52 protein-coding genes and 1 tRNA gene (1 of these 53 running past the window's edge) are annotated in these 57,671 nt (G+C 60.1%); 43 read left to right on the plus strand and 10 right to left on the minus strand.

The window, feature by feature from the left end:
* Positions 1–189 precede the first annotated feature (189 nt).
* Entirely contained in the window at positions 190–789 is a 600-nt protein-coding gene (locus GV818_RS08570) for a 4'-phosphopantetheinyl transferase family protein (protein WP_161758244.1), read from the minus strand.
* Entirely contained in the window at positions 786–4,823 is a 4,038-nt protein-coding gene (locus tag GV818_RS08575; protein ID WP_161776351.1) for a Pls/PosA family non-ribosomal peptide synthetase, read from the minus strand. Before GV818_RS08575 ends, GV818_RS08570 begins: the two co-directional genes overlap by 4 nt.
* A gap of 536 nt (positions 4,824–5,359) precedes the next feature.
* Between GV818_RS08575 and GV818_RS08580 the strand changes: the two genes are divergently transcribed.
* The 4 genes from GV818_RS08580 to GV818_RS08595 all read left to right on the plus strand — a co-directional run bounded on the left by GV818_RS08580 (position 5,360) and on the right by GV818_RS08595 (position 9,339).
* Entirely contained in the window at positions 5,360–6,334 is a 975-nt protein-coding gene (locus tag GV818_RS08580; protein WP_161758246.1) for an ornithine cyclodeaminase family protein, read from the plus strand.
* Between the two features lie 19 nt (positions 6,335–6,353).
* On the plus strand, positions 6,354–7,322 hold the full coding sequence (locus tag GV818_RS08585; RefSeq protein ID WP_256679442.1) for a threo-3-hydroxy-L-aspartate ammonia-lyase: 969 nt from the start codon (positions 6,354–6,356) through the stop codon (positions 7,320–7,322).
* A gap of 182 nt (positions 7,323–7,504) precedes the next feature.
* On the plus strand, positions 7,505–8,770 hold the full coding sequence (locus tag GV818_RS08590; RefSeq protein WP_161776352.1) for a dicarboxylate/amino acid:cation symporter: 1,266 nt from the start codon (positions 7,505–7,507) through the stop codon (positions 8,768–8,770).
* 188 nt (positions 8,771–8,958) lie between these two features.
* Positions 8,959–9,339, plus strand: coding sequence for a RidA family protein (locus GV818_RS08595; RefSeq protein ID WP_161758248.1), 381 nt, complete (start codon positions 8,959–8,961; stop codon positions 9,337–9,339).
* A 227-nt stretch (positions 9,340–9,566) separates the two neighbouring features.
* Here the strand turns inward: GV818_RS08595 and GV818_RS08600 are convergent, their stop codons facing one another.
* Positions 9,567–10,193: a helix-turn-helix transcriptional regulator gene (locus GV818_RS08600; RefSeq protein ID WP_161758249.1), complete on the minus strand. Its 627-nt coding sequence runs from the start codon at positions 10,191–10,193 to the stop codon at positions 9,567–9,569.
* Between the two features lie 248 nt (positions 10,194–10,441).
* Positions 10,442–10,526 (minus strand) — tRNA-Leu (locus GV818_RS08605).
* A gap of 108 nt (positions 10,527–10,634) precedes the next feature.
* Between GV818_RS08605 and queA the strand changes: the two genes are divergently transcribed.
* The 6 genes from queA (at position 10,635) to GV818_RS08635 (ending at position 16,744) form a co-directional block, all read left to right on the plus strand.
* Complete coding sequence (queA, locus tag GV818_RS08610) at positions 10,635–11,699, plus strand: tRNA preQ1(34) S-adenosylmethionine ribosyltransferase-isomerase QueA (protein ID WP_161758250.1); 1,065 nt, start codon at positions 10,635–10,637, stop codon at positions 11,697–11,699.
* A 14-nt stretch (positions 11,700–11,713) separates the two neighbouring features.
* Positions 11,714–12,829 carry a tRNA guanosine(34) transglycosylase Tgt gene (gene tgt, locus GV818_RS08615; protein WP_178124823.1) on the plus strand — a complete coding sequence of 372 codons (1,116 nt, stop codon included), beginning with the start codon at positions 11,714–11,716 and terminating at the stop codon, positions 12,827–12,829.
* Positions 12,830–12,876: 47 nt separating this feature from the next.
* A complete protein-coding gene (gene yajC / locus GV818_RS08620; RefSeq protein ID WP_161758252.1) occupies positions 12,877–13,212 on the plus strand; it encodes a preprotein translocase subunit YajC in 336 nt (111 codons plus the stop codon).
* A 62-nt stretch (positions 13,213–13,274) separates the two neighbouring features.
* A complete protein-coding gene (gene secD, locus GV818_RS08625) occupies positions 13,275–15,143 on the plus strand; it encodes a protein translocase subunit SecD (protein WP_161758253.1) in 1,869 nt (622 codons plus the stop codon).
* Between the two features lie 9 nt (positions 15,144–15,152).
* Positions 15,153–16,067, plus strand: coding sequence for a protein translocase subunit SecF (gene secF, locus GV818_RS08630; RefSeq protein WP_053153604.1), 915 nt, complete (start codon positions 15,153–15,155; stop codon positions 16,065–16,067).
* A gap of 122 nt (positions 16,068–16,189) precedes the next feature.
* On the plus strand, positions 16,190–16,744 hold the full coding sequence (locus GV818_RS08635) for a glycine zipper 2TM domain-containing protein (RefSeq protein ID WP_161776353.1): 555 nt from the start codon (positions 16,190–16,192) through the stop codon (positions 16,742–16,744).
* Between the two features lie 129 nt (positions 16,745–16,873).
* Here GV818_RS08635 and suhB read toward each other — a convergent pair whose 3' ends face one another.
* Positions 16,874–17,689: a type III secretion system regulator SuhB gene (gene suhB / locus GV818_RS08640; protein WP_161758255.1), complete on the minus strand. Its 816-nt coding sequence runs from the start codon at positions 17,687–17,689 to the stop codon at positions 16,874–16,876.
* A gap of 245 nt (positions 17,690–17,934) precedes the next feature.
* Between suhB and trmJ the strand changes: the two genes are divergently transcribed.
* The 22 genes from trmJ (at position 17,935) to GV818_RS08750 (ending at position 37,300) form a co-directional block, all read left to right on the plus strand.
* Entirely contained in the window at positions 17,935–18,708 is a 774-nt protein-coding gene (gene trmJ / locus GV818_RS08645) for a tRNA (cytosine(32)/uridine(32)-2'-O)-methyltransferase TrmJ (RefSeq protein WP_161758256.1), read from the plus strand.
* The gene (cysE, locus tag GV818_RS08650) at positions 18,708–19,484 is read left to right on the plus strand and encodes a serine O-acetyltransferase (protein WP_161776354.1); all 777 of its coding nucleotides are present in this window, start codon (positions 18,708–18,710) and stop codon (positions 19,482–19,484) included. The genes trmJ and cysE overlap by 1 nt, the downstream gene beginning before the upstream one ends.
* 252 nt (positions 19,485–19,736) lie before the next feature.
* Complete coding sequence (gene iscR, locus GV818_RS08655; protein ID WP_011063217.1) at positions 19,737–20,228, plus strand: Fe-S cluster assembly transcriptional regulator IscR; 492 nt, start codon at positions 19,737–19,739, stop codon at positions 20,226–20,228.
* A gap of 50 nt (positions 20,229–20,278) precedes the next feature.
* Positions 20,279–21,493 carry an IscS subfamily cysteine desulfurase gene (locus tag GV818_RS08660; RefSeq protein WP_161758258.1) on the plus strand — a complete coding sequence of 405 codons (1,215 nt, stop codon included), beginning with the start codon at positions 20,279–20,281 and terminating at the stop codon, positions 21,491–21,493.
* Positions 21,494–21,587: 94 nt separating this feature from the next.
* Positions 21,588–21,974 (plus strand): Fe-S cluster assembly scaffold IscU, encoded by a 387-nt coding sequence (gene iscU / locus GV818_RS08665; RefSeq protein ID WP_003443374.1) that lies wholly within the window; start codon positions 21,588–21,590, stop codon positions 21,972–21,974.
* Between the two features lie 42 nt (positions 21,975–22,016).
* Positions 22,017–22,340 (plus strand): iron-sulfur cluster assembly protein IscA, encoded by a 324-nt coding sequence (gene iscA / locus GV818_RS08670; RefSeq protein ID WP_020298469.1) that lies wholly within the window; start codon positions 22,017–22,019, stop codon positions 22,338–22,340.
* 8 nt (positions 22,341–22,348) lie between these two features.
* Positions 22,349–22,870: a co-chaperone HscB gene (gene hscB, locus GV818_RS08675; protein ID WP_011063215.1), complete on the plus strand. Its 522-nt coding sequence runs from the start codon at positions 22,349–22,351 to the stop codon at positions 22,868–22,870.
* A 51-nt stretch (positions 22,871–22,921) separates the two neighbouring features.
* Positions 22,922–24,784 (plus strand): Fe-S protein assembly chaperone HscA, encoded by a 1,863-nt coding sequence (gene hscA / locus GV818_RS08680; protein WP_161776355.1) that lies wholly within the window; start codon positions 22,922–22,924, stop codon positions 24,782–24,784.
* Positions 24,785–24,787: 3 nt separating this feature from the next.
* A complete protein-coding gene (fdx, locus tag GV818_RS08685; protein ID WP_161758260.1) occupies positions 24,788–25,129 on the plus strand; it encodes an ISC system 2Fe-2S type ferredoxin in 342 nt (113 codons plus the stop codon).
* Positions 25,130–25,143: 14 nt separating this feature from the next.
* Positions 25,144–25,344 carry a Fe-S cluster assembly protein IscX gene (iscX, locus tag GV818_RS08690; protein WP_161758261.1) on the plus strand — a complete coding sequence of 67 codons (201 nt, stop codon included), beginning with the start codon at positions 25,144–25,146 and terminating at the stop codon, positions 25,342–25,344.
* A 94-nt stretch (positions 25,345–25,438) separates the two neighbouring features.
* On the plus strand, positions 25,439–25,864 hold the full coding sequence (gene ndk / locus GV818_RS08695; protein WP_007916882.1) for a nucleoside-diphosphate kinase: 426 nt from the start codon (positions 25,439–25,441) through the stop codon (positions 25,862–25,864).
* A gap of 28 nt (positions 25,865–25,892) precedes the next feature.
* Positions 25,893–27,041, plus strand: a complete 1,149-nt coding sequence (gene rlmN / locus GV818_RS08700) for a 23S rRNA (adenine(2503)-C(2))-methyltransferase RlmN (RefSeq protein ID WP_161758262.1) — start codon at positions 25,893–25,895, stop codon at positions 27,039–27,041.
* A gap of 12 nt (positions 27,042–27,053) precedes the next feature.
* Positions 27,054–27,812, plus strand: a complete 759-nt coding sequence (pilW, locus tag GV818_RS08705) for a type IV pilus biogenesis/stability protein PilW (protein ID WP_161758263.1) — start codon at positions 27,054–27,056, stop codon at positions 27,810–27,812.
* Positions 27,812–28,816 carry a RodZ domain-containing protein gene (locus GV818_RS08710; protein ID WP_161776356.1) on the plus strand — a complete coding sequence of 335 codons (1,005 nt, stop codon included), beginning with the start codon at positions 27,812–27,814 and terminating at the stop codon, positions 28,814–28,816. The genes pilW and GV818_RS08710 overlap by 1 nt, the downstream gene beginning before the upstream one ends.
* A 3-nt stretch (positions 28,817–28,819) precedes the next feature.
* Entirely contained in the window at positions 28,820–29,929 is a 1,110-nt protein-coding gene (gene ispG / locus GV818_RS08715) for a flavodoxin-dependent (E)-4-hydroxy-3-methylbut-2-enyl-diphosphate synthase (protein ID WP_161776357.1), read from the plus strand.
* A 23-nt stretch (positions 29,930–29,952) separates the two neighbouring features.
* A complete protein-coding gene (gene hisS / locus GV818_RS08720; protein ID WP_161776358.1) occupies positions 29,953–31,242 on the plus strand; it encodes a histidine--tRNA ligase in 1,290 nt (429 codons plus the stop codon).
* A 40-nt stretch (positions 31,243–31,282) separates the two neighbouring features.
* On the plus strand, positions 31,283–31,924 hold the full coding sequence (locus GV818_RS08725) for a tetratricopeptide repeat protein (RefSeq protein ID WP_161758267.1): 642 nt from the start codon (positions 31,283–31,285) through the stop codon (positions 31,922–31,924).
* On the plus strand, positions 31,917–33,068 hold the full coding sequence (gene bamB, locus GV818_RS08730) for an outer membrane protein assembly factor BamB (RefSeq protein ID WP_161758268.1): 1,152 nt from the start codon (positions 31,917–31,919) through the stop codon (positions 33,066–33,068). Before GV818_RS08725 ends, bamB begins: the two co-directional genes overlap by 8 nt.
* A 141-nt stretch (positions 33,069–33,209) precedes the next feature.
* Positions 33,210–34,682 (plus strand): ribosome biogenesis GTPase Der, encoded by a 1,473-nt coding sequence (gene der / locus GV818_RS08735; RefSeq protein WP_161758269.1) that lies wholly within the window; start codon positions 33,210–33,212, stop codon positions 34,680–34,682.
* A 189-nt stretch (positions 34,683–34,871) separates the two neighbouring features.
* On the plus strand, positions 34,872–36,020 hold the full coding sequence (locus tag GV818_RS08740; RefSeq protein ID WP_161776359.1) for a pyridoxal phosphate-dependent aminotransferase: 1,149 nt from the start codon (positions 34,872–34,874) through the stop codon (positions 36,018–36,020).
* Positions 36,008–36,799 (plus strand): amidohydrolase, encoded by a 792-nt coding sequence (locus GV818_RS08745; RefSeq protein ID WP_161776360.1) that lies wholly within the window; start codon positions 36,008–36,010, stop codon positions 36,797–36,799. Before GV818_RS08740 ends, GV818_RS08745 begins: the two co-directional genes overlap by 13 nt.
* Positions 36,800–36,892: 93 nt before the next feature.
* Positions 36,893–37,300, plus strand: coding sequence for a hypothetical protein (locus tag GV818_RS08750; protein ID WP_161776361.1), 408 nt, complete (start codon positions 36,893–36,895; stop codon positions 37,298–37,300).
* A 100-nt stretch (positions 37,301–37,400) separates the two neighbouring features.
* Here GV818_RS08750 and leuA read toward each other — a convergent pair whose 3' ends face one another.
* From leuA to GV818_RS08770, 4 genes are all read right to left on the minus strand, one after another.
* On the minus strand, positions 37,401–39,080 hold the full coding sequence (gene leuA / locus GV818_RS08755) for a 2-isopropylmalate synthase (RefSeq protein ID WP_161758273.1): 1,680 nt from the start codon (positions 39,078–39,080) through the stop codon (positions 37,401–37,403).
* Positions 39,081–39,458: 378 nt separating this feature from the next.
* Positions 39,459–40,280: a peptidoglycan DD-metalloendopeptidase family protein gene (locus tag GV818_RS08760; RefSeq protein WP_161776362.1), complete on the minus strand. Its 822-nt coding sequence runs from the start codon at positions 40,278–40,280 to the stop codon at positions 39,459–39,461.
* A gap of 3 nt (positions 40,281–40,283) precedes the next feature.
* The gene (xseA, locus tag GV818_RS08765) at positions 40,284–41,663 is read right to left on the minus strand and encodes an exodeoxyribonuclease VII large subunit (RefSeq protein ID WP_161758275.1); all 1,380 of its coding nucleotides are present in this window, start codon (positions 41,661–41,663) and stop codon (positions 40,284–40,286) included.
* Positions 41,664–41,829: 166 nt separating this feature from the next.
* Positions 41,830–42,726: a LysR family transcriptional regulator gene (locus GV818_RS08770; protein ID WP_161776363.1), complete on the minus strand. Its 897-nt coding sequence runs from the start codon at positions 42,724–42,726 to the stop codon at positions 41,830–41,832.
* Positions 42,727–42,827: 101 nt separating this feature from the next.
* Here GV818_RS08770 and GV818_RS08775 point away from each other — a divergent pair, with 101 nt between their 5' ends.
* The 7 genes from GV818_RS08775 (at position 42,828) to GV818_RS08805 (ending at position 49,663) form a co-directional block, all read left to right on the plus strand.
* Positions 42,828–43,598, plus strand: coding sequence for a sulfite exporter TauE/SafE family protein (locus GV818_RS08775; protein ID WP_161776364.1), 771 nt, complete (start codon positions 42,828–42,830; stop codon positions 43,596–43,598).
* Between the two features lie 131 nt (positions 43,599–43,729).
* Entirely contained in the window at positions 43,730–44,278 is a 549-nt protein-coding gene (locus tag GV818_RS08780) for a sugar ABC transporter ATPase (RefSeq protein WP_161758278.1), read from the plus strand.
* Positions 44,279–44,408: 130 nt separating this feature from the next.
* Positions 44,409–45,878: an IMP dehydrogenase gene (guaB, locus tag GV818_RS08785; protein WP_161776365.1), complete on the plus strand. Its 1,470-nt coding sequence runs from the start codon at positions 44,409–44,411 to the stop codon at positions 45,876–45,878.
* A gap of 104 nt (positions 45,879–45,982) precedes the next feature.
* On the plus strand, positions 45,983–47,560 hold the full coding sequence (gene guaA, locus GV818_RS08790; protein WP_161758280.1) for a glutamine-hydrolyzing GMP synthase: 1,578 nt from the start codon (positions 45,983–45,985) through the stop codon (positions 47,558–47,560).
* 147 nt (positions 47,561–47,707) lie between these two features.
* Entirely contained in the window at positions 47,708–48,592 is an 885-nt protein-coding gene (locus GV818_RS08795; protein WP_161776366.1) for a M24 family metallopeptidase, read from the plus strand.
* A gap of 265 nt (positions 48,593–48,857) precedes the next feature.
* Positions 48,858–49,136, plus strand: coding sequence for a hypothetical protein (locus tag GV818_RS08800; protein ID WP_161776367.1), 279 nt, complete (start codon positions 48,858–48,860; stop codon positions 49,134–49,136).
* A 5-nt stretch (positions 49,137–49,141) separates the two neighbouring features.
* Positions 49,142–49,663, plus strand: coding sequence for a helix-turn-helix transcriptional regulator (locus tag GV818_RS08805; protein WP_161758283.1), 522 nt, complete (start codon positions 49,142–49,144; stop codon positions 49,661–49,663).
* A 16-nt stretch (positions 49,664–49,679) separates the two neighbouring features.
* Here GV818_RS08805 and treR read toward each other — a convergent pair whose 3' ends face one another.
* On the minus strand, positions 49,680–50,384 hold the full coding sequence (gene treR, locus GV818_RS08810; protein WP_161758284.1) for a trehalose operon repressor: 705 nt from the start codon (positions 50,382–50,384) through the stop codon (positions 49,680–49,682).
* A 230-nt stretch (positions 50,385–50,614) separates the two neighbouring features.
* Between treR and treP the strand changes: the two genes are divergently transcribed.
* From treP to ptsP, 4 genes are all read left to right on the plus strand, one after another.
* Complete coding sequence (gene treP, locus GV818_RS08815) at positions 50,615–52,057, plus strand: PTS system trehalose-specific EIIBC component (RefSeq protein ID WP_161758285.1); 1,443 nt, start codon at positions 50,615–50,617, stop codon at positions 52,055–52,057.
* Positions 52,058–52,117: 60 nt separating this feature from the next.
* Positions 52,118–53,764, plus strand: coding sequence for an alpha,alpha-phosphotrehalase (gene treC / locus GV818_RS08820; RefSeq protein WP_161776368.1), 1,647 nt, complete (start codon positions 52,118–52,120; stop codon positions 53,762–53,764).
* Positions 53,765–53,881: 117 nt separating this feature from the next.
* Positions 53,882–55,105, plus strand: coding sequence for a maltoporin (locus tag GV818_RS08825; protein ID WP_161758287.1), 1,224 nt, complete (start codon positions 53,882–53,884; stop codon positions 55,103–55,105).
* 60 nt (positions 55,106–55,165) lie between these two features.
* Positions 55,166–57,671, plus strand: partial view of a phosphoenolpyruvate--protein phosphotransferase gene (gene ptsP / locus GV818_RS08830; protein ID WP_161776369.1) — the 5' portion only. 29 nt of this gene lie beyond the right edge of the window; only the first 2,506 of its 2,535 coding nucleotides appear in the window; it begins with the start codon at positions 55,166–55,168; its stop codon lies off the right edge, out of view.

Below are 57,671 nucleotides of genomic sequence, written 5' to 3' on the forward strand. Positions count from 1 at the left end.
GGTGGCAGGGGGAGGGCGGTAGATTCTTCACTCATGGGAGGGGCCTGTTTACTCGTTCAATATCCTCCGGTCATCTTTAGGGTTGGGCAGCCAGGAGCGGTTGATCTGGATCAAGTTTCCAATAAGGAAAAGTCGGTAATGAGTAGGAATTTTTTCAGCGGATCAACCCGGTATCGGCCACGTTGCTGTTTAGTGATGAGTCATGGCTGGGAGTACCAGGGTGCCCACCCAGTCATCCGGTAGATCCAGGGCAAAGCACCGATAGGCCGGAGGATGCAGCGGGAACCACTCTGTCAGAGGCAGGCCTGCACACTTGAGGGTCGCTTCGCGCTCGCTCCAGGCCTGGGCGAAAGCCGGGGGGCGCAGGTCCTCGGTAAGCTCCAGTAATTGTCCGGTAACGCTGGGTCCCAGGTAGTCCTGAGCGACCAGTTGCCAATCGGGAATCTCTTCGACCTGCATCAGGTCTACACCCACCGCGCCATACAGGTGGACCGCCGCCAGCGACAGTCCCTGTTCGTGACTGATGGACAGCCCCGCCAGGCCCCAGCCCGGCAGGCTGAGCTGCAACGCCTGACCGGGGGGCGAGTGGATATGAATACTTTCGGTGGCGATGCCCAGGCTCTGGCTCAGGGCTTCGCGCAGTGCCAGGCGAATTTCCTTGCGCGCCCGGGTACGTGAATCGCCAGGCCCGGTGGTGACGCTGACCAGCAACACGCCCTGCTGCCAATGTGCCTGGCAGTAGGGCCAGGCAAATACCTGCAGCGCCGTGTGCGAGCTGCTCCCGGTCATGCTCGGGCAGGGGCCGCTGGGCAGCCGGCCCAACGGCTGGCCTGGGGAATGTGCTCGCCCTTCATCACCAGGGTCAGTGCTCCCAGGTGTGCATCGTTGCCCACTTGAGCGCTGTACAGCACCGAGCTGCGTGGGCCCATGTAGACCCGCTCGCCGATGTGCACCTGGTCGATCTTCATCACCCGGTCTTCGAACAGGTGCGTCTGCGGGCAGGCGCCGGCATTCAGTTCGCTGTGGTCGCCAATGTGCACGCAGTCGAATTCGGTAATGTCGGTGGTGTCCATGTACACCCCGCGCCCGATCTTGCAGCCCAGCAAGTTGAAAGCGGGTGGCAGCCATGGCGTACCGCGCAGGAAACGCATGAGATTCGGTGCGGCCATGCCTTCGTAGAGACTGGTGATGCCTTCGGAGAGCCAGACGAACGGGGTCCACATCGGATCTGCGCGTTTGCGGTAGCGGCCTACCAGCAGCCATTTCAAGGCGGCCACGAACAGGAAGTTGCCGACAGCGTAGGCCAAGCCGATCAATGCCAGGTAACCCAGTACCGCGCCCCAGCGGTCAGCGGCGGCCAGGGGCATCAGGTCGAGCATCACGGTGTAGCCCACGGCGATCACCACCGCATGCGGGGTGACGATGCGCAAGCCTTCGATCAGGCCTCGGGTCAGGCGGCGCAAGGGTGAAGGATGGAAGGTCAGGGATGGCGGGTAGCCGCTGACCTGCTCCCGGGCCGGCAGGTTGATGGGGGGCGAGCCGAGCCAGGTATCGCCGTCCTTGAGTTCGCTGTTGCGCGGAGCAAAGGAGTGCACGCCAATCAGCACGTTTTCCGGCAGCACGGTGCCATCGGGAATGTAGCTGCCATTGCCGACGAAACTGCGATGGGCGATCACGGTCGGTTGAATGCTCATCCAGCCGCCGTCCACCTGTTCATCGCCGAGCATCACGGCGTCGGCGATGAAGGTTTCATCACCCAGGGTGAGCATGTCGGGGATCACTCCCTGGGCGGTGGAAATTTCCGCATCGCGACCGACTTTTGCCCCCAGCAGGCGGTACCAGAACGGCGCGTAGATCGTGGCATACAGGCCTGACAGCACGTTGAGGCTTGCCTCCTGGATATGGCTGACCAGCCACTTGGCGCAGTAGGTGTTGCTGTGCACGGCATACCGGCCGGGCTTCAGGCGTGGCAGGGCGATCCAGCGCAGCGCTGCCGCAGCCAGCATGGTCACGACGATCAGTACGGCGCTGGCGGGGAGCGCCAGGAAGAAGTAGCGCAGCAGTTGCACTGTCACTTCCTGGCCCTGCAGCCAGGGCAAGATCTGCTGTTCGTCGAACCAGTCGATGAGGAAGAAGGTCGGGAACACCGGGATGAAGAACAGCGTGGCGATCAGCAGGATACCGAATACGAAGAACAGCCCTTCACCTCGTTGGCGCCATGCGCTGACCGGTGGCCGTGGCGGCAGGCTGGCCGGGTCGAAGGCGCCGATGTCCCGGGCTGGCGAGCCGTTCCAGACGCGTGTGTCAGGCACCTTGCGGCCATCCGCCAGGGCTGATTGGCCTTGCAAGTGACCTTGGCGGCCGACGGTGGTATTGCCTTCGAGAATCGCATAGGAGCCGATGCAGGCGTGGTCCTGCACTTCGATCCGGCCGAGAAGCAGTTGGCCGCGTTCGACCCGGGCATTTTCCAGGCTGACGCCGTTGCCGATACTGACGTGATTGCCCAGGGTCAACAGGTCGGGCACCCGTACGCCGGCAGAGCCGATATTCGCCTCCTGGCCGACCCTGGCTCCCAGCGCGCGCAGCCACAGGCCGTAGAGCGACGAGCCGCTAAGCAGATACACCGGTGCCGACTCGACGAAGCGATCTGCCGCCCACCAGCGGAAATAGGTCAGGCCCCACAGCGGATAGCTCCCGGCTTGCAGGCGCCCGGCGATCAGCCATTTACCGGCGATAGCGATGACGAACTGCAACAGGGTGGCGAGCAGGAACATCCCTACCGAAGCTGCGGTGGCGGCTGCGACCGAATCCCCAGGAGCGCCAGTAAGGTAGTGATAGGTAAAGAAGGGTGCCAGCCACTGGCTCATCCGCAGGCTGACCATGACCGGCAGCACCAGCGCCTGGGCCAGGCCGCAGCGCCAGCGTTTCCAGGCGGCGGGCGGCGTCCACTGCGCCTGGGCCGGGCCTTGTTCCGGAGCTTGCTGCAGGACTTCGGCAATGGCACCGATGCGCCGCTGTTGATAGATGTCGCGCACGGTGATGTGGGCGAAGCGCGGGTCGGTACGCAGGGCCGAGGCCAGGCGTGCGGCGAAGAACGAATGACCGCCCAGGTCGCTGAAGAAGTCCGCGTCACGGCGGATCGACTGGCCGGGGAAGAGTTTCTCCAGGGCACTGAACAGTGCCTGTTCGGCCGGGTTCTCGGCCGTGTCCGAAGCGTCGCTGACCGCTGGGTTGTCCAGGGTCAGGGGGCGAGCCTTGAGCGCCTTGCGGTCAATCTTGCCAGACGTCAGGCGCGGCATGCTGTCCAGCAATTCAAAGCGCCCCGGCACCATGTAGGGCGGCAGTTGTGCTTGCAGGCCGTGGCGCAGCAGGCTGGGCAGCACATCCAGCGGCAGGCTCTGATCAGGTACCAGATAGGCGATCAACTGGTCGATGCCGTCGTCATTGCGCAGCAGTACCGCCACGGTGCCAACCCCGGGTTGCTGGGCCAGCAAGGCTTCGATTTCTCCCAACTCGACACGGAAACCGCGAATCTTCACCTGATCGTCCGCCCGGCCCAGGCATTGCACCTGGCCGTCAGCGTCGATCCGGGCCAGGTCACCGGTGCGATACAGGCGGGTATCCTGGGCGCTGATGGTCCAAGGGTTGGGCAGGAATTTCTCCTGGGTCAGGTCTGGACGTCCCAGGTAGCCCTCGGCCAGGCCGGGGCCGGTGATGCACGGTTCGCCGGTCTGGCCGCGGGGCATCAGGCTCGGTGCCTGGCCCGGTTGCAGGTCGGCGGCGATCACCAGCAAACCGTAGTTGGGCAGGGGCTTGCCGATGCTGACCGGCTGACCGGGCTCCAGGCGTGCGAGGCTGGCGGAAACCGTGGCTTCGGTGGGGCCGTAGGTGTTGAACATCTGCCGGCCGGGGCGGCTCCAGCGTTCCACCAGCGATTCGGGGCACATTTCGCCACCGAGATTGATCAGGCGCAGGCTAGGTACGTCTTCGCTGAACAGCGCCAGCAGAGTCGGTACCGCGTGCAGCACGCTGATGCGCTGCTGGGTCAGCATGCGCGGCAGGGTTTCCGGGTCGCCGGTGATTTCCTTGGGGCCGATCCACAGGGTGGCGCCCACTAGATAGGCGATCCAGATCTCTTCGAAGGACATGTCGAAGGCCACGGAAAAACCCTGGTAGACCCGGTCGCTGGCCTGGATACCGAGCACCGCGTTTTCGCTGCGCAGGAAGTGGCAGATGCTGCCCTGAGAAATCAGGATGCCCTTGGGCTTGCCGGTGGAGCCGGAGGTATAGATCACGTAGGCCGGGTGCTCGGGACGCACGTTGCTGCGCCGCAGCAGAGGACCGTCGAGGGGCGCGAGCAGGGCTTCGGCGGTCCACAGTGGCAGGCCGATGGCCGCTAGGCTCGGGGCCAGTTGCTCGCAGCACAGGACTCCCACCGCACTGGCGTCGTCCATGCAGATCTGCAGGCGCTCGACTGGTGTGTCCTGATCCAGGGGCAGCCAGGCGGCGCCGGCCTTGGCGATCCCGGCCTGCATCACCAGCAGTTCAAGGCCCCTTGGCAGCCACAGGCCGACAATTTGCCCCGGCTGGACCCCGGCCTGGATCAGCCTGGAGGCCACGCGGTCGGCCTGTTGGTCCAGTTCGCGGTAGGTCAACTGGTGTTCGGCGTAGATCAGTGCCACCTGCTCGGGAGTGCGCCTGGCGCTGGCTTCCAGCAGGTCGGCGAGCACTTCCTCTCGCAGTAGTTCAGGTTGCGCCGCCCCATAAAGCACGTTCGATAGATGGGTGGTGTGACGAGTCTTCAGTAGGGTCACATTGTTCATGGGTGCACATTCGCCGTGAGTGTCAGGGGCAGTTCAAGTGCTGCCTGTCGGTTTTGATCAGGCGGCAGGTGGCTCAAGCCCAGCGCTGGTAGGGCGCTGATAGTTCGCTTGATGTCAGTTTCGATACATTTTTTATTGCAGGTTCCTGCAGGTTCGAGGCACAGGAATTGGCTTCGTAACAGGCAGGCAAGAGGTGAGCTGAACGAATATCTCAGAGGGTAGCTGTACGGTAGTTGAACGAGATTCGAGATCCAGTCCGAGCTTCGCTTGACAGCGACAGCTCAAGAAAACGGCGTCTTGGGGGCATCGCAATCGTAATGGGGGATTTTCCTGCCGACCTGAGAAAGGCCTGCTCTGGGCGCTTCTGGGCAAGAGGTGTTTCATCGCCGGCAGGCATCGCGGGCGACGATGGGAGAGTGGAGGAGCACGGCATTGCTCAGGTTTTGTGTCAGAGAAATGATCTTTACATTTTGTATAGATATGGATAATTTATCCATATTCCGCATGCCCGCATTCGAACATGGCGATCAACCCGCATGGCAAAACACGAAGCAACCTTGAAGCTGTTGGACAAAAACCATGTGGATGCACTGCTCATTCATGAGCAGGTTCTTGAAGCAGTCTGTGAAGCCTTCATCCTTCACAGCCTGGATGAAGGCCGGGGGTTCTCGGTGGTTCGCGAGTCATTGGGTAAGGGCGGCATCTTCGGCATCAAATCTGCTGAAATCAGCAGTCAAGGATTGCTGGGATTCAAAGCCGCAGGCTTTTGGCCGCGAAATCGTAGCTTTGGGGGGGAACCTCACCAGGCAACGATCATGTTGATGGACCCTGCGACGGGTCGTCCCCTGTGCCTGATTGATGGCAATAGCGTGACCACGTTGCGAACCGGGGCAGCGGGAGCCCTGGGCTTGCAACTGCTGGCTTGTCCGCACAGCTCCAGCGCCTGTGTATTTGGCTCAGGCGTGCAAGCGGGTATCCAGTTGGATTACGCATTGCGGGTCATGCCCAAGCTTAGACACGTACTTTATGTGACGGCCAATGGCTTGCCGGACCTGCGTTTTGAAGGGCGTTTCCTTTCGCGGTGCGTGTTGCAACACAGCGTGGATGCCAACAGCGCCGTGGCCCAAAGCAACATTGTGATTACCGCCACTCCAGGCGCTGGTGCGTTGTTTGACCTGGATGCCGTACGTCCCGGCACCCATTTCAACTGTGTGGGTGCTGATACCCGAGGCAAGCGCGAGCTGCCGGAGGGGTTGCTCAAGCGTGCCTGTGTGGTGGTCGATGATCATGGCCAGGCCAGCACACTGGGAGAGACTCAGTGGGCGCCCGAGGTTCCCATTCTGGAACTGGGCGATCTGTTGACTGGCAAGGCGAAGTTCAATCGTGCACTGGTGGATATCTCAGTGTTTGACATGACCGGCCTGGCCCTGCAGGACTTGACCGTGGCTCGCCTGCTGCATCAGCGCGCCTGTGCCGACAACATGGGGCACGATATTTCGTGGCCCTGGTAATTCTCTGAAGGAGATTTTCATGCAACCTCTGGTTTTTCCATCATTTGCGGATGTGGCGGCAGCGGCTGAACGAATAGACGGTCATGCCCACCGCACTCCGGTGTTCACCTCGCGCACGATTGATGCAGAAATCGGCGCCCAGGTGTTTTTCAAGTGCGAGAACCTCCAGCGTACGGGGTCCTTCAAGTTTCGCGGCGCGTTCAACGCACTGGCCAAGTTTGATCCGCAGCAGCGCAAGGCCGGCGTGGTTGCGTTCTCTTCCGGCAACCATGCTCAAGGCATCGCCTTGGCGGCCTCTTTGCTGAACATTCCGGCAACTATTGTCATGCCCTATGACGCACCTGCGGCCAAAGTTGCGGCGACTCAGGAATATGGCGCCAGGGTGGTGTTTTATGACCGCTACACCGAAGACCGCGAACAGATTGGCCGGTCGATGGCGCAAGAGCATGGCATGACGCTGATTCCTTCCTATGACCATCCAGATGTACTGGCAGGGCAAGGTACGGCGGCCAAGGAACTGCATGAGTCAGTCGGCGAGTTGGATGCACTGTTTGTCGGTCTTGGGGGGGGTGGAATGCTCTCCGGAACCACCTTGGCCACTCGCGAGTTAGCCCCCAAGTGCCGCTTGTATGGTGTGGAGCCTGAAGCGGGAAATGACGGCCAGCGATCGTTCAAAACCGGCAGTATCGTGCATATCGATACCCCCGACACTATTGCCGATGGAGCCCAGACCCAGCACTTGGGAAATTACACTTTCCCGATTATCCGCGACGGTGTGAATGACATCCTGACGGTGTCCGATGCTCAGTTGATTGCCGCGATGAAGTTCTTTGCACAACGAATGAAAATGGTCGTGGAGCCCACAGGTTGTCTAGGGCTGGCTGCAATCAGGCAGGTCAAGGAGCAACTTAAAGGCCAGCGCGTAGGTGTCATTGTTACTGGAGGTAATATTGATGTTGAAAAATATGTGGAACTCCTGAAGCGTTAACTTTGCAACTGCTAAACAGACCGAGCTGATTGGTTTAACTAAGTCGTCTTAATTCAATTGATACGCGTGCCAATAATAATGCGCCGGTGCTGAGCCGTTGCCGTAATAAAGTGTTTTGTCGTTTCTGCCGCCCATACAAAATCGCCTGGGAACTGACTGGGCATCAATAAAAAGAGGTGCTTATGAAAAACCGTAATTTGGCACGCTTGATCGTGGTTGCGATTGTATTGGGCATTGCACTGGGTGGGCTGTTACATGCTCAACTGGATGCCGAGTCAGCCAAGACGGTTGCCGGTTACTTGGGCCTGGTGACCGATGTCTTCCTACGCCTGATCAAGATGGTCATTGCCCCATTGGTACTGGCCACCTTGATCGCGGGTGTTGCCAGCATGTCCGACAGCGGTGCTGTCGGACGTATTGGTTTCAAGGCGATCACTTGGTTCCTTCTAGCCTCGATCGTCTCGCTGAGTATTGGCCTGGTGCTGGCTAACCTGTTCCAGCCAGGCGTAGGGCTGAATCTTGTTCATCTCGAGACCGTCTCGGCGACCCAGGTCGGTTTGAACACGGGCGGATTCAATCTTCCGACGTTCCTGACCCATGTATTCCCTCGCAGCATCATCGAGGCGATGGGCAATAACGAAGTTCTGCAGATCGTGGTGTTTTCGTTGTTCTTCGGTTCTGCGTTGGCCTTTGTTAAAGGTCGAGGCAAATCCAGCATCATGGAGATGCTGGAAGAGCTGGCGCAGGTCATGTTCCGCATCACTGACTATGTGATGTTCATTGCCCCCCTGGCGGTGTTCGCGGCAATCGCCGCGACCATTACCGTGCATGGTTTGGGCATGGTTGGCAGCTTTGGCAAATTGATTGTCCAGTTCTATTTGGGGCTGGCATTGCTCTGGGCGCTGATTGCCGGCGTTGCCTTCTTGGCTTTGGGGCAGCGCGCTAAACGGCTGTTGAGACTTATGCGAGAACCTGTCCTTTTGGCGTTCTCCACGGCCAGTAGTGAAGCGGCCTACCCGAAAACCATTGCGGCTCTGGATACCTTCGGTTCGCCGAAACGGATCAACAGCTTTGTGTTGCCGCTGGGCTATTCCTTCAACCTGGACGGTTCGATGATGTACCAGGCGTTCATCGTGCTGTTCATCGCCCAAGCCTACAACATCGACATGAGCTTCTCTCATCAGATCATGGTGCTGCTGACGTTGCTGGTTATCAGCAAAGGGACCGCTGGCGTTGCCCGTGGCTCTTTGGTGGTGCTTGCCGCCGGCCTGCCGATGATTGGCTTGCCGGAAGCCGGGCTGCTACTGGTACTGGCAGTGGACCCTATCCTGGATATGGGGCGTACAGCGACCAACGTCCTAGGCTGCGGTGTAGCTGCTGCGGTCATCGGTGACGGTGCAGACGGTGATCCGGAAGTGGAGCCTGTCGGAACTCAACAACCGGCTTGACCCCTGGCTTGCGCAAAGGCGTACGGCGTGAGGAAGTTCTGCTGATTAATGCGACCTCAGTGAAGCGCTGACATTAAAAGCATCTCTGCAGTCTATTGGCAGGGACTTTCAGAGTGAACCTGTGCTCTTGCCCATTATGTACAAGAGCACTTTAAACAGTTGCGCCACCTCTAGAAGAACGAATAACAATGAAAATCCTGCATACCGATAACGCCTCTTCACCTGCGGGGCATTACTCCCAGGCAGTCAGTTATCAGGGGACTTTATATGTCTCCGGTCAATTACCCGTGAGCCCGGACGGTACACATAATATTGGTGCTTCTTTTGCTGAACAGGCACGCCTCGCTCTGAATAATCTGCTGGCGATTGTTCAAGCCTCGGGGGGAACTCCGGAGAGCCTGCTGAAAGTTACGGTTTATGTTGCTGGGGTAAAGCATTGGCCCGAGTTTGATCAAGTATATGCCCAAGCCCTTGGCGCTCATCGTCCGGCGCGCGTGGTGGTGCCGGTTCCTGAACTGCATCACGGTTACCTGGTAGAAATTGAAGCGTTGGCACAATCGGTTTCTTGAGGCAGCGTCTTTTCTAGCTCGGCGGTGACGACAGACAGTTATCGCTTGGACTTGAATCGAGTAACCCGACGTGCTCGCCAGCGCTGGTCCGTGGTCGAGATGCCTCATTCCTTTGCTATCCCGAGGTGCGCGCGAGTGTGCACCGAGGATAGTTGGCGGTTGTCTCGAAACGGGAAATCTTGAGCTGCCATCAGATTGCCCGGTATGGCCACGTCTGCCTGGCTAGCTTATTTGGCGTAGGTATAGACGGCAGCCCTGGATACTCCCAGGTGCGAAGCGACCGTCTCCATTGCCCGGCGCACATCCATGCAGCCTGAGTCCTTCAACTCTTGCAGCAGTACGCGACGATCCGCGGCCTTGAGTGCGCGAGGCGTGGTCGCCAGTCGAGCGGCAAATTGATCTATCCGGTTGCGGATGGTGTCGGCGCCAATAGGGTCAAGTGATTCGCTGGGGGTATCACCGCTGAAGGAGCCGAATTGCTCCAGCATGCCCTGCAAGCCGCGAAAAATAGACAGATCGATGTTCATGCACAAGGCTGCAACGTACTTCCCGCTGGAGTCCTTGATGCCGATCGAAGTGCTCTTGACCTGACGCCCGTCACTGAATTGATTTTGATAGTTGGCGATGACCTGCGGGTACGCCGGGTCAGCAATGCGGGCCAGGCCGAGTTCGGTTGCAGGAGCGCCGAGCTTGCGGCCGGAAAGGTTGTTGTGAATGGCCAGAATGGCGTGATCGGGATCACGCAGATCATGCAGGACGACCTCGCAGAAAGGGCTGAAGGTCTTGCTGAGCCCCTCTGCAATCTGTTCCAGCTGGCTGATGAGGGCTATTTGTTCTGGGGTATATGTCTTCATCGAGACAACATATCCAGTAATGGATATGTCGTCAATTTCTGCCGAAAGGTCCGAATTTCCCTGACGGTTCTTCGTAGTCGTTGCGAGAGCTGCACCTGCGTTGGGTGCCGCCATCAGCGCTTGAGCAGAGGTTGAGCGCGCAGTGGGATATAGGGAGGAGAACACAATCGCCAGGCACAAAAAAACCGGCTCAGAGGCCGGTTTTCCTGTGCTGCAAGTCCGGTTAGAGACTTGCAGATACTGCTAGATGGTGCCCCGAGGGAGACTCGAACTCCCACTTCTTGCGAAAACGGATTTTGAATCCGCCGCGTCTACCAATTCCGCCATCAGGGCTCAATGGCGGCGAAGTATAGAGACGTGATTACCGTTGGTCAATCGGCTTTCATGGTCAATTTTTAGTTATTCCGCTAAACTTTCCGGCCCTGCTAGACGAACTCCATCATGCGCGTTGCTGACTTTACCTTCGAGCTTCCTGATTCGCTGATCGCCCGCCACCCATTGGCCGAGCGTCGCGGCAGCCGTCTGTTGACCCTGGATGGGCCAACCGGCGCCTTGGCCCACCGTCAATTCACTGATCTGCTGGAGCATTTGCGCCCGGGCGATCTGATGGTGTTCAACAATACTCGGGTGATTCCGGCCCGCCTGTTCGGCCAGAAGGCCTCCGGCGGCAAGCTGGAGATTCTCGTCGAGCGGGTGCTGGACAGCCACCGCGTGCTGGCCCATGTGCGCTCCAGCAAATCGCCCAAGCCGGGATCGAAGATCCTTATCGACGGCGGTGGCGAGGCCGAGATGCTGGCCCGTCACGACACTCTGTTCGAGCTGGGCTTCGCCGAGGAAGTGCTGCCGCTGCTGGATCGGGTCGGGCACATGCCATTGCCTCCTTATATAGACCGCCCGGACGAAGGCTCGGATCGCGAGCGTTATCAGACGGTCTATGCCCAGCGCCTGGGCGCAGTGGCGGCGCCGACGGCGGGCCTGCATTTCGACCAGCCGCTGCTGGAGGCGATTGCCGCCAAAGGCGTGGAGACCGCTTTCGTCACTCTGCATGTCGGTGCCGGGACCTTCCAGCCGGTGCGGGTGGAGCGCATCGAAGATCATCATATGCACAACGAGTGGCTGGAGGTCGGCCAGGACGTGGTGGATGCGGTGGCAGCTTGCCGGGCCCGTGGCGGCCGGGTCGTGGCGGTGGGCACCACCAGTGTTCGTTCCCTGGAAAGTGCCGCTCGCGATGGTGTGCTCAAGCCGTTCAGTGGCGACACCGATATCTTTATCTACCCCGGGCGGCCCTTCCATGTGGTTGATGCCCTGGTGACCAACTTCCATTTGCCGGAATCCACGCTCTTGATGCTGGTTTCGGCGTTCGCCGGTTATCCCGAGACCATGGCCGCCTATCAGGCCGCCGTAGATCAGGGATACCGCTTTTTCAGCTACGGTGATGCGATGTTCATCACCCGTAATCCGGCGCCCACCGGTCCCCGGGACTCGGCCCCAGAGGAAACTGTATGAGTCGTACCTGTCGTATGTCCTTCGAGCTGCTGGCCACTGATGGCAAGGCTCGTCGTGGTCGCCTGACCTTCCCCCGCGGTACGGTGGAAACCCCGGCCTTCATGCCGGTGGGTACCTACGGCACGGTCAAGGGCATGCTGCCACGGGACATCGTCGCCACTGGCGCCGAGATTATCCTGGGTAACACCTTCCACCTGTGGCTGCGCCCGGGTACCGAGGTGATCAAGAAGCACGGCGACCTGCACGATTTCATGCAGTGGAACGGCCCGATCCTCACCGACTCCGGTGGTTTCCAGGTGTTCAGCCTGGGCGCCATGCGCAAGATCAAGGAAGAGGGCGTGACCTTCGCCTCGCCGGTGGACGGTGCCAAGGTGTTCATGGGCCCGGAAGAGTCGATGCAAGTGCAGCGCGACCTGGGTTCGGACATCGTGATGATCTTCGACGAGTGCACGCCGTACCCGGCTGACGAAGACGTGGCACGGATCTCCATGGAACTGTCCCTGCGCTGGGCCCAGCGTTCGAAGAACGCCCATGGTGACAACACTGCGGCGTTGTTCGGCATCGTCCAGGGTGGCATGCACCAGGACCTGCGCATGCGTTCCCTGGAAGGCCTGGACAAGATCGGCTTCGACGGCCTGGCCATCGGTGGCCTGTCGGTGGGCGAGCCCAAGCATGAAATGATCAAGGTGCTGGACTACCTGCCGGGCCAGATGCCGGCCGACAAACCTCGTTACCTTATGGGAGTTGGCAAGCCGGAAGATCTGGTTGAGGGTGTGCGCCGCGGTGTGGACATGTTCGATTGCGTGATGCCAACCCGCAATGCCCGCAATGGGCATCTGTTCATCGACACAGGCGTGCTGAAGATCCGTAACGCGTTCCATCGCCATGATGATTCGCCGTTGGACCCAACTTGTGATTGCTACACCTGCCAGAACTTCTCCCGTGCTTATCTGCATCATCTGGACAAGTGCGGCGAAATGCTGGGTAGCATGTTGAATACCATCCATAATTTGCGGCATTACCAGGTGCTTATGGCTGGTTTGCGCGAGGCTATTCAACAAGGTACATTGGCCGCCTTTGTCGATTCCTTCTATGCCAAACGCGGGTTACCCGTGCCGCCTTTAGAATAAGTTCTAAAGACGTTCAGACACTAATTTTGCAATTATTGGAGTGTTAAATGAGCTTTTTTATCTCTAACGCCATGGCTGACGCTGCTGCACCTGCTGCAGGTCCTATGGGCGGCGGCTTTGAGTGGATTTTCCTGGTCGGCTTCCTGGTCATCTTCTACCTGATGATCTGGCGTCCACAGGCCAAGCGCGCTAAAGAGCAGAAGAACCTGCTGGGCAGCCTGCAGAAAGGTGACGAAGTTGTGACCACTGGTGGCATCGCCGGCAAAATCAACAAAGTGACCGACGACTTCGTGGTTCTGGAAGTGTCGGACTCCGTTGAGCTGAAGTTCCAGAAGGGCGCGATCGCTGCCACGCTGCCAAAAGGCACGCTGAAAGCGATCTAAGTTTCATCTTTTACCAATCGACGGGGCGCGCAAGGCGCCCCGCGTCATAAACGGGCGGCGTGATGCTGAACAAATATCCTCTGTGGAAGTACCTACTGATCCTGGCGGTGCTGGCGATCGGTTTTATTTATTCCGCTCCCAATCTATACCCTGATGATCCGGCCATTCAGGTCAGCGGCGCGAGTACCGCGTTGCAGGTCACTCAGGCGGATCTGGATCGTGCGAGCAAAGCGCTTACCGACGCCGGCATCAACGTCAAGGCTTCTTCCATTGCCGCCAACGGCAAGGGCGGCCTGCTGCGCTTGATCAACAAGGAAGACCAGCTTCCGGCCAAGGATGTAGTGCGCAAGGCGCTGGGCGATGACTATGTGGTGGCGTTGAACCTGGCGCAAACCACTCCGCAATGGCTGCGCAACCTCGGTGCGCACCCGATGAAACTGGGTCTGGACTTGTCCGGTGGTGTGCACTTCCTGCTGGAAGTGGACATGGACAAAGCCCTCGACGCCCGCCTGAAAGTCTATGAAGGCGACGTCAAGAGCCTGCTGCGCAAAGAGCGTCTGCGCTATCGCAGCCTGCCGCAGCTCAATGGTGCCATCCAGCTGGGCTTCAGCGATGAAGACAGCCGTGAACAGGCCCGTTCGCTGATCCGCAAGAACTTCAATGATTTCGATATCGTACCGGCCGACCTCAATGGCCAACCGGTGCTGCGTCTGGCGATGACCCCGGCCAAGCTGGCGGAAATCCGTGAATACTCCATCAAGCAGAACTTGACCACCGTGCGTAACCGGGTCAACGAGCTGGGTGTGGCCGAGCCTCTGGTTCAGCGTCAGGGTGCCAACCGCATCGTGGTTGAGCTGCCGGGCGTGCAGGACACCGCTGAAGCCAAGCGGATCCTGGGCAAGACCGCCAACCTGGAATTCCGTCTGGCCGCTGAGCCGGGTGCTTCCAAGGCGACTTCCGAGTCCTTCGAATTCCGTGAGGGCAATCGTCCTCCTGCACAGATCGAGCGTGGCCTGATCATCACGGGTGACCAGGTGACCGATGCCCAGGCTGGTTATGACGAGCACGGCCGTCCCCAGGTGAACATCAAGCTTGATGGTCACGGCGGCGAGCTGATGAACCGTTCGACCCGGACCAACGTCGGTCGCAGCATGGCGGTGATCTTCATCGAGCAGAAGCCGACCACCACCTACACCAAGCAAGTAGTGGACGGTGTCGAGAAAGACGTGGCGGTGCAGACCTTCAAGGAAGAGAAGAAGATCATCAGCCTGGCGACCATCCAGTCGCCGCTGGGCAGTCAGTTCCGCATCACTGGCCTGAACGGTCAGGGCGAGTCTTCCGAGCTGGCGCTGCTGCTGCGTGCCGGTGGTCTGGCGGCGCCGATGTACTTTGCCGAAGAGCGCACAATCGGTCCAAGCCTGGGTGCTGACAACATCACCAAGGGTATCGATGCATCGCTGTGGGGCATGCTGTTCGTGTCGCTGTTCATCATCGCCATCTATCGCTTCTTCGGCATCATCGCCACCGTGGCGCTGGCGCTGAACATGGTGCTGCTGCTGGCCCTGATGTCTCTGCTGGGTGCCACGCTGACCCTGCCGGGTATCGCCGGTATCGTCTTGACCATGGGTATGGCGGTGGACGCCAACGTGCTGATCTTCTCGCGGATACGTGAAGAGATCGCCGCGGGCATGACCGTGCAACGGGCAATCAACGAAGGCTTCGGCCGGGCATTCACCGCGATCCTCGACTCTAACCTGACCACCTTGCTGGTGGGCGGCATTCTGTTTGCCATGGGTACCGGTCCGGTCAAGGGTTTTGCGGTGACCATGTCCCTCGGGATCTTTACCTCGATGTTCACGGCCATCTGGCTGACCCGCGCGATGGTCAACCTGATCTTCGGCGGTCGTGACTTCAAGAAGTTGTGGATTTAAGGGGCTGCCATGTTACGTACTATTAACTTCATGGGTGTGCGCAACGTCGCGTTCGGCGTCACTGTGCTGCTCACTGTCCTGGCGTTGTTCAGCTGGTTCCACAAGGGCTTGAACTACGGTCTGGACTTCACCGGCGGTACGCTCATCGAGCTGACCTACGAGCGTCCGGCAGACGTGATGAAGGTGCGTTCGCAGTTGAACGATGCCGGTTATCACGAGGCTATCGTGCAGAGCTTCGGTGCTACTACCGACCTGCTGGTGCGGATGCCGGGTGAAGACCCGCAGTTGGGCCATCAGGTGGCGGCGGCGCTGCAGAAGGTCGGCGGCGACAACCCGGCGCAGGTCAAGCGCGTCGAGTTCGTCGGCCCGCAAGTGGGTGAAGAGCTGCGCGACCAGGGTGGCCTTGGCATGCTCATGGCCCTGGGCGGCATCCTCATCTACCTGGCTTTCCGCTTCCAGTGGAAATTCGCGGTCGGCGCCATTGTCTCGCTGATCCACGACGTGATCGTGACCGTGGGTATCCTCTCGTTCTTCCAGATCACCTTCGACCTGACGGTGCTGGCGGCGGTGCTGGCGATCATCGGCTACTCCCTCAACGACACCATCGTGGTGTTCGACCGGGTGCGTGAGAACTTCCGTGTGCTGCGCAAGGCCAGTCTGATCGAGAACATCAATATCTCGACCACCCAGACCCTGCTGCGCACCATGGCCACTTCGATCTCCACCTTGCTGGCGATCGTGGCCCTGTTGTTCTTTGGTGGCGACAACCTGTGGGGCTTCTCCATCGCCCTGTTTGTCGGTGTGTTGGCGGGTACCTACTCGTCGATCTATATCGCCAACGTGGTATTGATCTGGCTGAACCTGAACAGCGAGGATCTGATTCCTCCGGCCAATACCGAGAAGGAAGTGGACGACCGTCCGTGAGGATCTAGCCCTTTCCCGGTTGTCAGTTAAAAAGGCGCGAGTGTTGAACTCGCGCCTTTTTTATTGCTCCAAGGCTGGGAGAAGCGCGGGCTAGGTCCCGTTTGTATGGTCAGGAGGTTCACGTGAACAAGTCGTTGCTGGTTGGTGCGGTATTGGGTGCTGTCGGTGTCACCGCCGGGGGTGCTGTTGCCACCTACAGCTTGGTTAAAAGCGGCCCTGAGTATGCGCAAGTGCTGGCCGTTCAGCCGGTCAAGCAACAGATCAAGACCCCGCGGGAGGTCTGCAAGGACGTCGCCGTGACCCGGCAGCGTCCGGTCAAGGATGAGCATCAGATCCTGGGTACCGTGGCCGGGGCAGTCGGCGGTGGCCTGCTGGGCAGCATGATTGGTAATGGCAATGGCAAGAAGCTCGCCACGGTGGCGGGTGCGGTTGGCGGCGGTTATGCGGGTAACAAGGTGCAGGAAGGTATGCAGGAGCGTGATACCTACACCACTACCCAGACTCGCTGTAACACGGTCAATGACATCAGCGACAAGGTTGTTGGTTATGACGTGAAGTACGACCTGGGCGGCAAGCAGGGTCAGGTGCGCATGGACCGCGATCCGGGTAATCAGATTCCGGTGGATAAAGAAGGTCACCTGATCCTCAGTCAGAACCAGAATCAACCCGGCCAGTAATTCTTGTGTGTAGGGGGCGGCTTGCTGGCGAAGGTGATCTCAAGGTCCCATTCGCCGACAAGCCGACTCCTGCGGGAGTTGCAGGCATAAAAAAAGCACCCCTTGGGGTGCTTTTTTTGTCGCTGGCGCTTAGCGCTTCAGCGAGGCCGGCAGGTGCGGCTGGATGGCGGTCAGTACCGCCTTGAAGCATTTGGTGTTGCCAGCCACTACGTGGCCTTTTTCCAGGAAGTCGTGACCGCCGGTGAAATCGCTCACCAGGCCGCCGGCCTCTTGAATCAGCAGGGCGCCTGCAGCCATGTCCCACTCGGACAGGCCCGACTCCCAGAACGCATCAAAACGACCGGCGGCCACATAGGCCAGGTCCAGGCTTGCAGCGCCGGCGCGACGGATGCCGGCGGTCTGGCCTACCAGGGCGCGGAACATGCCTAGGTAGTTGTCCAGGTTGTCCATCTGGTCGTCACGGAACGGGAAGCCGGTACCCAGCAGGGCGCCGTCCAGGCTGGTGCGGCCGCTGACCCGCAGGCGGCGACCGTTCAGTTGGGCGCCACGGCCACGGCTGGCGGTGAACTCTTCCTGGCGAACCGGGTCCAGGACCACGGCGTGTTCCAGGCGACCACGGTATTTGCAGGCGATGCTCACGGCAAAGTGCGGGATGCCGCGCAGGAAGTTGGTGGTGCCGTCCAGTGGATCGATGATCCACAGGTAGTCTTCGCCTTCGCCACTGCCGGCGTGCATGCCGGTTTCTTCGCCGAGAATGGCGTGGGTTGGATAGGCTTTGCGCAACGCGTCGATGATCTTCTGCTCAGCAGCGCGATCAACTTCGGATACGTAGTCTTTGGCGTCTTTTTCGTCGACCTTGATGGTATCCAGGCGCTCGATGGAGCGGAAAATCAATTCACTGGCGCTGCGGGCGGCGCGCAGCGCGATATTCAGCATTGGCTGCATGGATGGGTCACCTAAGGTTGTTAAAGAAAGCCGAGCATTCTAGCAGAAAACTTTTGCAGATGAAGGTCAGAGTTCGCTTTGATTGCATTGATCCGCTGTGTGGCTGTCCTTCTCGTGTGAGTGTTTTTGCTGGGCTCCAGGTCGGTTTACAGAATGTCGGGATCTCGAGGTGGTTATTTTTGAGGCGGGAGTGTCGCCCGTTCTGTAAGATTTGCTCCCCTTTCCTGTGTCCGAGAGCGCTCCCCTTGCTGCAGAACATTCGTGTCGTCCTGGTCAATACCAGTCATCCCGGCAACATCGGCGGGGCTGCGCGTGCCATGAAGAACATGGGGCTGTCGCGGCTGGTGCTGGTTGAGCCGCGGGTATTCCCGTCTCATGAGGCGGATGCGCGTGCCTCTGGTGCTGGCGATATCCTGCAAAGCGCCCAGGTGGTCGCCACGCTCGAAGAGGCGCTGGCGGGCTGCACCCTGGTGTTTGGCACCAGCGCTCGTGACCGGCGCATTCCCTGGCCGCTGCTCGATCCTCGTGAGTCTGGGCTCAAGGTGGTAGAAGAGGCTGGGCAGGGTGCGCAGATTGCCTTGGTGTTCGGTCGTGAAGATTCCGGCCTGACGAATGACGAGTTGCAGCGATGTCACTTCCATGTGCATATCCCGTCGGATCCTGAGTTCAGCTCGTTGAACCTGGCCACGGCGGTGCAGGTGCTGACCTATGAAGTGCGCATGTCCTGGCTGGCGGCCGAGGGTCGACCAAGCAAGATGGAAAAGGACGAAGTGGCTTCGCCGCGCAGTGAAGAGCTGGCGACCATGGATGAGTTGGAGCGGTTCTACGAGCATCTGCAGCAGACGCTGGTGGCGATCGACTTCCTTGATCCGGAGAAGCCGCGGCATTTGATGACGCGTCTGCGTCGGTTGTACGGCCGCAGTTCGGTCAGTCGGGCAGAAATGAATATATTGCGTGGCATCCTCACGGAAACCCAGAAAGCGGCCCGTGGAGAGCTACAAAAGCGGAAGGATCAATGATGTTCGAGCGTCTGCGTGAAGATATCCAAAGCGTATTCCATCGTGACCCGGCAGCGCGTAATGCCTTTGAGGTGCTGACCTGCTATCCGGGTATGCATGCGATCTGGATTCACCGACTATCCGGCGCCCTGTGGGGCATGGGTTGGAAGTGGCTGGCGCGACTGGTATCGAACTTCGGTCGCTGGTTGACCGGGATCGAGATTCATCCTGGGGCCAAGGTGGGTCGTCGTTTCTTCATCGACCATGGCATGGGCATCGTGATTGGCGAGACCGCCGAGATCGGTGATGACGTGACCCTTTATCAGGGTGTGACCCTGGGCGGAACCAGCTGGAACAAGGGCAAGCGCCATCCGACCCTGGAAGATGGGGTGGTGGTGGGGGCTGGCGCCAAAGTGCTGGGGCCCTTCACTGTTGGTGCGGGGGCCAAGGTCGGCTCCAATGCGGTGGTGACCAAGGCGGTGCCGGCCGGAGCGACGGTGGTTGGTATTCCGGGGCGGATCATCATGAAGTCCAATGATGAGCAGGAAGCCAAGCGCAAGGCGATGGCGGAAAAGCTTGGTTTCGATGCCTATGGCGTCGGTGAAGATATGCCGGACCCGGTGGCTCGGGCCATTGGTCAGTTGCTTGATCACCTGCAGGCGGTCGACGGCCGACTGGAGGGTATGTGTGGCGCCTTGAAGGATCTGGGCAGTGACTACTGCGCCAAGGATCTACCTGTGTTGCGGACAGAGGATTTTGCCGAGGTCAAAGGCAAGGGTGACAGTCAGCTCGGCTGAAGTCCTGGCGCCGGCTTCTTCTCTGGGGTTGGTCGGGCGGTGTTGCGTTTGTCGGTGAAAAGTCCTTGATGGTCGATAAGCGTCCCGCAGGTCAGTTGTTGCCATCCTGCTGTGCCATTACGTCGCAGACTTTGCTATGATTCGCGCGCTCTTTTGCGGGTAAACCCGACTAAAGTAGTTGGTCTTATAGTTGACTCGATTACTCGGGTATTGCATACTCGCTTCCATTCCGAAACTCCGTGGTGCTTGTCCATGCGACTGACTACTAAAGGCCGATACGCGGTGACTGCCATGCTCGATCTGGCGTTGCACGCGCAACATGGCCCGGTCTCCCTGGCCGATATTTCTGAGCGCCAAGGCATCTCCCTGTCTTACCTCGAACAGCTTTTTGCCAAACTGCGCCGCAGTAATTTGGTGTCCAGCGTCCGCGGTCCTGGTGGCGGCTATCAGCTGTCCCGCGACATGCAGGGGATCCAGGTGGCTCAGGTGATCGATGCGGTGAACGAATCGGTCGATGCCACCAAATGCCAGGGCCTGGGTGACTGCCACGCCGGCGACACCTGCCTGACCCATCACCTGTGGTGCGACCTGAGCCTGCAGATCCACGAATTTCTGAGCGGTATCAGCTTGGCTGACCTTGTCACTCGCCGTGAGGTGCAAGAAGTAGCCCAGCGTCAGGACCAGCGCCGTTGCAATGGCAAGGCGCCGCGCCTGGACAAGATTGAAGCGTCCGCCGTCGAATGACAGCCAAAGAGCTAGCGGCACGCCAGCCAGCCTGATTTAGGAGAGAGTCCATGAAATTGCCGATTTACCTTGATTACTCAGCGACTACACCGGTTGATCCGCGCGTCGCGCAAAAGATGAGTGAGTGCCTGCTGGTCGACGGAAACTTCGGTAACCCGGCGTCCCGCTCCCACGTGTTCGGCTGGAAAGCCGAAGAGTCGGTGGAAAATGCCCGTCGCCAAGTGGCTGACCTGGTCAACGCCGACCCGCGTGAAATCGTCTGGACCTCCGGTGCTACCGAGTCCGACAACCTGGCAATCAAGGGCGTCGCGCATTTCTACCACACCAAGGGCAAGCACCTGATCACCTCGAAGATCGAGCACAAGGCTGTCCTGGACACCATGCGCCAACTCGAGCGTGAAGGCTTCGAAGTCACCTACATCGAGCCTGGCGAAGACGGCCTGATCACTCCAGCCATGGTTGAAGCCGCGCTGCGTGACGACACCATCCTGGTTTCGATCATGCACGTGAACAACGAAATCGGCACCGTCAACGACATCGCTGCGATTGGCGAGCTGACTCGCTCCAAAGGCATTCTGTTCCACGTCGACGGCGCCCAGTCCACCGGCAAGGTCGAGATCGACCTGCAGGCCCTGAAAGTCGACCTGATGTCCTTCTGTGCTCACAAAACTTATGGCCCTAAAGGCATTGGCGCGCTGTACGTCAGCCGCAAGCCTCGTGTGCGCCTGGAAGCCGCCATGCACGGCGGCGGTCACGAGCGCGGCATGCGTTCCGGTACCCTGGCCACTCACCAGATCGTCGGCATGGGCGAAGCCTTCCGCCTCGCCAAGGAAGACATGGTGGCCGAGAACCTGCGCATCAAGGCCCTGAGTGACCGCTTCTACAAGCAGGTCGAGCATCTGGAAGAGCTGTACATCAATGGCAGCATGATCGCCCGTGTGCCGCACAACCTGAACCTGAGCTTCAACTACGTTGAAGGCGAATCGCTGATCATGGCCCTCAAGGACCTGGCAGTGTCTTCCGGTTCCGCTTGTACTTCGGCCTCCCTGGAGCCTTCGTACGTGCTGCGCGCCCTGGGTCGCAACGATGAGTTGGCCCACAGCTCGATCCGCTTCACCTTTGGTCGCTTCACCACCGAAGAAGAAATCGATTACGCGGCGCAGAAAGTTTGCGAAGCCGTCACCAAGCTGCGCGCTCTGTCGCCGCTGTGGGACATGTACAAAGACGGTGTCGATATCTCGAAAATCGAGTGGGCGGCGCACTGAATATAAGTCGCCGCACAGGGTTCTGTAGAGCGTACCGATAACGGCGATTTGCAGAACCCCAGAGCGACTCTCTGATGAGTGAGGATTAAGAATCATGGCTTACAGCGAAAAGGTCATCGACCACTACGAGAACCCGCGCAACGTCGGCAAGATGGATGCGGAAGATCCGGATGTCGGCACCGGCATGGTCGGTGCTCCTGCCTGCGGCGACGTGATGCGCCTGCAGATCAAGGTCAACGAGCAGGGCATCATCGAAGATGCCAAGTTCAAGACGTATGGCTGCGGTTCGGCAATCGCCTCCAGCTCCCTCGCCACTGAGTGGATGAAGGGCAAGACCCTGGATGAAGCCGAAACCATCAAGAACACTCAGCTGGCTGAAGAGCTGGCCCTGCCTCCAGTGAAGATCCACTGCTCGGTACTTGCCGAAGACGCCATCAAGGCGGCTGTTCGCGACTACAAGCAGAAGAAAGGCTTGATCTGATCGATCGGCTTTCACAGATTTGGCGACAAGTAAGGAGTCACGATGGCTATCAGCATGACAGAAGCGGCTGCTCAACACGTGCGACGTTCCCTCAATGGGCGCGGCAAGGGTGATGGGATTCGCCTGGGTGTTCGCACCACGGGCTGTTCCGGCCTTGCCTATGTGCTGGAGTTCGTCGACGAGGTTGGCGAGGACGATCAAGTGTTCGAGAGTCACGGCGAGAAAGTGATCATCGACCCGAAAAGCCTGACCTATCTGGATGGCACTGAGCTTGATTTCGTCAAGGAAGGGTTGAACGAAGGCTTCAAGTTCAACAACCCCAACGTGCGCGGTGAGTGTGGCTGCGGCGAAAGCTTCAACATCTGAGGCTTCTCGTGGGTACTCCTTGTCATTTCGCTTTATTTGAGCTGCAACCGAGCTTCCGCCTGGATCTCGAACAGCTGGCCGCGCGCTACCGTGAGTTGGCGCGTGGAGTTCATCCGGACCGTTTTGCCGATGCTTCCGAGCGCGAGCAGCGTCTGGCCCTGGAGCAGTCGGCAAGCCTCAATGAGGCTTACCAGACCCTCAAGAGTCCGCCCAAGCGCGCCCGTTATCTCCTGGCCTTGAATGGCGGTGAGTTGCCGCTGGAAGTCACGGTGCATGATCCGGAGTTTCTTCTGCAGCAGATGCAATGGCGCGAAGAGCTCGAAGACTTGCAGGACAGTGCCGATCTGGCTGGAGTGGCCGCGTTCAAGCGTCGACTCAAGACGGCTCAGGATGAACTGAACGAAAGCTTCGCAGCCTGTTGGGATGATGCAGCGCAGCGCGAACAGGCCGAACGCCTGATGCGGCGCATGCAGTTCCTCGACAAGCTCACCTACGAAGTGCGCCAATTAGAAGAGCGCCTCGACGATTAACCCAGTGCCGCTCCGGTCGCACGCCTGATATACAGATAAGTCCAGATAAGCATGGCCCTACTGCAGATCGCCGAACCCGGCCAAAGTCCTCAACCGCACCAGCGTCGCCTGGCTGTGGGGATCGACTTGGGTACTACCAATTCGCTGGTCGCTGCCTTGCGCAGTGGTCTTTCCGAGCCTCTGGCCGACGCGCAGGGTCAGGTGATTCTGCCGTCCGCCGTGCGTTATCACGCCGACCGCGTCGAAGTGGGCGAATCCGCTCGCCTGGCAGCGCCCACTGATCCTCTGAATACCGTGCTTTCGGTCAAGCGCCTGATGGGGCGCGGCCTGGCCGACGTCAAGCAGCTGGGTGAGCAGCTCCCCTATCGCTTTGTCGATGGTGAGTCGCACATGCCTTTCATTGAGACTATCCAGGGGCCGAAGAGCCCGGTGGAAGTGTCTGCTGAAGTGCTCAAGGTCCTGCGCCAGCGTGCCGAAGCGACCCTGGGTGGCGAGTTGGTAGGGGCAGTGATTACTGTTCCTGCATATTTCGATGATGCGCAGCGCCAAGCTACCAAGGACGCGGCCAAGCTGGCTGGTCTCAATGTGCTGCGCCTGCTCAATGAGCCGACCGCGGCTGCCGTGGCCTATGGTTTGGACCAGCACGCCGAAGGCGTGGTGGCGATCTACGACCTGGGCGGCGGTACTTTCGATATCTCCATTCTGCGCCTGACCGGCGGTGTCTTCGAAGTGCTGGCCACCGGTGGCGATACTGCGCTGGGCGGTGACGATTTCGATCACGCCATTGCCAGTTGGATCATCGAGGGCGCCGGCTTGTCTGCGGACCTGGATCCAGGAACTCAGCGCAGTCTGCTGCAAACTGCTTGCGCGGCCAAGGAAGCCTTGACCAGTGCCGCTTCGGTGGACGTGGTATACGGCGACTGGCGCGCAGCGCTGACCCGTGAAACCTTCGATTCCCTGATCGAGCCTTTGGTTGCCCGAAGCCTGAAAGCTTGCCGCCGCGCTGTACGTGATTCCAATGTCGAGTTGGAAGAAGTGCAGGCAGTGGTCATGGTCGGCGGTTCGACTCGCGTACCACGGGTGCGTGAAGCGGTCGCTGAAATGTTCGGTCGCCAGCCGTTGACCGAGATCGATCCGGATCAGGTGGTGGCCATTGGTGCTGCGATCCAGGCCGATACTTTGGCGGGCAACAAGCGTGAAGGCGGTGAGTTGCTGCTGCTGGACGTGATTCCGCTGTCCTTGGGGTTGGAAACCATGGGCGGGCTGATGGAGAAGGTGATTCCGCGCAACACCACCATCCCGGTTGCTCGTGCCCAGGACTTCACCACCTACAAGGATGGCCAGACGGCCATGATGATTCACGTGCTGCAAGGCGAGCGCGAGCTGATCAGTGACTGCCGCTCCCTGGCGCGTTTTGAATTGCGTGGCATCCCGCCGATGGTGGCTGGTGCGGCGAAAATTCGCGTGACCTTCCAGGTCGACGCCGATGGCCTGCTCAGCGTTTCTGCACGGGAGCTGGGCTCGGGTGTTGAAGCCAGTATCCAGGTCAAGCCGTCCTACGGCCTGACCGATGGTGAAATTGCCAAGATGCTCAAGGATTCCTTCCAGCATGCCAGCGACGACAAAGTGGCTCGTGTGCTGCGTGAGCAGCAGGTTGATGCTCAGCGTCTGATCGAGGCCGTACAGGGTGCACTGGAGGCTGATGGTGATCGCCTGCTGGACGCCGAAGAGCGCATGGTCATCGAGTTGCAGATGCAGGAACTGAGTGAATTGATGCGTGGCACCGATGGTTATGCCATCGAGCAGCAGACCAAGCGTCTGTCGCAAGTGACCGACGCCTTTGCTGCCCGCCGTCTGGATTCGACCGTGAAAGCCGCTCTGGCGGGGCGCAACCTGAATGAAATCGAGGAATAACTGATGCCGCAGATCATTTTTCTGCCACACGCCGTGTACTGCCCGGACGGTCTGGTTGTCGAGGTCGAGCCCGGCGTTTCGGTGCTCGACGTTGCCCATGACCACCATATCGAGATCGAGAGCGCCTGTGGTGGCGTCTGTGCCTGCACCACCTGTCACTGCATCATTCGCGAAGGGTTCGATTCGCTGAACGAGGCTGACGAGCTGGAAGAAGACTTGCTGGACAAGGCTTGGGGCCTGGAAGCACAGTCGCGCTTGTCGTGCCAGGCGATCGTCGGCGACGAAGACCTGACCGTTGAAATTCCCAAGTATTCACTCAACCATGCCGCCGAAGCGCCGCACTGATTCAAGGAGCCGTCATGAGTCTGCAGTGGGTTGATGTACTGGAAATCGCGATCCAGCTGGCTGAGTCCAAGCCAGATGTAGATCCGCGCTATGTGAACTTTGTCGACCTGCACCAATGGGTTCTGGCATTGCCAGAGTTCAGCGACGATCCGGCTCGCGGAGGCGAGAAGGTTCTTGAAGCAATTCAGGCCGCCTGGATCGACGAAGCGGACTGAATCCGCGGGCTACGCAGTTAGGCAATCCCTATAAACCCGCGTATAATTCGCGGGTTTAATTTTTCGCTTTAATCACCGTTTCTGGAGTTACACCATGGCTGTTCAACGTACTTTCTCCATCATCAAGCCTGACGCTGTTGCAAAAAACGTTATCGGCGAGATCACCACCCGTTTCGAAAAAGCTGGCCTGCGCGTTGTAGCTTCGAAACTGAAGCAACTGTCGAAAGCTGAAGCTGAAGGCTTCTACGCTGAGCACAGCGCTCGTGGTTTCTTCGGCGATCTGGTTGCTTTCATGATCTCTGGCCCGGTTGTTGTTCAGGTTCTGGAAGGCGAAAACGCTATCGCTCTGAACCGTGAGCTGATGGGCGCTACCAACCCTAAAGAAGCTGCTGCCGGCACCATCCGTGCTGACTTCGCTGACTCCATCGATGCCAACGCTGTGCACGGTTCGGACTCCGAAGCCGCTGCTGCTCGCGAAATCTCGTACTTCTTCGCAGCTACTGAAGTAACCACTCGCTAAGCATTGGCTTATGAGTGAAGGTGAATCCATGACTACATCGACTGCAAAAACTAACCTGCTGGGTCTGACTCAGCTGGAAATGGAAAAATTCTTCGACTCAATCGGGGAGAAGCGTTTCCGTGCCGGTCAGGTAATGAAGTGGATTCACCATCTTGGCGTCGATGATTTCGACGCCATGACGAACGTCAGCAAGGCCTTGCGCGACAAGCTCAAGGTTATTGCCGAAGTTCGCGGTCCCGAAGTGGTCAGCGAGGACATCTCCAGCGACGGCACCCGTAAATGGGTGGTGCGCGTGGCGTCCGGCAGCTGCGTCGAGACCGTGTACATCCCCCAGGGCAAGCGCGGCACTCTGTGCGTTTCGTCCCAGGCAGGCTGTGCCCTGGATTGCAGCTTCTGCTCCACCGGCAAGCAAGGCTTCAACAGTAACCTCACCGCCGCCGAAGTCATCGGCCAGGTGTGGATTGCCAACAAATCTTTTGGCAGCGTCCCGGCAACCGTCGACCGTGCCATCACCAACGTGGTGATGATGGGCATGGGTGAGCCGCTGCTGAACTTCGACAACGTGGTTGCGGCCATGCACCTGATGATGGACGACCTGGGCTACGGCATTTCCAAGCGCCGTGTGACCCTGTCGACCTCCGGCGTGGTACCGATGATTGATGAGCTGGCCAAGCACATCGACGTCTCCCTGGCGTTGTCGCTGCACGCACCGAATGATGCATTGCGTAACCAGTTGGTGCCGATCAACAAGAAGTATCCGCTGAAGATGCTTCTCGAGTCGTGCCAGCGCTATATGTCCTCCCTGGGCGAGAAGCGTGTGCTGACCATCGAGTACACCCTGCTCAAGGACATCAACGACAAGCTGGAACACGCGACGGAAATGGTCGAGTTGCTCAAGGATATTCCTTGCAAGATCAACCTGATCCCGTTTAACCCCTTCCCGCATTCTGGGTATGAGCGTCCAAGCAACAACGCCATTCGTCGCTTTCAGGACCAACTGCACCATGCCGGCTTCAATGTCACCGTGCGTACGACCCGTGGTGAAGATATCGATGCCGCCTGCGGTCAGTTGGTAGGGCAGGTGCTTGATCGCACCCGGCGCAGCGAACGCTATATCGCCGTGCGCGAATTGAGCGCCGACGCCGATATGCCGCAAAGCGCTGCGACCCGTACCTGAGAGAGGATCTCCATGGCTCTGCGCTTCGCGCTGCTCCTGCTTGTTGCCAGCCTCTGTGCTGGCTGTGTTCTATCGGGTGATTCCAACCCGATGAGCACCAGCAAGGGGCGTGATGAGGCGCGTGAGGCTTATGTGCAGTTGGGCCTGGGTTATTTGCAGCAGGGGATGAGCGAGCGGGCCAAGGTGCCCCTGAAAAAAGCTCTTGAACTGGCCCCGGGCGATGCTGATGTCAATGCGGCACTGGCACTGGCGTTTCAAGCTGAGATGGAACCAGTGCTTGCCGAAGAGTATTTTCGCAAGGCCCTGGCGGCGCGCCCTGACAGTGCGCGGATCCTCAATAACTACGGCAGCTTGCTCTTCGCAGAAAAACGTTACAAAGAGGCTTATCAGCGCTTCGAGCAAGCGGCTGCTGATACTCTGTATCCCGAGCGTTCCCGAGTGTTTGAAAACCTCGGTATGACCGCTTCGAAGCTGGGCCAGCGTGAGCTGGCCCAGTTACAACTGGAAAAAGCCCTGCGCCTGAATCACCAACAGCCTCGAGCATTGCTGGAAATGGCTGAGTTGTCTTACGAAGACAGGCATTATGTGCCCGCGCGTGACTATTACGATCGTTTTAGCCTGCTCGACGAGCAAAATGCACGTAGTCTATTGCTCGGCGTTCGGCTGGCAACGGTATTCGAAGATCGCGACAAGGCCGCCAGTTACGGTCTGCAACTAAAACGACTTTATCCCGGTACGCCGGAATATCAGCAATACCTGTCGGAGCAATGATGAAAGCGGCGCATCCCGAAGTTCAAGCAGTGACTCGCGTAAACCCCGGTGAGACCCTGCGTCAGGCCCGCGAAAGCAATAGTTGGTCGCTGGCTGAAGTAGCCCATAAGCTCAACCTCACCGTGAGCTCCCTGAGCAACCTGGAAGCCGGCGCGTTCGACAAGCTGCCGGGGAACACCTTTGCCCGTGGCTATATTCGCGCCTATGCCAAGTTGCTGGGCATGGATCAGGCGGTTCTGGTCCGGGAGTTCGATCAGTACACCGGTACCGACTCCCAGGGCAGCAACGTTCATGCCCTGGGTCGTATCGAAGAGCCAGTACGGGTTTCCCACACCATCCTGCGCATTGTCAGCTTGCTGCTGCTGGTGGCTGTGGTGGGTGGTGGTTTTATCTGGTGGCAGGATCAATCCTCCTTGCGTGGCAAAGAGCCGATGTCGTTGAGTCCCGAGCACGTCGAGGTCGAAGGCGCAGACGGTACCACGCAGATTCACCCGATCGACGAACCGGAAGACCAGGCCGTTGCCGAGGGCCAGAGCGAAGCTGAGGCCAATGCCGCGCAAACCGAGAGTCTGGCGTCGGCCGAAGCTCCTGCTGCTGCACCATTAGTCTCGGCCTCGGTGGCGACGCCTGTCGCGCCAGTGGCTCCAGCGCATACCACGCCGGTTGTCGCACCCGTGGTCACGACTCCCGTGGTTCAGGCCGTTGCCCCAGCGGTCCCGGCAAACCCTGCCAGCGTGTCGTCTCCGGCAACTCCAGCAGCAGGCTCGGCCCAGGTACAGATCCAGTTCAGCGCCGACTGCTGGGCCCAGGTTACTGATGGCAATGGCAGGGTTCTGCTCAGCGCCCTCAAGCGCAAGGGTGAAACCATCGATGTCAGCGGCAAGCCGCCTTTTGCCGTGCGTCTGGGTTATGCCCGCGGCGCACAAATCACTTACAACGGTCAGGCGGTAGATATCGCCCCGTTCACCAGTGGCGAGACCGCTCGCCTGAAGTTAGGTCAATAAGTCATGCACGGCGAATCTCCAATCAAGCGTCGCGAGTCCCGCAAGATCTGGGTCGGCTCGGTACCGGTCGGTGGCGATGCCCCGATTGCAGTGCAGAGTATGACCAACAGCGATACCAACGACGTGGCTGCAACTGTGGCCCAGATCAACCGCCTGGAAGCTGCCGGTGTCGATATCGTGCGGATTTCGGTACCGGACATGGACGCCGCCGAGGCGTTTGGCCGGATCAAGCAGTTGGTCAAGGTACCTCTGGTAGCCGATATTCATTTCGACTACAAAATCGCCTTGCGCGTGGCTGAGCTGGGTGTTGACTGCCTGCGGATCAATCCGGGCAACATTGGTCGCGAAGACCGAGTGCGTGCGGTGGTGGATGCCGCCCGTGATCGCGGGATCCCGATTCGCATCGGGGTCAACGCCGGCTCCCTGGAAAAAGACCTGCAGAAGAAGTACGGCGAACCGACCCCAGCAGCGCTGGTAGAGTCGGCACTGCGTCACGTTGAGCACCTAGAGCGCCTGAACTTCAAGGATTTCAAGGTCAGTGTGAAGGCGTCGGACGTGTTCATGGCCGTTGAAGCCTACCGTTTGCTGGCCAAGGAAATCATCCAGCCCCTGCACCTGGGCATCACCGAAGCTGGTGGATTGCGCTCAGGCACGGTGAAATCTGCAGTCGGCCTCGGTATGCTGCTGGCCGAAGGAATTGGCGATACCATTCGCATCTCGTTGGCGGCCGACCCGGTCGAGGAAGTGAAGGTCGGCTACGACATTCTCAAGTCCCTGCACCTGCGTTCCCGTGGCATCAACTTCATTGCCTGCCCGAGTTGCTCGCGGCAGAACTTTGATGTGGTGAAAACCATGAACGAGTTGGAAGTGCGCCTTGAAGACTTGCTGGTGCCTATGGATGTCGCAGTGATCGGTTGCGTGGTCAACGGCCCGGGTGAAGCCAAAGAGGCGCACATTGGCCTGACCGGCGGCACACCGAACCTGATCTATATCGATGGCAAGCCAGCGCAGAAACTGACCAATGACAATCTGGTGGAAGAGCTTGAAAGGCTGATCCGGCAGAAGGCGGCCGAAAAGGTCGAAGCCGACGCGGCGCTGATCGCCCGCGGCTAACCGAACGTATTTAAGGATTTTTTGTGAGCAAGTCTCTGCAAGCCATTCGTGGCATGAATGACATCCTGCCCGAGCAGACGCCCCTGTGGCGCTACTTCGAGGGCACCGTGGCGCGTCTGCTGGATAACTACGGTTACAAGCAGATCCGCATGCCGATCGTCGAGTTCACCGAGCTGTTCAAGCGCTCCATCGGTGAAGTGACTGACATCGTCGAAAAAGAGATGTACACCTTCGAAGACCGTAACGGCGACTCCCTGACCCTGCGTCCGGAAGGTACCGCGGCTTGCGTACGCGCAGCGCTGGAGCACGGCATCACTGGCGGTGGCCAGGTGCAGAAACTCTGGTACATCGGCCCGATGTTCCGCCACGAGCGCCCGCAGAAGGGTCGCTATCGTCAGTTCCACCAGATCGGTTGTGAGGTATTCAACCTGGATGGTCCCGACATCGATGCCGAGTTGATCGTGCTGACGTGGCGCTTGTGGGGCGAGTTGGGTATCCGTGATGCGGTCAAGCTCGAACTCAATAGCCTGGGCACCAGCGAAGCGCGCGCGCGTTATCGCGAGGCGTTGGTCGAGTTTCTCTCTGCGCGCCTGGACCAGTTGGATGAAGACAGCCAGCGCCGTCTGAAGACCAATCCACTGCGAGTCCTCGATACCAAGCACCCCGAGACTCAAGCCGTTCTGGTGGATGCCCCGAAACTGGCCGACTATCTCGACGAAGAGTCCCGTGTGCATTTCGAGGGCCTTAAGGCTCGCCTGGATGCTGCCGGTATTCCGTATGTGATCAATCCCAAGCTGGTTCGCGGCCTGGATTACTACAGCAAGACCGTTTTCGAGTGGGTCACCGACAAGCTCGGTGCCCAGGGCACTGTCTGTGCTGGCGGCCGTTACGACGGTCTGGTCGAGCAAATGGGCGGCAAGCCGACCCCGGGCGTTGGTTTCGCCATGGGTATCGAGCGCCTGGTACTGCTGCTGGAAACCCTGGAGCAGATCCCGCAAGAGATTTCCCGTCAGGTTGACGTCTACCTCTGTGCCTTTGGTGAGGCCGCCGAGCTGGCAGCACTGGCCCTGAGTGAGCGTGTGCGTGATCAGTTGCCGAACCTGCGTCTGCAGGTCAACGCCGGCGCTGGCAGCTTCAAGAGCCAATTCAAAAAGGCCGACAAGAGCGGTGCGCTGTACGCGCTGATCCTCGGTGACGACGAACTGGCCCAGCAAGTGGTAGGTTTCAAACCCCTGCGTGGCCAGGGTGAACAACAAAGCATTGCCTGGGATGCACTCGCTGCGCACCTGGCCACCTGCGTCGTGCAGGGTTGAAGCTGTCAAACAGCCGATTTAGCGAATAAGGAGTATTGGGGTGTCGAGTACCGAAGATGAACAGCTGGCGGAATTGAAAGACTGGTGGCAGCGTAACGGCAAACCCCTGGTGACTGGCGGCCTGCTGGCCCTGGTTATCGTGTTCGGCTGGCAAGCCTGGCACAAGTATCAGAACAATCAGTCGCAAGGTGCTTCGGTGCTCTATCAGCAACTGCTGGAAACCACCCTGACGCCTGATGGCAAGCCTGACACTGCCCGTGTTGCGGACCTGGCCGGCAAACTCAACAGCGAGTTCGGTGGCACCGCCTACGCGCAGTACGGCAGCCTGTTCGTGGCCAAGGTGGCAGTGGACACTGGCAAGCTGGACGACGCAGCGGCGCAACTCAAGGCCATTGCCGACAAGCCGGTGAACGCGACCCTGGGTGAAGTGGCGCGTCAGCGTCTGGCTCAGGTACTGGCGGCGCAGAATAAGGCCGATGAAGCCCTGAAACTGCTCGACGGCGATGCCGACAAGGCGTTTCTGGCGACCCGTGAAGAGCTCAAGGGTGATCTGCTGGTCCAGTTGGGCCGTGTGGATGAAGCCCATGCGGCGTACCAAAAAGCCAAGGCGGCGCTGTCGGATGAAGCGGCGGTCGGTGGCTTACAAATCAAGCTGGACGACCTGGCCAAAGGGGATGCATGACGTGATCCGTTGGAAACATGCAGCATTGCTGGCTCTGGCCTTGTTGGCCGCGGGTTGCAGCAGCAACAGCAAGAAAGAACTGCCACCGGCTGAGCTGGTCGACTTCAAAGAAGAAGTGGTCCTGCAAAAGCAGTGGAGCCGTTCGATCGGTGACGGTCAGGGCGAAACCTACAACATGCTGGTGCCAGCCATCGATGGTGACACCATCTATGCTGCTGACGTGACTGGCGTGGTGGTTTCCATGGATCGCATTAACGGCGACGTCAAATGGAAGAAAGATCTCGAGCTGCCCGTTTCCGGCGCTGTTGGCGTGGGTTATGGCCTGGTCATGATCGGCACCCTGAAAGGCGAAGTGGTAGCCCTGGATGCCTCCAGTGGTGAAGAGAAATGGCGTGCCCGCGTTACCAGTGAAGTGTTGGCTCCGCCAGCTACCAATGGTGATGTGGTGGTAGTCCAGACTCAGGATGACCGAGTGATTGGCCTTGAAGCCAGCACTGGCCACCAGATCTGGCTCTACGACAGCACCCCGGCGGTGTTGACCTTGCGGGGCACCAGTGCACCGTTGGCAACCAATCGCCTGGCCCTGGCCGGTCTCTCCACCGGCAAGGTGGTGGCGCTGGATATCCGCAACGGCGTGCCGGTGTGGGAGCAGCGTATAGCGATTCCACAAGGTCGTTCCGAGCTGGATCGGGTGGTGGACATCGACGGCGGCTTGCTGCTGTCCGGCGGTACACTGTATGTCGCCAGTTACCAGGGGCGTGTTGTTGCCCTGGACCTGGAGAGCGGCCGTCCGCTGTGGCAGCGTGATGCTTCCAGCTACGCCGGTGTTGCCCAAGGTTTTGGCAGTGTTTATGTCAGCCTGTCCTCGGGTACGGTGGAAGGTGTGGACGAGCGTTCGACTACTGCCCTGTGGAGCAACGACTCCCTGGCTCGCCGTCAACTGTCGGCACCGGAAGTCTTCTCCAGCTACGTAGCGGTGGGTGACCTGGAAGGTTACCTGCACCTACTGAGCCAGGTTGACGGTCGTTTCGTCGGCCGTGTGCGCATCGACAGCGATGGCCTGCGGGCCCGACCGCTGGTGATGGGCGATATGATTTATGTGTATGGCAACAGCGGCAAACTGGAAGCCCTGACCATCAAGTAATGGTTTGACTATGCTTGGGGTTGATTCCCCAAGCGGCCTTGTCTCGACAAGGTTCGCAGCACGTCAAGGTGCTGCCCCGAGCACCAGCCGCTGCCTCGCAGCGGCTTTTGTATTTTCTGAAATAACGCAGTGGAGAGCCGCATGGTTCCCGTAATCGCCCTGGTGGGCCGACCTAACGTCGGCAAGTCCACCTTGTTCAACCGCCTGACTCGGACTCGCGACGCCATTGTCGGCGACCTGTCCGGTCTGACCCGTGATCGCCAATACGGTGAGGCCAAGTGGCAAGGGCGTACCTATATTTTGATCGACACCGGTGGTATTTCCGGTGACGAGCATGGCATGGACGAAAAGATGGCCGAGCAGTCGCTGCTGGCCATTGAAGAAGCTGATGTGGTGTTGTTCCTGGTGGACGCCAAGGCCGGGTTTACCGCGGCCGACCAGATGATCGGCGAACACCTGCGCAAACGTAACAAGACCTCCTATGTGGTCGCGAACAAGGTCGACAACATCGACCCGGACATGGCTCGCGCCGAGTTCGCGCCGCTGGGCATGGGCGATGCGATCCCGGTCGCCGGTGCCCATGGTCGTGGCATCACCCAGATGCTGGAAATCGCCCTGCGCGAATTCCCGAAAGACGATGAAGATGCGCCGGAAGACGGTGAGGAAGAGATCGTTGCCGAAGGCGAGGAAGCCAAGCGCATTCCTGGCCCAAGCGAAAAAGACGGCATCAAGATAGCGATCATTGGTCGTCCGAACGTCGGCAAATCGACCCTGGTCAACCGCATGCTCGGTGAAGACCGGGTCATCGTGTACGACCAGCCAGGCACCACGCGCGACAGCATTTACATTCCCTTCGAGCGTAACGAAGAGAAGTACACGCTGATCGACACTGCCGGTGTGCGCAAGCGCGGCAAGATCCACGAGGAAGTCGAAAAGTTCTCGGTGGTCAAAACCCTGCAAGCGATCAAAGACGCCAACGTGGTGATCTTCGTCATGGACGCCCGCGAAGGCGTGGTGGACCACGACCTGAACCTGTTGGGCTTTGCCCTGGAAGCCGGTCGGGCCTTGGTGATCGCTCTGAACAAATGGGACGGCATGACGCCGGGCGAACGCGACTACGTGAAGACCGAGCTGCAACGCCGGTTGTTCTTCGTCGACTTCGCCGATATCCACTTCATCTCGGCATTGCACGGTACTGGCGTGGGCAACCTCTACCAGTCGGTGCAGAACTCCTTCAAGTCGGCGGTGACTCGCTGGCCTACCAGCCGCCTGACCCAGATCCTCGAAGACGCCGTTGGCGAGCATGCTCCGCCGATGGTCAACAATCGTCGGATCAAGTTGCGCTACGCCCACTTGGGCGGTGCCAACCCACCGTTGATCGTGATCCACGGCAACCAGGTGGAGAAGGTGCCGAAGTCCTATGTGCGTTACCTAGAAAACACCTACCGTCGAGTGCTGAAGCTGGTGGGTACGCCAATCCGTATCGAGTTCAAAGGTGGCGAGAACCCGTACGAAGGCAACAAGAACACGCTGACTGACCGTCAGGTCAACAAGAAGCGTCGTTTGATGACCCACCACAAGAAGGCCGACAAAAAGCGCCGTGACAAGCGCTGAGTGACCTTGTAGCAGCCGGCTTGCAGGCGAGCGATAGCGCGGATTCAACGCTTCGCTGACAAGCCAGAGGTTACGGATGTGGTAGTGGAAGGAGGGCGCCCATGGCGCCCTTTTTCATGCCTGGTGTTTGGGCTATTCTCGGGGGCCTCCCGCGCCTTCGTAGAGCCGGGTGTCCAGCAGGGAGCCCTCATGATCACCAGTAAGCTGCCGAATGTCGGCACCACCATCTTCACGCAAATGTCCCAGCTCGCGGCGGATACCGGAGCGCTCAACCTGTCCCAGGGTTTTCCTGATTTTAACGGCCCGCAAGCGTTGCTCGATGCGGTTGGCCGTCACGTTGCCAGTGGTCATAACCAGTACGCGCCAATGACCGGCCTGTCGGCCCTGCGGCAGCAGGTGGCGGCGAAAATCGCCCGCAGCTATGGCGTTCAGGTCAATGCCGACAGCGAAGTAACCATCACGCCGGGGGCGACCCAGGCGATCTTCTGTGCGATCCAGGCGGTGATCCAGCACGGTGATGAGGTCATCGTCTTTGACCCCAGCTACGACAGCTATGAGCCAGCGGTAGAACTGGCTGGTGGCCGTTGCGTGCATGTGCAACTGGGCCAGGATGACTTTGCCATCGACTGGCAGAGCCTCGGTGAGGCGTTGAGTACGCGTACGCGGATGATCATCCTCAACACACCGCACAATCCCTGTGGTGCCCTGGTCAGTCGTGCCGAGCTGGATCAGTTGGCGATGTTGATCCGTGATCGCGACATCTACCTGGTCAGCGACGAGGTCTACGAGCACCTGGTGTTCGACGGCGTGCCGCACGTCAGCGTGCTGGCTCACGAAGAGCTTTACCAACGGGCTTTTGTGGTCAGCTCGTTCGGCAAGACCTATCACGTAACTGGCTGGAAGACCGGTTATGTCATTGCTCCACCGGCCCTGAGCGCCGAGCTGCGCAAGGTGCATCAATATGTCAGCTTCTGTGGTGTCACCCCTTTGCAGTACGCTCTGGCGGACTTCATGGCCGAGCACCCGGAGCATGTCGAAGAACTGCCGGCCTTCTATCAGGCCAAGCGTGATCTGTTCTGCGATTTGCTGAGCCCTTCGCGTTTCAGATTTACCCGGGTGGCCGGCACTTACTTTCAACTGGTGGACTATTCGCAGATTCGTCCAGACTTGAATGATGTCGACATGGCGATCTGGATGACTCGCGAGCACGGCGTGGCAGCCATTCCAGTGTCGGTGTTCTATCAGGACCCGCCCCAGGGACAGCGACTGGTGCGTCTGTGTTTTGCCAAGCGCGAGGAGACGCTGCGTCAGGCGGCGGAGAAACTATGCGTGATCTGAGTGCATTACCTGATCTGAATCTGGCTCTGATTCAGACCACCCTGGCCTGGCACGACCGTCAGGCCAACTTCGAGCATTTCGAGCAGTTACTGGAGCAGGCCCGTGGTGCTGACCTGGTCATCCTGCCGGAAATGTTCACCACCGGCTTCTCCATGGAGTCCGTGACCTTGGCGGAAGCGGAGAACGGTCCTACCAGCAAATGGCTGCGTTGCCAGGCGAAGAAGCTCAACGCAGTGATCACTGGCAGTGTGATCGTCCAGGCAGCGGACGGCAGCCACCGTAATCGTTTGTTGTGGGCGCGTCCTGACGGTGAAGTCTGGCACTACGACAAGCGTCACCTGTTCCGCATGGCCGGCGAGCACAATCACTTCACCCCGGGAGAGCGCCAGGTGCAGTTCGAGCTCAAGGGCTGGCGTATTCGCCCGCTGATCTGCTACGACCTGCGTTTTCCAGTGTGGAGTCGGGATGCCCAGGACACTGACCTGCTGCTGTATACCGCCAACTGGCCTGGCGCCCGGCGTCTGCACTGGAACCGCTTGCTGCCGGCCCGGGCGATTGAAAACCTGTGTTACGTGGCTGCGGTGAACCGGGTCGGCACGGATGGTAAAGGCTTCGCTTACACCGGCGACAGCCAAGTGCTGGATTTCCAGGGTGAGACCCTGCTCGGTGCCGGTGAGGCGGATGGGGTGTTTCAGGTCTGCCTGAATGCCGGGGAACTGGCGGCTTATCGTGCGCGTTTTCCGGCGAATCTCGATGCCGATACCTTCCAGTTCACTTGAGAAACGCATAGAGATACACATTTTATTACATTTTCGTCATATCAAGGTTCTGCGCTGAAAGCCGATAGGGCGGTCAACCTAGGAGGAGTCGTTATGACCAGCATCAGCGCTATTACCGCCAACCCTTATCCTGTTGCCGCCCCGAAAGCCGCAGTGGACGGGCACGACGAAACCGGCGCCGGCAAGCTTCAGTCCATGGAGGACACGTCCGGCACCGACGGTCAGGAACTGCGGGTCAATTCCCCCGATGCCAGTATTGATGCGGTCAAGGCGAGTGGCAATTCTATCGAGGAGTTGGAAAAGCAGATCGAGCAAACCCAAGAGATGCTTGCTCAGCAACAGGCGCAGTTGGCGGACATGCAGAAAAGCCAGGCTAGCGACGAGCAGAAGGCCATGCAGGCCATGGAAATGCAGACCCAGATCGCAGTGACTAGCAGCAACCTGCTGGCCCTGCAGGCCGCGTTGCTGCAAGCGATCTTCGGTATTGATGTCCATGCCTGATCGCTGATGTATCCGTGCATTGTCCGGATACGATCAAGCCTTGCTGCAACAAAAAGGCCCCGAGGTATGCCTCGGGGCCTTTTTTTGTATTGCAGCGAGCTTATGCCGCTTTGGCTTCCGGCTGGCTCAGCGAGCGGTTCAGGGCGCTGAACAGCGCCTTGAAGCTGGCGGTGGTGATGTTTTCATCGATGCCCACACCATGCACGGCACGCTCACCGTTCACGCGCAACTCGATGTAGGCCGCTGCCTTGGCGTTGGTGCCCGCGCCAATCGCGTGTTCGTTGTAGTCCATGATCTCCACGGGGATCGGCAGGCCGGCCACCAGGGCTTCCAGGGCGCCATTGCCCTTGCCGCGCCAGTGCAGGTTGGTTTCGCCCTGGCCCTTGCTCGACACTTCCACTTCCACGGCACTGTGGCCGTTTTCTTCTTGCAGGCGATGGCTGACCAGCGCGTACGGGGTGTTGGCCTGCAAGTACTCGCTGTGCAACAACGCGTGGATTTGCTGGGCGGTCATCTCCAGGCCCAGGCGATCGGTTTCCCGCTGCACCACCTGGCTGAATTCGATCTGCATGCGGCGCGGCAGGCTGATGCCGTATTCCTGCTCCAGCAGGTAGGCGATACCGCCTTTACCCGACTGGCTGTTGACGCGGATGACCGCCTCGTAGCTACGGCCGATGTCGGCCGGGTCGATCGGCAAGTAGGGCACTTCCCACAAACCATCGGTTTTCTGCTGGGCAAAGCCCTTGCGGATCGCATCCTGGTGGGAGCCGGAGAAGGCGGTGTGGACCAGGTCGCCAACATAAGGGTGGCGCGGGTGCACGGCAATCTGGTTGCACTCTTCCACTACTTTGCGCACGCCGTCGATGTCGGAGAAATCCAGCTCCGGATAGACGCCCTGGGTGTAGAGGTTCAAGGCCACGGTGACCAGGTCGACGTTACCGGTACGTTCGCCATTGCCAAACAGGCAGCCTTCAACGCGATCAGCGCCGGCCATCAGGCCCAGCTCGGTGGCAGCTACGCCGGTGCCACGGTCGTTGTGGGTGTGCAGGCTGATGAGCACGCTGTCACGGCGGTTGATATGACGGCAGAACCACTCGATCTGGTCGGCATAGATGTTCGGCGTTGCTACTTCAACGGTGGCCGGCAGGTTGAGGATTACCTTGTTGCTTGGGGTCGCGTTCCAGACTTCCACCACGGCGTCGCAGACTTCCTTGGCGAACTCCAGTTCGGTGGCGCTGAAGGTTTCTGGCGAGTATTCGAACTGCCACTGGGTTTCCGGCTGCTGGGCGGCGTACTTGACGAACAGCTTGGCCGCGTTCACCGCGATCTCCTTCACCCCGGCCTTGTCCTGGTTGAAGACAATGCGGCGGAACGAAGGGCTGGTGGCGTTGTACAGGTGGACGATGGCTTTCTTCGCTCCGCGCAGGGATTCGAAGGTCCGGGCAATCAGGTCTTCACGGGCCTGGGTCAGCACCTGGATGGTGGTGTCGTCCGGGATGTGGCCGTCTTCGATCAGGGTGCGCACGAAGTCGAAATCGGTTTGCGACGCGGCTGGGAACGAGGCCTCGATTTCCTTCACACCGACGGCCACCAGGGTTTTCCAGAAACGCAGCTTCTTGACTGCATCCATCGGCTCGATCAACGACTGGTTGCCATCACGCAAGTCAGAGCTGCACCAGATCGGCGCGCTGGTGATGGTTTTCGACGGCCAGGTGCGATCCGGCAAGTTGATGGTCGGAAAAGCGCGGTATTTGGATGATGGGTCTTTGAGCATGGTCATGGAGAAATCCTTATTGTCCGGGCCGAATAGAGGCGGCCTGCCGGTGAGTCAAGAGTGCAGTGTTGACGCAGGGGGATGAGGCACCGCGATTCAGCCTGGCAGTCGTGCGCTGACGAGACAGAGGCTTCGGTGTTGACGACGCTGAATGAGGGTATGAGAAGTTTTCATGTGCTCAACCCTAACCATTGAGATGAACGTTGGCAAGCAGTCGGAAAAAATTGAGAGGAATACTCGAATTAAGGGGTTTGTCGAGATTTTATTCTGGATTTGTTAGCTAAGCGTTGTACGAATTGCGCGGTCCGTACAAGCGGCGCAATCGCTGCAGGGGCCGGCTTGCCGGCGAATCGCTACCGATTGCCGGCAACCGGGGTTGCCCAATCAGGGCTGAAAGGCGCCGATAAAGATTGCCGGGTCGACCCGTGCATCATTCAGGCTGACGTTCCAGTGCATATGCGGCCCAGTAGCACGGCCAGTAGAGCCGACCTTGCCCACCACCGCCCCTCGCGCCAGGGACTGGCCGGCCTTCACGTCGATCTTCGACATGTGGCAGAACATGCTGATAAACCCCTGGCCGTGGTCGACGAACACCGTGTTGCCGTTGAAGAAATAGTTGCCGATCAGAATCACCTTGCCTGCCGCCGGAGTCTTGATCGGCGTTCCTGCCGGCACCGCGAAATCCAGTCCAGCATGAGGGTTGCGTTCCTCGCCGTTGAAGAAGCGGCGTACGCCAAATTTGCTCGACAGTGGCCCGTTGACGGGCTTGTCCAGCAGCAGGTTGCTCGGGGTGTTGGGGCTGAAACTGCGATAGGCGCGGATCTGCTCCGCGAGTTCACCGTCGATGCGTTTCAGGTCCGCGGGGTTCGGGTTCACCTGGCGCTGGTTCTTTAGGGTGATGCGTTGCTCGGGGTATTTCTTGCTGCCGACCGTGAAGTTCAGGTTCTGGCCACCGACACTGACTTGCTGGGTTCCAGGCTTGACCGTCAATGGGATACCAACAATGGCCAGCCAATTGTTCTGCTCCTTCACCACCAGTACCGGCTTGCCCTGGTAGTTGGCCTTGGGCGCCTGGGCGGCACTGCCCAGGTCGATCACGGCCACGCCACCAGGTACGGGCTTGTTCAACAGGCGGGTGATATAGCTGTCGGCGTGAGCGTTGCAGGCCAGGCACAGCAACAGCAGGGAGCAGAGAAAACGTGGCATGGGTCAGTCCAGTAAAGAAAGGGTGACAGGCGTCAGGTGGTTGTCCTCGACCCGTACTTGCAGCTCACCTTCACCGAGGCGGGCAGTGAGGCGCTGGCCGTTGCGGGTTTGTCCGGCTGTACGGATGGCCTGGCCGCGGTCGTCCAGAAGAATGCTGTAGCCCCGACCCAGGGTCGCCAGGGGGCTGACTACATGCAGGGTCTGCATCTGGCTGTGCAGTTGCAGGCGGCGGGCTTTCAGGCCTTCACGCATGGCTCGGGGCAGGCGCTCGGCAAGGCTGTCGAGGCGTTGGCGCAGCAGGGCCAGTTGGCGTCCCGGGTGCTGGGCTCCGAGGCGGGTTTCCAGGCGGATCAGGCGTTCGCGGCGGGTGTTCAGGTTGCGCTCGAAGGCCCGGCGCAAGCGCATGTCCAGATCGTCCAGGCGTTGCGCTTGTTGGCGCAGGCGTTCGCCAGGATGGCGCAGGCGTCGGGCCAGGCCATCCAGGCGCAGGCGGTCGCGCATCAACCGATCGCGAATGCGCATCACCAGGCGCCGATGCAGGCTGTCGACCCGGCGTTGCAGATCGCTGGAGTCCGGCGCCAGCAATTCTGCGGCGGCGGAGGGCGTGGGCGCGCGGACGTCAGCCACGAAATCGCTGATGGACACATCGGTTTCATGGCCGATGGCGCTGACGATGGGCGTCACGCAAGCATCCACGGCTCGGGCCACGGCCTCTTCGTTGAAGCACCAGAGGTCTTCCAGGGAGCCGCCGCCCCGAGCCAGGATCAATGCGTCGAAGCCTCGGGCATCGGCCAGTTGCAAGGCGCGGACGATCTGTGCGGTGGCTTCGCGGCCCTGCACGGCAGTGGGGATCAGGGTCAGGGAAACCTGGGGGGCACGGCGCCGGAATACGCTGATGATGTCGCGAATCACTGCACCGGTGGGCGAACTGATGATGCCAATGCGTTGTGGATGAGCCGGCAACGGCACTTTGCGCTCGGCACTGAATAGCCCTTCGGCGCTGAGCTTGTCTTTCAGTGCATCGAAGGCCAGGCGCAGGGCACCGTCGCCGGCGGGCTCCACGGTATCGAGAATCAGCTGATAGTCGCCGCGCCCTTCGAATAGCGAGACTTTGCCGCGAACCTTGACCGCCAGGCCGTCCTTCAATGCCTGGCGGACCCTCGCGGCATTCTGCCGGAACAGTGCGCAGCGCACCTGGGCGCCGCTGTCCTTGAGGGTGAAATACACATGGCCGGACGCTGGGCGGGCGAGGTTGGAGATCTCGCCTTCGACCCAGATATTGCTGAACACGTCTTCGAGCAGCACCCGGGCGCGGCCGTTGAGCTGGGTGACGGTGAGGACTTCGCGGTCCAGGCCGAGTCGTGCAAAGGGATCTTTAATCATGGCGCGCAGTTTAAAGGCCTGCCTGGCGATGGAACAACGCAAATCGGCAGAGCATGTAGCGACTGCCGAATACTGCGATCGGTCACGAAGTGAGCGCAGGGGCTTGAGAGCGCTGAAAGCCTTGCGGACTTCTTCGTCTGAACGTGGCCCTAGCCTGCGGCAGCGGCTACAGGAGATTGCGGAAATGCTCGACGAATTGTGCCACCAGAGGCGTCGGATCTTGTCGATAGGCGAGGGCGATAGTGCTTTGGCAATCGGTATCGGCCAGCGGCAGAAAATGAATGCTGGTCGGCGCAATGTCCCGCATCGACTCGGGCAGCAGGGCAATGCCAAACCCGGCCTGGATCAGGTGCAACTGAGTGGTCTTGCGGGACACCACGCGAGCCGCCTTGGGAAAGAAACCCTGGCGCATGCACAGCTCTGCCGACAGGTAGCTCAAGCCGCCGCGCTGGGGGTGGGGAATGGAGATGAAGGCTTCTTCCTTGAGCTGCGCCAGGTCGATGCCCTTGGCCGGAGGGTCCAGCGCCAGCGGATGCTCCGGCGGTACCGCCAGCAAGAGCGGCTCGCTGAACAGCGGCACGATTTGCACCCCTTCCCGTTGGCGCAGCACTGGCAGGCGCAATAGGCCGACATCCAGGCGGCCTCCGGCCAGTTCTTCCAACTGTGCCTCGGAAGACAGTTTGACGATGTCCACCGACGCTCCAGCGCAGCGCTGTAAGTAACCGCTGATGCTCTGCAGCAGGCGGCCGCTCATGGGCACGGTGCTGGAGTGGCTGAGGCGCAGGGTACCCAATTGTCCCTGGCCCACTTGGGTGGCCAGTTCGCCGGCCTTGTGCAATTCGGTCAGCAGATTGCGTGCCTTGGGGAAGAAGACTTCGCCTGCGGCCGTCAGCCGTGGCAGGCGCGCGGTGCGCTCGAACAGCGGGGTTTGCAGCTGGCTTTCCAGTTCCTTGATCTGCCGGCTGAGGGCTGACTGGGCGACGAACAGGCGTTCTGCAGCAGCGCTGAAGCTGCCGCATTCGGCGATTTCCACGAAGTAACGCAGTTGACGAGTCGAAATCACAAGGCATGCCTTTTTGCGATGGGTTGGCGGCTTTGACGATATTAGTCGCAAGGCTCGCTGCTGGCTAAAGTCATTGCGTACTCATTTGGGAAGTCGCAGTGATGAGCGTGATCATCGAGGGTTTGAACCAGTGGTCGTTTGGCCCGGGTAGTTGGTTGGCGATAGGCCTGGGCATCGCGCTGGCGTACATAGTGTTTGGCATTGCCGGGTTCGGCACGGCGCTGGTGGCGGGGCCGATCCTGATCCTGTTCATGCCGCTGTCGAAGATCGTGCCGCTGCTGGTGTTGCTGGATTTTGTCGCCGCCTTTGGCAACCTGTTGCCGTCGCGCAAGGAGGTGGCCAGGCCCGAACTGTTGCGCTTGCTGCCATGTATGGCGCTGGGTTGCACCTTGGGGGTGATCTTTCTGCTCAACCTCAAGTCCGATCTGTTACTTCTATTAATGGGGCTGTTCATCAGCGCTTATGCCATTTACAGCTTGTGGGTGAAGGCGCGTCCAACCCGGTTGGCGGCAGGCTGGTCGGTGCCGATGGGAATAGTCGGTGGGATGTTTGGTGCCTTGTTCGGCAGTGGCGGCTTCTTGTATGCCATTTATCTGAACAGCCGCTTGCCCAAGGATCCGGCGCGGGCAACTCAGAGTGCGTTGATCAGTTGCAGTACCGTGGTGCGCCTGAGCCTGTTCACTGTGGCTGGCGTCTATGCCGAGCTGCCGTTGTTGCTGTTGGCGGCGTGCCTGTTGCCGGCGATGGCACTGGGGTTGTGGATCGGGCGCGGCTTGACCAGGAAGTTGTCTCGGGAGGCCTTTGTACGACTGGTGACCTGGTTGGTGCTGGCCAGCGGTATTGCCTTGATTGGCCGCTACCTGAGTACTTGACCTGTGGGGTTCAGGGATTAAGCTGCGGGCCTTCAGATCTGTTCGCTGGCAAACCGGCTTCTACAATTGACAGTAGGAGCCGGCTTGCTGGCGATGCGCGTTTTCTGCCTTTCGACGTTTCAGGCTTATCCATGAATTCCCAAAGCATTCTCGTCCCGAAAATTTCCACTTTGCCGGTGCACGAACCCCGGGCCCGGGCGATCGTGCGTTGGCTGGTGCGCAAGAACATTATCGAGGAGGACTTGACCACCTGCGGGCGGACCGGCAGTCGCATGGGGCACGCCATCGCCCCCGGTGCCCGGGACGTGGTACTGCGTCCAGAGGCCTTGCCTTTTGGCGAGCTGATCAATGGCCTGGAGATCATCACCAAGCGTTGCATCTATACCCCGGCCAAGGGGTTTCTCGAAGAAGCCGGCTGTGCCGAGTGTCGCCAGGAAATCGGTGAAGCGTTGTTCGAGAGTCTGGAAGAGTGGATGCCTGGCCGCACCGACAACTTCACCTGCCCCGAATGCGGTCATGAAGATGACATCAACGGTTTCCTGTTCCTCCAGGAGTGCGGCTTTTCCAACCTGGGGTTCATTTTCAACAACTGGGCGCAGGCGGGCTTCAAGCAGAGCTTCATCGACGAGTTCGCCGATTGGCTGGATCAGCCGGTAAGTTGGGTCAAAGTGCAGTTGTAACCGCTGCTACGGATCGAGGCGAGATATCCATCTATCACTCCAGCGATATTAGGCTGAGTTTTACATTGAGCCCGGGTAGGTGTCTGAGTATAATGGCGCGCTTCCATTTTCCCGCCCGGGAGCCCCCGCGATGCTGCGTATCAGCCAAGAAGCCCTCACCTTCGACGACATCCTCTTAGTGCCCGGTTATTCCGAAGTACTGCCTAATGAAGTCAGTCTAAAGACCCGTTTGACCCGTGGCATCGAGCTGAATATCCCACTGGTTTCCGCCGCCATGGACACCGTCACTGAAGCCCGTCTGGCAATCGCCATGGCTCAGGAAGGCGGCATCGGTATCATCCACAAGAACATGACCATCGAGCAGCAAGCTGCCGAAGTGCGCAAGGTCAAGCGTTTCGAAGCTGGTGTGGTCAAAGACCCCATCACCATCGAAGCCGAAGCCACCGTGCGTGACCTGCTCGAGTTGACCAGCATGCACAACATCTCCGGTGTGCCAGTGCTGCACAACGGTGATTTGGTGGGCATCGTGACTTCCCGCGACGTGCGTTTCGAAAGCCGTCTGGAAGTCAGCGTCCGTGAAGTGATGACGCCTAAAGAGCGTCTGGTCACTGTCAAGGAAGGCGCCGACAAGACCGCCGTTCGTGAGTTGCTGCACAAACACCGTATCGAACGTGTGCTGATCGTCGACGACGCCTTTGCCCTCAAGGGCATGATGACCGTCAATGACATCGAAAAAGCCAAGGCTTACCCGCTGGCCAGCAAGGACGACCAGGGTCGTCTGCGCGTAGGCGCTGCGGTCGGCACCGGTAAAGACACGGGCGATCGCGTTGCTGCGCTGGTCAATGCCGGTGTTGACGTGGTGGTGGTGGACACCGCCCACGGTCACTCCAAAGGCGTGATCGACCGCGTACGCTGGGTCAAAGAGAACTTCCCTGAAGTGCAGGTGATCGGCGGCAACATCGCCACCGGCGCTGCCGCCAAGGCCCTGGCCGAAGCCGGCGCTGACGCGGTCAAGGTCGGTATCGGCCCTGGCTCGATCTGCACCACACGCATCGTCGCGGGTGTTGGCGTACCGCAAATCAGCGCGATCGCCAATGTTGCAGCAGCGCTGGTAGGCACTGGCGTACCTTTGATCGCCGATGGCGGCATCCGTTTCTCCGGTGACCTGTCCAAGGCCATCGTAGCCGGTGCCTCCTGCGTGATGATGGGCTCAATGTTCGCCGGGACTGAAGAAGCTCCAGGCGAGATCGAGCTGTTCCAGGGCCGTTCCTACAAGGCTTACCGTGGCATGGGCTCCCTGGGCGCCATGTCCCAGGCCCAGGGCTCTTCCGATCGCTACTTCCAGGACTCCTCCGCGGGTGCCGAGAAGCTGGTGCCGGAAGGCATCGAAGGTCGTGTGCCGTACAAGGGCACCCTGGGCGCGATCATCCATCAATTGATGGGTGGCCTGCGTTCTTCCATGGGCTACACCGGTAGCGCCAACATCGAAGAAATGCGCACCAAGCCGGAGTTTGTCCGCATCACCGGCGCCGGCATGGCTGAATCCCACGTCCACGACGTGCAGATCACCAAGGAAGCGCCCAACTATCGCGTAGGTTGATAGTGATCGCCTTCAGGCCCAGGCCTGGAGGCGATTGACGAATTTAGTAACCGGGGCTGTGTTTTTCAGCCCCGTGTCGTTTCTGAAATTAGACGAGACTGACCATGGCCCTCGACATCCACGCTCACCGCATCCTGATCCTCGACTTCGGTTCCCAGTACACTCAACTGATCGCCCGCCGCGTGCGTGAGATCGGGGTCTACTGCGAACTGCATCCGTTTGATATGGACGACGAAGCGATTCGCGAATTCGCTCCCAAAGGCGTGATCCTCGCCGGCGGTCCCGAGTCTGTGCACGAAGCCAACAGCCCTCGCTGCCCGCAAGCGGTGTTCGAACTGGGCGTGCCGGTCTTTGGTATCTGCTACGGCATGCAGACCATGGCCGAGCAACTGGGCGGCAAGGTCGAAGGTTCCGAGCTGCGTGAGTTCGGTTATGCCCGGGTTGATGTGGTGGGCAAGAGCCGCCTGCTGGACGGCATCGAAGACCACGTCGACGCCGACGGCCTGTTCGGCCTCGACGTGTGGATGAGCCACGGTGACAAGGTCACCAAGATGCCGCAGGACTTCCACATCCTGGCCAGCACTCCGAGCTGCCCGATTGCCGGCATGTTCAACGATGACCTGCGCTACTACGGCGTGCAGTTCCACCCGGAAGTGACCCACACCAAGCAGGGCGGTCGCATCCTCTCGCGCTTCATCCTCGACATCTGCCAGTGCGAAGCGCTGTGGACCCCGTCGAAAATTGCTGAAGACGCCATCGCCAACATCCGTGCCCAGGTCGGCACCGACAACGTCTTGCTGGGCCTGTCCGGCGGCGTTGACTCTTCGGTAGTTGCCGCGCTGTTGCACAAGGCCATCGGCGACCAGTTGACCTGTGTCTTTGTCGACAATGGCCTGCTGCGCCTGCACGAAGGTGAGCAAGTGATGGCCATGTTCGCCGAGAACATGGGCGTCAAGGTGATCCGCGCCAACGCTGAAGATCAGTTCCTGAACAACCTGGCCGGCGAGTCCGACCCGGAGAAGAAGCGCAAGATCATCGGTCGCACCTTCATCGACGTGTTTGATGCCCAGTCCAACAAACTGGACAACATCAAGTACCTGGCCCAGGGCACCATCTACCCGGACGTGATCGAGTCGGCTGGCGCGAAAAGCGGCAAGGCCCACGTGATCAAGTCGCACCACAACGTCGGCGGCCTGCCGGAAGAGATGAACCTCAAGCTGGTCGAGCCTCTGCGCGAGCTGTTCAAGGACGAAGTCCGCCGTCTGGGCCTGGAGCTGGGCCTGCCGTACGACATGGTCTACCGTCACCCGTTCCCGGGCCCGGGCCTGGGCGTGCGCATCCTCGGTGAAGTGAAGAAGGAATACGCCGACCTGCTGCGTCGTGCCGACCACATCTTCATCGAAGAACTGCGCAAGGCCGATTGGTATCACAAGGTCAGCCAGGCCTTCGTGGTGTTCCAACCGGTGAAATCCGTGGGCGTGGTCGGTGATGGCCGTCGTTACGCCTGGGTCGTGGCCCTGCGCGCCGTGGAAACCATCGACTTCATGACCGCACGTTGGGCGCACCTGCCTTACGAGCTGCTGGAAACCGTCAGCGGCCGCATCATCAATGAGATCGAAGGCATCTCCCGCGTCACCTACGACGTGTCGAGCAAGCCGCCGGCCACGATTGAGTGGGAATGATCGCTCGGTCTCACGCTTGTGAGGCTGTGGTGAATCGGACGAGTGTTTTCTAGTCCGTTAAGAAGGCCCCTGATCGCGAGATCAGGGGCCTTCTTGTTAATGAAAACGGGCTGCCCAATGAGGCTGTCATCGGATAGGGCTGTTGAGATGAGTGTGTTTGGCAAGTTGCTGAGAGCCTTGGGCTTGGCGGCTGAAACGCCGGAGCTGCCGAGCGTGACGGTACCGCCATTGTCACGTTTTGATCGTTTTGCCGCGGACAACCGCGAGGCTTTTGCGTTGATCGGTGCCTTGCCGGAGCAGGACATTGTGGCTGAAGAGAGGCGTCTTGCTGGCGAAGTGACGGACATTCTGCTGGCGCTCAAGCCGCTTATCGTGGAGGGGGGGTCGCGCCTGGAGATTCAGGAGCATGTGCTCCAGCAACTCGATAGCCGTCAGTTGTTGCCTGCGCTGGTGGGCTACAAGGGATACCCCGCAGCCGTTCCTGTTTCGGTGAATGCGCAGCTGATCAGTTGCCTGCCCTCTGAGGAGCTTTTGCCGGCCAGTGCATTGGTCAAGGTCGAGGTCATCGTGTCATCCCGCAAGGGTTATGGTGCGCAGTCCTGGACCTTTGCCACGCCTGGCGCCAGCGAGGAACAACTGCGTTTGCTGAGCTGTGCCAAGGACGCTCTGGGGCAGGGCTTACGGCAGGTACGCGGCGGTGAGTCACTGGGGGCTATCGGCTGCGCTATCCAGGAGGTGCTGGACGCCCAGGGATTCAGTGCAGTGATTGAATATTGCGGTTATGGCATGGGCAGGCAGCGGATCCAGGCGCCTCAGGTCTTGGGTTACCGCGTTGCGGGGCATTGCGAACCCATGGTGGCCGGCCAGGTATTGAATGTTCAGGTATTGGCCAAGGCCGGGACCCCGCATGTCCGGGTTATGTCCAATGGCTGGAATGTGGTCGCCCACGACCGGTGCGACGGGGTGGTGCTGAGTGCCATGGTCCGAGTGACGGAGGAGGGAGCAGAGCGTCTCAGCCGATTTGTCGATTGAAGTCTCTGTGTTGCAAAAAAATGGCGATCGCACCTTGGGTGGATCGCCATTTGTATGTCCGGGTATTGGAAAACCCGGTTTTTTCGCGTTCACGCAATACCGGGAAAGATATTGCCCCGTTTAGCCTCAGGGGGGCCGTGTACCCTTCGAGTCTGCCCCTCATTGTTTTGTCCTTGCAGCGAAGTATCTGCTGAGCGGCGTTGATCGGATTGTTTGTGGTTGTCAGTTGACAACCTTGTGTTCCTGACGATACTGGAGGCTACGGATGGCTCGTGCAATTCATCCCAAGAAGGATATTGAAATGGCCCTGCGCTACGCCGAATGGCAGGGCTGGCGCATCGAGGTCGGCAGTGGTCATGCCTGGGGCCGGATCTACTGCCCGTACAACAACGAAGTGTGCCGCTGTGGCGAGTTCTGCATCACCAGTGTCTGGCGCACACCGAAGAACCCGGCCCAGCACGCCCGGGCGCTGTGTCGGGTGATCGACAACTGCACCGTGAACCAGCTGCGTGGGGCCAAGGCACCGGCAGCCCGTCAGGAGTAAGCACCATGGAATACCTGTTCACCCTCAACTATCTGTTGCCGCTCGAGGGCTGTGATCCGCTGCAACTGGTGGAGCGCCTCGGCGCGGCGGGTTGCACCGATGCCCTGGTGGGCACCGGATTGGCCGGGCGCCTGGCCCTGGAGTTCAGTCGCGAGGCCGAGACTGCCGAAGCGGCGCTGCTCAGTGCCCTGGCGGATATCAAGCGGATCATTCCCGAGGCGCGGCTGGTGGAGGCCAGTCCGGATTTCGTCGGCCTCAGCGAGATCGCCGAGATCGTCGGCGTTTCGCGGCAGAACATGCGCAAGCTGATGCTCGGTCATGCCGACAGCTTTCCCTTGGCGATTCATGAAGGCAGTGCTTCGCTGTGGCACCTGGCGGAGGTCCTGAGCTGGCTCGACAGCAAGGGCGGCTATCCGCTCAAGCACCCGGTGATCGAGGTGGCGCGGGTGGCGCAGCAGGTGAACACCGCCAAGGAGTCGAAGCGCATCGGCCCCCTGAGTGGTGAACTGCTGGCTTTGCTGGGCTGACGAGGCAGGACGGGGCTTAGCGCCGGGCTACGTCGGAGAAGTAGAACTTGTCCAGGGTGTGCCGTGATTCGGTGTACTCGAACTGCCGACCATCCTGGAGAAAGGTCTGGTTGCTCACCACGATTACATGGCTCTGGCCGTCCAGGTCGAGCAACTGCTGGTCATCCTTGCTCCGCGGGCTGGCTTCGATGGTGCGCTGGGCATAGCTGATGTTCAGTTGCAGGGTCTGTTCGATGTACGCATAGATCGAGTGCTCGGCAATCTGCCGGTCCAGCCCGGGAATCAGCTCGGCGACAAAGTGGTTGATGTCGAGAATCACCCGCTTGCCATCGATCCGCCGGACCCGTTTGATCCGGGTGATCAAGCAGCCTTCCTCTGCCTGCAGATGAGTCCGTAGTACGCCTTCAAGCGGAAACTGGCTGAACTCCACCACCTCGGTGCTGACGTCATCGCCCAGCCGGGGATAGGTTTCCTGGAAACTGACGATGCCGCCCAACTGGAACTCGATGGGGTTGGGTGACAGCACGAAGGTGCCCTTGCCATGGATCTTTTGCGCGAAACCGCGCTCCTGTAGCAGTTCGATGGCCTTGCGCACGGTGCCTCGGCTGGCCTGGTAGCTGTCCATCAGTTCGCTTTCCGAAGGCAGGCGGGCGCCACGCTCCAGACGTTCGGTGGTGATGCTGGCAAGCAGATCGCTGTAGATCTGGTTGTATTTGCTCATGGGATGGCTCTGTGCCGGAGTGTGCTCAAGGCAGGCACCTTAAGGGCTGGACGGTGCATTTGTCCATGTGGCTGACAGGTACTGCGCGGGTTGAAAAAACATGACGCCAGGCCGTGGGTAGAAGAAAAGCACAAACTCGTCTGTACGAGTTGTTGATTTAACTCGTACAGACGAGTAGCTTGCTCCTCGGCGTGCTGCCAATAACAAAAAACTCAGGTGGAAGAACAAGCATGAGCCACGACTATTCAACGATCGCCAGCGAGTTGCTGCACAGCCTCGGTGGCGCCAACAACCTCGAACAGGCGGCCCACTGCGTGACCCGCCTGCGCCTGGCGCTCAAGGACCCAAGCCTCGTCGACAGCGCCACACTCAACCAGATCGACCTGGTCAAAGGCTCGTTCTTCACCGGCGGTTTGTTCCAGGTGGTGATCGGCCCCGGCGAAGTGGAAAAGGTCTACGCGGCGTTGCGCCAGCAGACTGGTCTCGCGGTTGCCACGATTGCCGATGTAAAGCAGAAGGGCGCGGAAAAAACCAACGCCATGCAGCGTCTGGTGCGCGTGTTCTCCGATGTGTTCATGCCGATCCTGCCGGCCCTGATCATCGCCGGCCTGCTGATGGGCGTGAACAACCTGCTGGGTGCCAAGGGCATGTTCATCGAGGGCAAGACCCTGCTTGAGGCCTACCCGGGCCTCGATGGGCTCTGGAGCCTGATCAACCTGATGGCCAACACCTCCTTTGTGTTCCTGCCGGCGCTGGTGGGCTGGTCGGCGGCCAAGCGTTTTGGCGGCAGCGAGATCCTCGGCATTGTCCTGGGGCTGATGCTGGTGCACCCGGACCTGCTCAATGCCTGGAACTACGGCAAGGCGGTGGCCGGGTTGGACGGCCAGAGCCTGCCGTACTTCGATATCTTCGGCCTGTTCCGGATCGAGAAGGTTGGCTACCAGGGGCAGATCCTGCCGATTTTGCTGGCGGCCTATGTGATGAGCGTGATTGAGAAGTGGCTGCGTGCCCGAGTGCCCAATGCCATCACCCTGCTGGTGGTGCCCATCACCACCATCGTGGTCACCGGCGTGCTGGCCCTGGGGATCATCGGTCCGGTGACCCGGCACCTGGGTATCTTGATTACCGAAGGCGTGGTCACCTTGTTCGACCTGGCACCGGTGGTCGGTGGTGCCATTTTCGGCCTGCTCTACGCGCCGCTGGTAATCACCGGCATGCACCACATGTTCCTCGCCGTTGACCTGCAGCTGATCTCCACCCAGGGCGGCACTTTCATCTGGCCGATGATCGTCATGTCCAACCTGGCCCAGGGCAGCGCGGCCCTGGCGGTGTTTGTCATGAGTCGCAACGCCCGGGATCGCAGCATGGCCTCGACCTCGGCGATCTCCGCCTACTTCGGCATCACTGAACCGGCGATGTTCGGCGTCAACCTGCGTTACAAGTTCCCGTTCTACGCGGCGCTGATCGGCTCGGCGCTGGGCAGCATCTTCCTCTCGCTGAACAAGGTTCAGGCCTCGGCGATTGGCGTCGGCGGGCTGCCGGGGTTCATCTCGATCATTCCCCAGTCCATTCCGATGTTCGTCGTCGGCATGCTCATCGCCCTGGTGGTGCCTTTTGTCCTCACCTGCGGCCTGTGCCTGAAGATCATTCGTCCCGGCTACCGCGTGGCCTGAGCGGCTCTGTAAACGCCGGCTTGCCGGCGAATGCCCTCGTACTTTCCAAAGGATTCCCCCATGCAAGACTGGCAGCGTTCGGTGATCTACCAGATCTATCCGAAGAGTTTTCACAGCCACCAAGGGCAGGCCACCGGCGACTTGCTGGGCGTGGTGGACAAGCTCGACTACCTGAAATGGCTGGGGGTCGACTGCCTGTGGCTGACGCCGTTCCTGCGTTCGCCGCAACGGGACAACGGCTATGACATCAGCGACTACTACGCCATCGATCCCAGCTACGGCAGCATGGCCGACTGCGAGCGGCTGATCACCGAAGCCGGCAAGCGCGGCATCAAGCTGATGCTGGACATCGTGGTCAACCACACCTCCATCGAGCACGCCTGGTTTCAGCAGGCCCGTAGCAGCCTGGACAACCCCTACCGGGATTTCTACATCTGGCGCGATGAGCCCAACAACTGGGAATCCAAGTTCGGCGGCTCCGCCTGGGAGTACGAGGCGCAGACCGGCCAGTACTACCTGCACCTGTTCGATCACACCCAGGCCGATCTCAACTGGGACAACCCCCAGGTGCGCGCCGAAGTCTTCAAAATGATGCGCTTCTGGCGCGACAAGGGCGTCGGCGGTTTCCGCCTCGATGTGATCAACCTGATCTCCAAGCCGGCGGATTTCCCCGAGGACCAGAGCGACGGACGACGCTTCTACACCGACGGCCCGAACGTTCATGAGTACCTGCAGGAGATGCATCGGGAGGTGTTCGCCGGACACGATCTGGTGAATGTCGGCGAGATGTCCTCCACCCGCCTGGAGCACTGCATCCGCTATTCCCATCCGGAGTCGAAGGAGCTGTCGATGACCTTCAACTTCCATCACCTGAAGGTGGATTACCCCAACCAGCAGAAGTGGCTGCGGGCCGATTTCGACTTCCTCGAACTCAAGCGCATCCTCTCCGATTGGCAAACCGGCATGCAGGCCGGCGGCGGTTGGAATGCGCTGTTCTGGTGTAATCACGACCAGCCGCGGGTGGTCTCGCGCTTTGGCGATGACGGCGAACACCGGGTGGTGTCGGCGAAGATGCTGGCCACCGCGTTGCACCTGCTCCAGGGCACGCCTTTCGTCTACCAGGGTGAAGAGTTGGGCATGACCAATCCGCACTTCGAGCGGATCGAGCAGTATCGCGATGTCGAGACCCTGAACATCCACCGCCTCAAGCGCGAGGCCGGTGAAGAGCCGCAGGCCATCATGGCGGCGATCCAGCAGAAATCCCGGGACAACGGGCGCACGCCGATGCAGTGGAATGCCGGTGCCAATGCCGGTTTCAGCAGCGCCGAGCCCTGGATCGGGATAGCGGCCAATGCCGGTCAGATTAATGTCGAGGCCCAGCTCGGCGACGAAGATTCGGTGCTGCATCACTATCGCCGGCTGATTGCCCTGCGCCGCCATGAGGCACTGATTGAGCACGGTTTCTATCGTCAGCTGCTGCCCGAGCACGGGCAGATCTGGGCCTATGTGCGCGAGGGCAAGGGCGAGCACCTGCTGGTGGTGAACAACTTCTACGGCTCGCCGTGCGCGGTCGAATTGCCGGAAGCGGTCATCAGCGCCGACATGCAACAGCGCCTGCTGATCAGCAACTACCCGGACCATGAACCGCGCAGCCGGCAATTGCAGCTGCGGCCCTACGAGTCCTTCGTCCTGCACCTGACCTTGTAGGAGCCGGCTTGCCGGCGAACCGGCGAACCGGACCACGCGGCTTTCCGGCCGAATGCATGCGCCGGACAGCCGGCTCCGGCGAATTCGAACATCACAATAAAAATAATGGGGTGGCTTATGAAACCAACAATCAATCGCGGCCTGGCGGCGTCCTGCCTGTGCCTGGTATTGCCCTTGCCGGCTCAGGCCCTGGAGTTTGCCGGGTACCTGCGCAGCGGCCTCGGCACCTCGGTCAACAGCGGCTCGCAATCCTGTTTCCAGTTGCCTGGCGCGCAATCCAAGTACCGCCTGGGCAACGAGTGCGAGCAGTACGCCGAGCTGGAGCTGCGCCAGGACCTGTACACCCTGGAAGATGGCTCGGTGCTCAGCGTCGACGGCATGGCCTCGCTCTACAACCGCTACGACCGCAACCTGACCTTCCAGGGCGACAACGGCTCGGCGCGCATGCCGCAGATGTACGCCCAGTGGTCGAACCTGCCCAGTCTCAATGGCGGCTCACTGTGGGCCGGGCGCCGTTACTACAAGCGTAATGACATCCACATCTCCGACTTCTACTACTGGAACCAGAGCGCCACCGGTGGCGGTGTCGAAGACGTGCGCATTGGCGATCTGAAATACAGCTACGCGTTTTCCCGCAAGGACAACCTCTACCAGAAACAGGCCGTGAGCCGTCACGACTTCAACGTCGCCGGGTTCCAGACCAACCCTGGCGGCGAGCTGGAGCTGGGACTGAGTTACCTGGAAAAGCCCGACCGCAGAGGCGCCCACAACGGCTGGGCGATCACCACCCAGCATGTGCAGAAGGCGTTTCTCGGTGGCAAGAACAAACTCGCCCTGCAATATGGCGAGGGGCCCGGCACGGGACTCGGCTACACCGGTAACCCCTATCTGGATGACAGCAACAAGAGTTATCGCCTGGTGGAGTTCTTTGACTGGCAGGTGACTCCGCGTTTCGGCGGTCAGGTGGAGGCGGTCTACCAGAAGGACATTCGCCCCGACGGGCAAGACCAGAACTGGATCTCCCTTGGCGTGCGGCCGGCCTATGCGATCACCGAGCAGTTCAAACTGGTGACCGAGTTCGGCCACGACCAAGTGGAAGCGCCGGGAGGCACGCGCAAGCTCAGCAAATTTACCTTCGCGCCTACCTGGTCACCCAAGGGGCCGGAGTTCTGGGCCCGACCGGAGGTGCGCTTGTACTACACCTATGCCAGCTGGAACGAAGCGGCCAAGCGTGCGGCCAATGAGCTGGCCGCCGGCTCCGCGCTGTCCGATAGCGGTGTGTTCGGCACTGCCCGGCACGGCGCGAACGTCGGTTTGCAGGTCGAGTACTGGTGGAAATAAGCGATGCTGTCGGGGCTCGCGCTCCATCGGCACTTCAAGGAATCAACAGCAGGTGACCTCATGGCCATAACCCAACCCTTGCAATTGCTTGCGCCCCTGTCCGGGGTGCTGTTGCCCCTGGACCAGGTCCCGGACCCGGTGTTTTCCAGCCGGGTCATCGGGGACGGGCTATGCATCGACCCGACTTCCCAGACCCTCTGCGCACCTCTGTCCGGGGTGATCAGCAATCTGCAGCACAGCGGCCACGCGGTGAGCATCACCGGCGAGCAGGGCCAGCAGGTGCTGCTGCATATCGGGCTGGATACGGTGAACCTGGCGGGCAAGGGTTTCACCTGCCTGGTGCAGGAAGGCCAGCAGATCACAGCAGGCCAGCCGCTGATCGAGTTCGACGCCGATTACCTGGCCTTGCACGCCCGCAGCCTGCTGACCCTGATGCTGGTGGTCAGTGGCGAGGCGGTGACGGGGCTGGTTGCCGACAGCCTGCTGGTGGAATTGGGGCAGCCGGTGCTGCGGCTCGATCCAGCCACCGCCGGGGCTGCCCAAGTGCCGGAGGCTGAAGGACAGGCGCAGTTTTCCAAGCCGCTGATTCTGGCTAACCCGCAGGGGCTGCACGCGCGTCCCGCCGCGTTGCTGGCCCAGGCAGCCAAGGGTTTTGCCGCAAGCGTCTACCTGCACCGGCGCGTGGATTCGGCGAATGCCAAGTCCCTGGTGTCGATCATGGCGTTGCAGACGGTTCAGGGCGATGTCTTGCAGGTCAGTGCCGTGGGTGTGGATGCCGAGCAGGCGATCCAGGCTTTGGCGGCGTTGTTGGCGTCTGGTTGTGGCGAAAATGTCAGTACGCTGTCGAGCCCCGAAGCAGTGGCTGTGTTCGATGAGGCGCCTGAGAAAGTCTTGCGCGGTATCTGTGCGTCAGCAGGTTCGGCCTTTGGCCAGGTGTTGCAGGTGGCTGAGCAGCGTCTGCAAATACGTGAGTCGGCGGCCAACCCACAGCAGGAACTGGAGGCCCTCGAAAAGGCGCTGCGGGAGGCGGCCCGAGCCCTGCAAGAGCTGAGGGAAAACGCCCGCGGCGAGGTGCAGGAGGAAATCTTCCGTGCCCATCAGGAGCTTCTGGACGACCCGAGCCTGCTGGAGCAGGCCGAAACCCTGATCGCCAACGGCAAGAGTGCGGCGTTTGCCTGGAACAGCGCCATCGAGGCCATCGCCGATCTGTTCAAGGGGCTGGGTAGCAACCTGCTAGCAGAGCGCGCGGTGGACTTGGCGGACGTCGGCCAGCGGGTACTCAAGTTGCTTCTCGGGGTCGAGGAAGACGCCTGGAGCCTGCCGGACCAGGCCATCCTGATTGCCGAGCAACTGACGCCTTCGCAGACCGCGAGCCTGGATACCGGCAAGGTGTTGGGGTTCGCTACCGTGGGCGGCGGCGCCACTAGCCATGTGGCGATCCTCGCCCGTGCGCTGGGCCTGCCGGCGATCTGTGGCCTGTCGCCCCAGGTCCTGTCCTTGGCCAACGGTACGCGGGTCCTGTTGGATGCCGATCGCGGCGAGCTGCATACAGACCCTGATCCGCTGCTGCTGCAACGTCTTGATGCTCAGCGCCAGCAGCAACGGCTGCGTCAGCGCCAGGACCTGGCCCAGGCGGCGCTGCCGGCGGTGACCCGCGACGGTCATCACCTTGAGGTTACGGCCAACATCGCCTCCCTGGCGGAGGCCGAGCAGGCGGTGAGCCTGGGTGGCGAAGGCGTCGGCCTGCTGCGTTCGGAGTTTCTCTATCAGGACCGCAGCCAGGCACCGAGTCCCGAAGAGCAGGCCGACAACTACCGGGCCATAGCCCAGGCCCTGGGGCCTGGGCGCAACCTGGTGGTGCGAACCCTGGATGTCGGTGGTGACAAGCCCCTGGCCTATGTACCCATGGAGCATGAGGCCAACCCGTTTCTTGGCCTGCGAGGCATTCGCCTGTGCCTGGCGCGTCCCGAACTGCTGCGAGAACAGTTGCGGGCGATTCTCGCCAGCGCTGGGCAGGCTCGGCTGCACATTATGTTGCCGATGGTCAGTCAGTTGGCGGAACTGCGTCAGGCCCGGCAGATACTGGACTCGGAGGTACAGGCCCTGGGCCTCGTGGAACGGCCGAAACTGGGGATCATGATCGAGGTGCCCTCGGCGGCCTTGATGGCGGATCGCTTCGCTACGGAAGTGGATTTCTTCTCCATCGGTACCAACGACCTGACCCAATACACCCTGGCCATGGACCGTGATCATCCGCGTCTGGCGGGGCAGGCGGACAGCTTTCATCCGGCAGTGCTGCGTCTGATCGCTACTACCGTCCGGGCCGCCCATGCTCACGGCAAGTGGGTCGGGGTTTGCGGAGCACTAGCTTCAGAGAGCCTGGCAGTACCGTTGTTGCTGGGCCTGGGGGTGGATGAGCTGTCGGTGAGCGTGCCGCTGATTCCGACCATCAAGGCACGGATACGGGAGCTGGACCTGGGCGAGTGCCAGGCCTTGGCCGCTCGCATTATCGATCTGGAAGATGCCGCTCAGGTGCGTGAATGCCTGCAGCAGCATGAAACCACCA

Source organism: Pseudomonas sp. Fl4BN1 (genome assembly GCF_009908285.1).
Classification (GTDB): Bacteria; Pseudomonadota; Gammaproteobacteria; order Pseudomonadales; family Pseudomonadaceae; genus Aquipseudomonas.

Excerpts from the sequence above, each read along its gene's own strand:
- GV818_RS08570 (WP_161758244.1), bottom strand. The coding sequence starts at position 789 with ATGACCGGGAGCAGCTCGCACACGGCGCTGCAGGTATTTGCCTGGCCC.
- GV818_RS08575 (WP_161776351.1), bottom strand. The coding sequence starts at position 4,823 with ATGAACAATGTGACCCTACTGAAGACTCGTCACACCACCCATCTATCG.
- GV818_RS08580 (WP_161758246.1), top strand. The coding sequence starts at position 5,360 with ATGGCAAAACACGAAGCAACCTTGAAGCTGTTGGACAAAAACCATGTG.
- GV818_RS08585 (WP_256679442.1), top strand. The coding sequence starts at position 6,354 with ATGCAACCTCTGGTTTTTCCATCATTTGCGGATGTGGCGGCAGCGGCT.
- GV818_RS08590 (WP_161776352.1), top strand. The coding sequence starts at position 7,505 with ATGAAAAACCGTAATTTGGCACGCTTGATCGTGGTTGCGATTGTATTG.
- GV818_RS08595 (WP_161758248.1), top strand. The coding sequence starts at position 8,959 with ATGAAAATCCTGCATACCGATAACGCCTCTTCACCTGCGGGGCATTAC.
- GV818_RS08600 (WP_161758249.1), bottom strand. The coding sequence starts at position 10,193 with ATGAAGACATATACCCCAGAACAAATAGCCCTCATCAGCCAGCTGGAA.
- queA (WP_161758250.1), top strand. The coding sequence starts at position 10,635 with ATGCGCGTTGCTGACTTTACCTTCGAGCTTCCTGATTCGCTGATCGCC.
- tgt (WP_178124823.1), top strand. The coding sequence starts at position 11,714 with ATGTCCTTCGAGCTGCTGGCCACTGATGGCAAGGCTCGTCGTGGTCGC.
- yajC (WP_161758252.1), top strand. The coding sequence starts at position 12,877 with ATGAGCTTTTTTATCTCTAACGCCATGGCTGACGCTGCTGCACCTGCT.
- secD (WP_161758253.1), top strand. The coding sequence starts at position 13,275 with ATGCTGAACAAATATCCTCTGTGGAAGTACCTACTGATCCTGGCGGTG.
- secF (WP_053153604.1), top strand. The coding sequence starts at position 15,153 with ATGTTACGTACTATTAACTTCATGGGTGTGCGCAACGTCGCGTTCGGC.
- suhB (WP_161758255.1), bottom strand. The coding sequence starts at position 17,689 with ATGCAGCCAATGCTGAATATCGCGCTGCGCGCCGCCCGCAGCGCCAGT.
- cysE (WP_161776354.1), top strand. The coding sequence starts at position 18,708 with ATGTTCGAGCGTCTGCGTGAAGATATCCAAAGCGTATTCCATCGTGAC.
- iscR (WP_011063217.1), top strand. The coding sequence starts at position 19,737 with ATGCGACTGACTACTAAAGGCCGATACGCGGTGACTGCCATGCTCGAT.
- GV818_RS08660 (WP_161758258.1), top strand. The coding sequence starts at position 20,279 with ATGAAATTGCCGATTTACCTTGATTACTCAGCGACTACACCGGTTGAT.
- iscU (WP_003443374.1), top strand. The coding sequence starts at position 21,588 with ATGGCTTACAGCGAAAAGGTCATCGACCACTACGAGAACCCGCGCAAC.
- iscA (WP_020298469.1), top strand. The coding sequence starts at position 22,017 with ATGGCTATCAGCATGACAGAAGCGGCTGCTCAACACGTGCGACGTTCC.
- hscA (WP_161776355.1), top strand. The coding sequence starts at position 22,922 with ATGGCCCTACTGCAGATCGCCGAACCCGGCCAAAGTCCTCAACCGCAC.
- fdx (WP_161758260.1), top strand. The coding sequence starts at position 24,788 with ATGCCGCAGATCATTTTTCTGCCACACGCCGTGTACTGCCCGGACGGT.
- iscX (WP_161758261.1), top strand. The coding sequence starts at position 25,144 with ATGAGTCTGCAGTGGGTTGATGTACTGGAAATCGCGATCCAGCTGGCT.
- ndk (WP_007916882.1), top strand. The coding sequence starts at position 25,439 with ATGGCTGTTCAACGTACTTTCTCCATCATCAAGCCTGACGCTGTTGCA.
- rlmN (WP_161758262.1), top strand. The coding sequence starts at position 25,893 with ATGACTACATCGACTGCAAAAACTAACCTGCTGGGTCTGACTCAGCTG.
- pilW (WP_161758263.1), top strand. The coding sequence starts at position 27,054 with ATGGCTCTGCGCTTCGCGCTGCTCCTGCTTGTTGCCAGCCTCTGTGCT.
- GV818_RS08710 (WP_161776356.1), top strand. The coding sequence starts at position 27,812 with ATGAAAGCGGCGCATCCCGAAGTTCAAGCAGTGACTCGCGTAAACCCC.
- ispG (WP_161776357.1), top strand. The coding sequence starts at position 28,820 with ATGCACGGCGAATCTCCAATCAAGCGTCGCGAGTCCCGCAAGATCTGG.
- bamB (WP_161758268.1), top strand. The coding sequence starts at position 31,917 with ATGCATGACGTGATCCGTTGGAAACATGCAGCATTGCTGGCTCTGGCC.
- der (WP_161758269.1), top strand. The coding sequence starts at position 33,210 with ATGGTTCCCGTAATCGCCCTGGTGGGCCGACCTAACGTCGGCAAGTCC.
- GV818_RS08740 (WP_161776359.1), top strand. The coding sequence starts at position 34,872 with ATGATCACCAGTAAGCTGCCGAATGTCGGCACCACCATCTTCACGCAA.
- GV818_RS08745 (WP_161776360.1), top strand. The coding sequence starts at position 36,008 with ATGCGTGATCTGAGTGCATTACCTGATCTGAATCTGGCTCTGATTCAG.
- GV818_RS08750 (WP_161776361.1), top strand. The coding sequence starts at position 36,893 with ATGACCAGCATCAGCGCTATTACCGCCAACCCTTATCCTGTTGCCGCC.
- leuA (WP_161758273.1), bottom strand. The coding sequence starts at position 39,080 with ATGACCATGCTCAAAGACCCATCATCCAAATACCGCGCTTTTCCGACC.
- GV818_RS08760 (WP_161776362.1), bottom strand. The coding sequence starts at position 40,280 with ATGCCACGTTTTCTCTGCTCCCTGCTGTTGCTGTGCCTGGCCTGCAAC.
- xseA (WP_161758275.1), bottom strand. The coding sequence starts at position 41,663 with ATGATTAAAGATCCCTTTGCACGACTCGGCCTGGACCGCGAAGTCCTC.
- GV818_RS08775 (WP_161776364.1), top strand. The coding sequence starts at position 42,828 with ATGAGCGTGATCATCGAGGGTTTGAACCAGTGGTCGTTTGGCCCGGGT.
- GV818_RS08780 (WP_161758278.1), top strand. The coding sequence starts at position 43,730 with ATGAATTCCCAAAGCATTCTCGTCCCGAAAATTTCCACTTTGCCGGTG.
- guaB (WP_161776365.1), top strand. The coding sequence starts at position 44,409 with ATGCTGCGTATCAGCCAAGAAGCCCTCACCTTCGACGACATCCTCTTA.
- guaA (WP_161758280.1), top strand. The coding sequence starts at position 45,983 with ATGGCCCTCGACATCCACGCTCACCGCATCCTGATCCTCGACTTCGGT.
- GV818_RS08795 (WP_161776366.1), top strand. The coding sequence starts at position 47,708 with ATGAGTGTGTTTGGCAAGTTGCTGAGAGCCTTGGGCTTGGCGGCTGAA.
- GV818_RS08800 (WP_161776367.1), top strand. The coding sequence starts at position 48,858 with ATGGCTCGTGCAATTCATCCCAAGAAGGATATTGAAATGGCCCTGCGC.
- GV818_RS08805 (WP_161758283.1), top strand. The coding sequence starts at position 49,142 with ATGGAATACCTGTTCACCCTCAACTATCTGTTGCCGCTCGAGGGCTGT.
- treR (WP_161758284.1), bottom strand. The coding sequence starts at position 50,384 with ATGAGCAAATACAACCAGATCTACAGCGATCTGCTTGCCAGCATCACC.
- treP (WP_161758285.1), top strand. The coding sequence starts at position 50,615 with ATGAGCCACGACTATTCAACGATCGCCAGCGAGTTGCTGCACAGCCTC.
- treC (WP_161776368.1), top strand. The coding sequence starts at position 52,118 with ATGCAAGACTGGCAGCGTTCGGTGATCTACCAGATCTATCCGAAGAGT.
- GV818_RS08825 (WP_161758287.1), top strand. The coding sequence starts at position 53,882 with ATGAAACCAACAATCAATCGCGGCCTGGCGGCGTCCTGCCTGTGCCTG.